Genomic DNA, 56,585 nt, shown 5'->3' on the forward strand with positions numbered 1-56,585 from the left:
GCCCACGACAGCACGAGCGTGACGATCTTGACGATGGGGTTGGCGAGAAAGCCCTTGAACGCGTCGAACGAGATTTCTGACGTGAGGCTTTGATCGAGCAGATAGAGGATGAACGGCAGACACACGAAGAGCAGCAGGCCGCTTATACGATGCAGGATCGACACCTTCCCTGCCAGCGGCAAGCGATACTTCGCGAGCTGGCCGAGTCCGATGTTCCGGTATTCCGGCCTTGGTTTTTTCAATGTTTCAGCCACGTTAGACCCCTTCCCAATCTGATTGACGATTCGCGCGTCGTCGATGCACGACACGGGCGCGACTCGTCCAGCCTGATCCGCCTCGAAAAGCGCCCGGCGATGTAGTTGGGGAAAAGTGTTTTGCCCGCGCACTGCGCGATAGCGGTATTTTGTCGCGCGATTGATATACTGTCCAATATCTATCTCGTCTTTCTGAAATATCTTTGACAGATATCGCATGGAACTGCGCCACATCCGTTACTTTCTGGCCGTCGCCGAGGAACGCAACGTCACGCGCGCGGCGGAACGGCTCGGCATCGGCCAGCCGCCGCTCAGCCAGCAGATTCATGCGCTGGAAGACGAACTCGGCGTGCGGCTCTTCCGGCGCACTGGGCACGGCGTCGTATTGACCGAAGCGGGCGAGGCGTTCGCCGTCGATGCCAAGCGCCTCATGAACGACGCGCGCCTTGCCATCGAGAAAGCGCAGAGCGCGGGCCGCGGCGAGATCGGGCAACTCAATATCGGCTTCACTGGGTCGGCGGCGTTCAATCCGGTCGTGTCGAAGCTGATTCGCTCTTATCGGCAGGCTTATCCGAACGTCACGCTCACGCTCACCGAAGGCAACACTGCGCAACTGCTCGCTCATCTCGATGCGGGCCGCGTCGATGTCGCGTTCGTTCGTCTCGGCAGCCAGTCGCCCGCGGGCGTGCAGATCAATCACATCGCGATCGAGCCGATGAAAATCGTGCTGCCCGCCACGCACAAGCTTGCGAGAAAGCGCAGGGTGCCCCTCGCGGCGCTTGCGGAAGATCCGTTCGTATTGCTGCCGCGCGAGGCGAGCCCGACCTTGCACGACGTCATCATCGGCGCTTGCCGTGAGGCGGGATTCGAGCCGGTCCCGGGGCAGCAGGCGCCGCAGCTTTCGTCTGTCGTGAATCTGGTCGCGGCGGAATTCGGCGTGTCGCTGGTGCCCGCGTCGGTGTGTCAGATTCAGGTCGACGGCGTCGCCTACACCGATGCCCACGGCAGCGCGATCACGATCCGTCTCGCATTGGCGTCTCGCATCGACGCGACAGCCGCCAAGACCGCCAACTTTCTCGACATCGCGCGGCAGGTCGTTACGTCACCGGCGTGACGTTGTCATTAGAACAAGCGTGCATTGCATTCGACGCGTTTTCATCCAACACTTCAGTTCGCAATATGAGCGTCGAGAAGGCCCGATGGTTTGCTCGAGGAGCACGGTCATGCGCAAAGAAGCGAAGCATCCGTTGCAATGCACGCTCGCATGCCGCCGGGCTTTCCTCAAATCAGTTGCATCCGCAAGTATCGTCGGGCTTGGTTCATCGTTTCTCGTGACTTCGGCTCATGCCGATGCGTTGACGCATGCGCAACGCGACAGCATGACGCCCGAGCAGATCATCGAATTGATGAAGCACGGCAACGAGCGCTTTCAGAAAGGCGAACGCAAGGCGCGCAATTATCTGCGCGAACAGAAGGCCAGCGCGAAAGGACAGTATCCCGCGGCTGTGCTGCTCAGTTGCATCGACTCGCGCGCGCCCGCTGAAGTCATCATGGATCTGGGCATCGGGGATATCTTCAATTGCCGCATCGCAGGCAACATCGAAAACGACGATATCCTCGGCAGTATGGAGTTCGCGTGCAAGCTGATGGGCGCGAAAGTGGTGCTCGTGATGGGCCACACGTCGTGCGGCGCGATCAAAGGCGCCATTGCCAATGTCGAGCTCGGCCATCTCACTGGGCTGCTTGCGCGCATCAAGCCCGCCGTCGATGCAACGCAGTACGACGGCGAGCGTTCGGCAACCAACTACGCGTTCGTCGATAAAGTGGCGCGCAAGAACGTCGAGCTGACCATTGCGCAGATTCGCCGCGACAGCACCGTGCTCAGCGAAATGGAAGGCCAGCACGGGATCAAGATCGCAGGGGCTATGTACAACCTGAGCACGGGGGCGGTGGAGTTTTTCAACTGACGCCTTTCGTGCCCGCGTTCCTTCTAACGTTCAGGCAGCGCGTGCTTACGCCGGGCGCATGAACCACCTTCGCGCGCGTGCGTGCGCGCGAAGCAAGACTTCGGGAATCCTGTTCGCCCTGGCGAAACCGAACTTGAACACGTGGTCTCCGTTGCGCATTCGCGCCAGTTCATGCACCGCGCGTTCGGGCGTGGTGAAGCGCCCGCTGCTTGCGCTGACGTACGTCGGATAGGCGATCAGGGTCGCCGCGACGAGCGCATCCAGCGATATGCCGGGCCGCCGTTGCCGCGACAATCCTCGATCCACAGTGAGCCCCCATCCAGCATAAAACGGCGTGCCGTAGGTCACCACGCGTTTGCCCATGAGGAGCGCCTCGAAGCCCGTGAGCGAAGTCGTGACATGAACTTCATCGACCTTTGGCAAGAGATCCGATATGGATTCGCTCGTCAGCACTTCGTTGCAATAGCGCCGCACCACATCGGGCGGCACGGCTCCTTCGCGCAAGCCGGCGACGACATCGGGATGCGGCTTGTACGCGATGTACGCATCCGGTTCCGCCTCGCGCACCGCTTCGATCAATTGCCGATTGGTCTTGATGCGATGGCCGCCGAATCGCAGCGAAGCATCGCCCTCCACCTGCCCCGCCACGAGGATGACGCGCGATACGCCGCTCGGCCGGCTCCAGGCAGATCCGTTCAGGTTGTATTTGGTGACGCGCTCGCGAACGATGATTTGTCGCAGGCGTGCAGCTCTTTCGAGCATTGTTTCATCGAAGTACCTATTCTCGATGAGTGTTTCGAGGCGCGACGATTCGCTCGGGTCGTAGTAAATCCCTTCATCATCCTGAACCCAGGACAACGGGGCGACCAGCCTCGCGCCAAGCCCGACCGAGCGCACGAAGCCATCCTCTACGCGTATGACGCGCCTTCCGGGCTTCGCCCCTTTGAGCGACGTGCTGCCCCACACCGCGACTGCCGCGGCGCCGCCGGGCAGCGCGCGTTCGCTGCGCAGGAACCGGAGTTCACTTCCCGAGAAAAAAGCACGAGCAATGGGACGCTTCCAGCGCGAAAAGCCGATCGCATGAATCGTTTCGGGAAAGCGCGCGCGCATGCTCCGCTGCAGCGAGATATGCCTGACTGCTTCTTCGACCTCGCACTCGAGTCCGGTCTCGGGGTCGAGATACTTCGGATAGGCAATGAGCGCTGCATGAACGAGCGCTTCGAGTGAGCGGTTGCAACGTCGCTCGGGGCGAGGCAGTTCATCATGCGTGAGTCCCCAGCCCGCGTAGAAAGGCATGCCGAACGCGCGCACGGGGCGGTTCCACACCAATGCCTCGAAGCCGACCTGCGAGCTTACGACATAGACGATCCTCGCACCCTCAATCAGGTCAGGTGCGTGATAGTGCCGGCCGACCACGACGACGCGCTCAGCCATCGAACGTGTGAGCGCGTCGAAATGTCCTTTCTTTCTTCCGGCGAATACGTCGGGATGAACCTTCAGGAGCACCTTCGCGCCGGGATGTTCATCGAGCGCGGCTTCCAGCATTCGTGCAAAGTCGGTCGACGAGCACAGCGCGCCGGAGATCGATTCATCGTGAGCCGTCTGGTCGACGACGAGCACATAGCCCGTTTCCAGCGGCGGCTTCGCATCGCGCGCGTGATTGTATTTGGACAGGCGATGCACTCGCCAGGCTTCCGTGAGCGCATGCACGCGAGCGTGACGCTCGCGGGATACGTCCGCAGCGATCAACTGCTCCAGCCTTGAAGGTTGTCGCGCGTCGTAGTAAATGCCCAGATCGTCGATGGACATCGACAGACAGTGCGGGTCAGTGCCGTCTCCGGCCGAACGCAGAAAACCGTCTTCGAGAGAGAGCGCAGGAACGCCCCAGCGCGCGGCCAGCTCGCGCGCCGCGCGGCCACTGCGTTTCAGGCCCCAACCCGCCACGGCGGCATAGGCGGATGACTTGGTGCTTCGGCCGGACACATAGTCCACGCGCGCGCGCAGAAACTGCTCGATGTCGTCGCGCCGTGCGATCGATCGAGAAGTGACTGCTATGCAGTTGCTATAGGGGTCGTTCATCTCTTCACCATCCGGCCGCCTACTCCTCTGGGAGAGCGGCATGCCCGTGAGCTACGCGCGCGTCGTCCCAGTCGATATCGCGCATGAGCACCTGCGCCGGATTTCCAGACAAGAAGACATTGCATTCGTCGAACTCACCTTGCACGACCGTGCTCGCGGCGATCACGCAATTATGGCTCACGCGACTTCCAGGCCGGAAAACCGCGCCGTGATCCACCCGCACGCGATTGCCGATGCGCACGTCGCCGGGCGGATTCAGTCGGGACGTGCGCATCTTGTCATGGAGAACATAATCATCGGCACTCGAGATGTGCACTCCGGCAAACGAGCAATCGTCACCCACGACGACATGCCGTGCGTCGCCCGACCGGATGGACACCGGTTCGTCGAACACGACGCCGTTGCCAATCGACACCTCCGAATCATCCTGCACGACGATGCGGCCGCGAATCGTGCAATCGTCACCGATCGACAGCTTCGCAGCGCGACCGACGATGATCTCGGTGCCCTCGAACGTGCATCGGTCGCCGCAGAGGAACTGTGCCGACGAGCCGTCGAGTCGAAACGTGGAATGGCCGACGAAGAAGCGGCGTCCCGGCCGAAAGCCGTCGTGCGAGAGAACATGCGACAGAGAATCGGCCTCATGGCGCATTAGACTCACGATTTCAAGGCGCTTTATGCGCGTGACCAATTCCTCCCGACGCTGTTGCTCTAGCGAAGCAGGGTCGATCGCCTTCAAATCCAGCACTGCGCCCGACGCATCGCCGAGCGCTTCCCGGGCGTCGGCCAACAGCAGGCGGATGTTCGTGGTGTAGCCGTCCTGCGGCAGCGCCTGCAAGAGTTTCACGCACTCGAAATGACGCTGCTCGCTATACATCAGTTGCGCGAGTTTCAGCCTCGCCCGGCCCAACGCGGGCTGTGCATCAAGCGCGAGAAAGAGGAATCGCTCTGCGGCTTCGGGATCGCCGAGACTCTCGGCGCACAGCGCGCAAAAATACTGAATCATCGACCAGGCCGGCACACGTTGCGCACACGCACGCAGGACATCGAAGGCATCGACCAGAACGACTTTCCGCTTGACGAGGCTTTCGTTGAACATCTTGATTGTGAGTGCCGTATTCAGATCGATGGGTGCAATGAGGTCGCAGTGTTCCAGAAACGAACGGTCGCCGTATTCCAGAAAGCGACACAAGATGTCTTTCAGTCCGAACTGCGCATCGAGCGCCTTGGCCACCACATGCGTCGTATTGCGCATCAGCCAGATTTGCACCGCCGGATTGTTCGCGTGTAGCTTGCATGCGCAAAAGACATCGACCAGATCGTTCGCCCCCGACAGGACGAGTACGTCCTGCGGACACGCAAAAGCGATCCTGGAGATATCTCCGGCCCCTTCGGCAACACCTTTGAGACTGCTCACGCTCCGGCCGAGGGGCACGCAAAGTTCAGTTTCCGGTCCCATCGCGAGCACGCGCTGCGCCTCGAGCATCGAGCCGTATTTCAGCGCGGCATACGCGCCCATGCTCGTGCCGACCGTAAACACACGTCCCGTAGGAGACTTCAGAGTTGCAACGCGCTCCGACAGCCATTCCTGAAAGTGTCTCTCGCCGTCGAAGTCGGGAGTGCCATCGAGATACCAGCCGTTCGAATAGTCGTTGACGAAAATGACGCGACCGCCGAACTCCGAAAGCATCTTGAAGAATGTGAATTTTCCTTCAGGCGTGTCTCGCGCCGAGAATGCGATGCAGACGTCCCCACTTTCGCCCATGCCGGCGATCAAGACGCTCTTCTTGAAACGTGCGCTACTGTCCATGTCGATGTCCGTTCGAGGCTTTGCGCTACTTACGTCCGTCGGCGGCATCGTCCAGACGCCAGAGACGCAGATTGCGCCTCTTATGGGCAGCGCTCACGATCCCGGCATAAAGCGCGGCGCCGTACCCCGGCTCTTCGTGCAAGGCCAGTCCTTCGGGTTCGTAATAGCGCCCTTCGTCCTTCGCGACGCTTTTTCCGACAGAGAACGACGTGTTTTCCGAGAGCATCCGTCCATCATTCGTGAACACATAGAAGCCCTTGCGTTCGTCGAGCCCGTTCTTTCCGACCAGCATATAGACGTGCTGGCTGTCGCACGCGAGCCCTTGAAGCGGGGCATGGTCGTCGAACACCTGTGGAGGGATCTTCCATTCGGCGCGATAGCGCATCGAATAGTCCCCCGGTCCGCCTGCCGTCAACTCGCGAAGATCGAATACGCGCAGGAATTGTCCGCCCGACCGCCGGCCGCGAGCGATCAATGTTTGCGAATCCAGACACACCTTCGGCATCGATACGCTGTTCCCGGCGTAACGTTGATCGAACAATTGATAGATCTGCGGCTCCGGTGTTCCTGCGCCTTTATACTCGAAACGCACTGCGCTGCGTCCCGCGCCCGCGCCCGCCGATCCCCATAGCCATGTCTCGCCTTTGCGCGACGGCTCCTCGCTGATCCCCTGATGACCGAGCCAGTCGAGTTCACCCGTCGAATCGAGAGCTTTCACGCGCCCACCCGAAACAGCGAAACGCGTGACGGACGATCGCTCGTTCGGCGCCGTGCCGGACACGGTCTGCACATACAGTACGCTGCCGTCGTCATTGAAACTGAAATCCTGCGGCGCGTCGCTGCGGGCCATGATGCGCAGGGCTTCGCCCGCAGTGCCGACATCCTGGGCAATGGTCTGCGAGAACGGTACAGCAATAAGCAACGGCAGCAAGCAGATTCGCTTTACCACGTGTGAAATGAATTCCATCGATACAAACGCCTCGAAATAATTGTTCATCGGGAGCAGATCGGTTCTTTGTGTAGTTCGTTCGGTCTTGTCGTCGGACTGTCTGAGCGCCAATAGTTCAGGAGGTCGGCGCAGCGCGCGAGCGTCGCATCGTCATGCCGCCGGCTCTCGATCCGCTGGCACACCATGCTCTCCAACTGCATATAAAGAGCGCGCGCGATGCCAGCTGAATCTTGCAGTCGCCGCAACGACACGAGAAGTTGTCGAAGCGCGTCCTTCGGCGCAGCCTCCGGGTACTTCTCCAGCAGCGCGGACCAGCAATGCGCCGCGGTCTCCCATTCGCGGCTCTCCATGGCAAGGCGCGCACACAGGTAGGCTCGCGGCCCTTCCGCGTCGCGCGTGGCGAGTTGCGCGTCGATCATGAGAGCCAGAATGACCCGCGCATCGGCAATTCGTCCGGTGGCCGCACATGCTGTACCCAGCTTATGAAGGAATGCAATGGCATGCTCGGCGCCCGGATCGACGGCCCTGAAATCGAAGGACGCAACGATCTCGTCCCATGCCTTTTCCTGATAGAGCAAGCCGCAAAAGTGGCAGTCCGCCTCCCATGACTGGTAGCCGGTCACGCGTAGCGCCTGGAAACTCGCGCGCGCCTCGACGCGTTTCTTGAGCATGCGTTGGGCGACCGCAAGCTGGAACACGTGCTCCGCTGCGAGGTGGTAGCCGCTTTCCTGCGTGATTGCGGTCCATGCCGCTTCAACGGCTTTCCAGCGCCGCTGCGCAAAATCCAGTTCGGCGCGCCGCACGCGCACGGCGAGCAGCGGACTTGCATCGCGCTCGGCCGGCGCCAGAACCGCTCTCGCCGCTTTGACATCGCCGATCTTTTCGAGCGCGACCGATGCAAAAACCCGGTCTTCGACACGCAAGCAGATGCGCGGGTTCACGATCAGCTCGCTCCAGATTCGGGCACTTGCTTCCCAATTCTCGACGCTCGCGGCCAAGGCCGCTTCCTGTATGCGATAAGCCTCCGAGTCCGAAGCCCATGTTGAAATCTTGGCCAATTCGAGTTGTGCGGACAACAGATCGCCAACGGAGCGATAGGCTTGCACCAGCCGCAGACGAGCGGGACTCTCGTCCCGCAGCGCTGCCATGTCGCGCCACGCATCGATCGCGGTGTCCCAGTCGCCTTCCAGTTCGGCCAACTCGGCACGCTCGGAAAACAGCAGTTCGATGTGATCGTCTGAATCCGCGATTTCCGTGTCGAGGAGCGCGCGTGCTCCGCGAACATCACCCAGCTCGCGTCGTGCCTGAGCCATGTGAATCACGGCCTCGCGGCGGGACGGCGCATCGTCGCAAGACTTCTCGACTGTCTCCCAACGCTTCAGCGCGAGCTCCCAGCGCCCGAAGCGGCTCGCATTGCGGGCTTGTTCGATCGCGAGTTTCGTGTTGTCCGATACGTCGCCTGAACTCTGTTTGAGCGCCTCGATGCGCTGACAAATGCGCTCGCTCGCGCGCCCGTCGCGATAGGCAAAAAAGCGGTCGACACGCCGCTGATACTCCGCCTGCATGCTGAATCCGCTCGAAACCATATCGGCGATATGCCCGGCGAGCGCGGCCTCCGACATGAAGACGGGACCGAAACCATCGCGCTCATAGTCGTAGTAGCCACGGCTATACGAGTGGCCTGCAAAGAACTCCCGGACATCGAATTGCAGATACGCGACGGGTTTGCCGAGATAGGCCACGTCGAAGGCTACCGACGAGTAATCGGTCACCAACATGCCGGCGTCGCGAAACAGCGCTTGCAGACTTCCGTCCGATGCCGATGGCACCTCGATATACGAAGGAACCTTCAGCTCGCCCAGGTATTCCCGAAGATTCGGATGCGGAAAGAACACTAGCCGCGTCGCGTTGCGTTCATGAAGCCTGCGAAGTTCATCGCTGTTGAGGAGCGCGCTCCAGCGCGTCGCAAACTCGGACTCCGCGAACCTCGGGTTATGTGCGCGCCGGCTGGATCGATGCAACAGTTCTCCCGACAAGTGCTTGCGCCACGTCGGCATGATGAGAACCAGATCATGCTGCGAGGGCGACGCGAGCAGCGCATCGTGACGCGGAAAACCGGTGAGAATGGTCTCCCGGTCTGAGTACTTGTAGCGGCCGTTCGCCGAAATGTCGTCGAACTCGTCCCGCGCGGCGGTGACCAGCAAACGAATATCGCGGCTATTGAGCCATTGCGACTGGTCGTCCTTGGTTATGCCGTGCTGGAGGAACACCAGACGGGAGTTCATCAGATCCGCGTAGTGCTTCTTCGGCAGATAGCTGACCACAGACGGATTCGCCTGCGACGAAATGATGAACTCGGCATTGATCAGCGCAAGCCTGTGTCTGAGGCCGCCGAACGGAAGCAACCTGAATCCCTCGTGTTGCAGGCGTTTCCAGTCGGCCGACTTCTTCGAGAGAAGAAAGCGCGCGTTGATGTCGCTGCGCTCGCGAAGCAGGTATCGGTAGAAATGCTCGGCATTGTCGTCCGCGCCGTCATCGCGGTCGGTGATCACCCACACATCCTTGTACGCGGACCGAGTCCATGCACGCGTCGCCAGATAGCGAAGGATACGCGTCTTGACCGGAAGGTGAGACTCCAGGAGCTTTGCCGGGTTGAAGAACGTGTGTATGTCGGAGACGGCGATTCGCGCATGCGACTTCCCGCCCATCGAGAGCTTGCAGTCGGTGCCCGTCTCGGCTTCGAAACGCAGTTCGCCGCCCTTTCCCGCCAACGATACCCAGAGCAGGCGTTCCGTGCACACCGGTTGGCCCAGGATGTGATGGCGAATGCTGCGCGCATGACGCGGCAGTGTTTCCCGTTCGCCCAGCCAGACCGATTCGAATCCGGCGTCCTCACTGAAGTAGCGCAGACGGACCATGTCCTCATGCGCATCGTAGCCGTCGACCAGGACGATCCTGACATGCGCCGGCTCCGTCCCTGCCAGCGCCAGCAGCACGGTCTTCTGAAACGCGCCATAACCGGGCATGCCAGTCGTCCAGATGCGGGAACGGCCTAGCCCCCGTGCGATGTCCCCGAGCTTGCCGAGGATGTGCCGCCTGCTTTCCTCCGACATGACGTCGTCGGCTTTCTTGCTCTTGAGCAGCGCGTCGCACAACGTGTACATCAACATGACAGCGGCACGGGAAACGAGGTTGTTTTCCGGACCGGCCGCCGTCACCAGTCGCTCGATGATCGACATGAAGTCCTCGCCGTATCCCTGTTCGACGATGCGCTCCACATGAAGCTGCTCGACAGGTACGACGGACGATGTCAGCGCGGTGTCGGCAAAGGCGAGAACCGTGCCGCCGCCGAGCACGTCCGCGGCGAGATAGCGCGATGCGAAGTCCGTCAGCACGCTGTCATCGTGGCACGATCTGAACGTGAGTGAGCGCCTGGAAACGAGATCGCGGCGAAACAGCAGATCTTCCGCGAAAGGCCTGAGGGTCGCGGTCATCCGTGCGTACGGCAAGACCCGGGTGACTCCGAAGGGATCGTGCTTGCCCTGATAGAAGCTTCGGCCGTTCTTTTCGAGTGTCTTGTGCGCAACGAGCGTGGGCTCGTTCTCCAGCGCCTTGAGAGTCGATCCTAGACGGCCGATGAAGGCAGGCGTCACGCTCTGACCGGGCTGAACGAATTTGATCCATCGCGCCTTCGATACCGATAGCGCATAGTTGCAGGCCTCGGCTCGATTTTCGAAGGTGCGCGCGCCGGTGCGTCGATTCGTCGACACACCATACGATGCCGCAACGATTTCCACGACTCCCTTCGTATTTCTCGCGAGTCGATCGAACACGCTAAGTGCGTCCGCGTCCATCGAAGCGCTTTCGCAGACCACAAGCAGCGAGAAGAGCGGGCTTCCTGTCTCGGTCGCGAACGGCCTGGAAGTGCGCTTGCGAACCATGTCGGAAACAAACAAGCCGGGATTTCTGATCAGTTTTCGGAGTTTTTTTTTCATGTTCATCTGCACTGCTTGATTCATCCTCGGGGCCACCGCTTGCCGGTCGGGCCGGATGCCTAGTTCAACCCATGACGACGAGCCCACAGTGCCCGATTTTGCGACTGGAGCTAGTACGCGCCGAGGAGGAAGCGGAGCTTTCTGAGCGGCGTATCGAGCCGGTCGGCGTGGCCGGGCCGGTTGTCGAAGAGAATCGTGTAAGCGTGAGGGTCTGCCCGGTGCGCATGACAGATATCGAGCCAGGCGCGCATGAGCGACAAGTCCCACGCGGACCGGTCCTCGTCCTTGGCTCTTTCGCGTTCCGGTATCAGCATCGCCAGCTTCTCGCGGAACAGCTTCGCGTTACGTTCGCGGGCCCGGTAGTAGTCGTCGCGCCCGGTGCTGTGCCATAGATGGAAAGCGACCTCTTTCCGTAACAACGACGGCAGTGCGAGCAGAGCCAGCTGTCCACGAAATCCTCGCGATAGCAGTGGCGCCCGCGTCGGCGCGTCGACCAGTAGATCCGCCGTTCGCTTGACCTGACCGTGGATCGACGCGAGCCGCACCAGAAAGTCGAAGTCTTCGTAGCCGTGCCCGCTAAATGCTTCGTCGAAACCACCGGCCCTTGCGAAATCCTCGGTGCGGAACACCGTTACGGAACTCGGTAGCGCAAGATGCAGAAACGGCGCGCGCTTGTACTTCAGGTAATCGCCGAAGAGCGCCTCCGGTTCTGTCCTGTTCTTGCGGAGCCGGCTCGTGCCGGCGCGCGACAAATAGAGACAAGGCAGCACGCCGAATGGCCGTTCGCCGTTTGCAACCGAAGCCGCGACACCGTGGAGCATGCCTGTCGGTACATGAAGATCGGCATCCAGCAACACGGTGAACGGTGAATCGACGGCCGTCATCGCCTTGTTTCGCAGGAGCGCGTTGTTCACCTCGCCCTCGTAATACGCGTTGCTGACGATGCGAGCGCCGTGATAGGCGCACAGCCGTTTCAGCAGGCCGTCGTAAAGGTTGCCACGATCGTTGTGCCCCACGACGACGGAGACGCCCTGTTCGCGCGAGCGTCCGAGCAGTCCGTGAAATCGCGACAGCAGATTCGCGGGCCGGCGCTCGAGGTCAGCAGGAATAATCGCCGTGATGCCGTTTCGGCTTCCATGCCGCACGTCTCGCGCGGCGATGGTCGGGCCGAACTTTTCGCGCGGGGCGCTGGGGTAGCGATGCATCAGATCCATTTTTATCACAGGCCCAATGCGACCTTCGCGCTGATCGCAACCTGATAAAGAATCTGGAACACGTCCTTGGCGAACTGGCGCGTCTTGAAATCCACCTTCGGCAACACGAGGATCTCATCTCCGGCTACGACCTGCTTGTCTTTTTTGCCGTCGGAGAACGTGCCGTTCAGATGAGCGACGACGATACGCGAGCCGTCGGCAGCCTGAGAGAATCCGCCTGCCTTCGCGATATAGTCGTCCACCGTGTAACGATCGTCCGCCGCAATCGTGTTCGGGAAGAGAACCTCCCCGCCAACCAGGACGAGACCATCCCTCGCGGGCACGCGCAGCACATCGCCGTTTTCGAGCAACAGGTCATCCCTGATTTCTCCGGTGCCGATCACCGCCTGTCCTTGCGGTTCGATCTTGCGGGCGCGGTCCACCCACTGGAGCGCCAGTGCGGCCTCGTCCGTGCGCAGGCGCGCCTCTTCTTCCGTTCCCGATCGTGCCGTCAGCACCGCCATCTCGAGGTTCTGCAACGAAGTCTGCAGCAACTGCTTCTGCCGATCCTTGACGCTCGCGCGAAATAGTTGAATGTCGTCCGGCGAAGATCGCTCGGTCATCTGAACCCGCGACAGGAGCCCGCCCAGGCGGGAACCGTAAGGCAGCACGTATTCCTGCGGCCCGATGTGTTCGCCTTCGACGCGTACCGTGATGGTCCCCGGCTGCTTGTCCGCGGTGAACTCCACCAGGTCGCCGTCCTGCAATGTAACCGACTTGCTCGCGGCGATGGAAAAGTACTCCACGTTTCGCGTCGTTCCGGTGTTGCGCGTCACGCGCACGTGCGTTGCGGACGGATCCGGCTTTGCTGCGTCGGCGATGCTGCTGAGCGTCGTAGCGTTGCCTGGAAACTCGAACGACTTCGCATTGGCCGCCATGCCGCTCGCCAGGATCGAGCCGTGACGAGGACCGACGAATACGACGTCTCCATCCGCAAGCGGCGGCGAATTTAGGTCGCCACGCAGCAGGAAATCGTAGAGGTTTATCTTCGCGCGCACCGTGGCGCCACGCTTGACCTGCACATCGATGAAGGAGCCGCGGTCGGGATCGACGCCCCCTGCCTGATCCAGATAGCGCAAGACGCTATCGTTGGACGTGCCGTTGTACATCCCGGGATGACGCGCGAAACCCGCGACATATACACGAACCGGCTGCGACGCCTGAAGATCGACATAGATGGAAACGCGATTGCTGAATACGCGTCGCAACGCACTCGTCACCGTGGCCTGCAGATCCCGATTGGCGACACCGGCGATCCGCAGCGGACCTGCGTGAGGCAAGAAGATGCTGCCTTGCGAATCCACGGTGAGCGTCGAATCGAAGTCGAATCCGCCCCACATGCGCAGACGCAAACGGTCGCCGATCGAGACGACGTAATCGCCATTGAATGCGACCGATGGTCCGCGGGAAAAAGCCCCCGTGAAAAGTTGCGCCCCAAAGACGGGACTGGCGGCGTTCGCTGCATAGTCCGCCCGTTGCGCAGCGGTGTCCGGCACCACGCTGCCGGCGGGCGCGCCTGGCGTCATCGGATCAGCCTGGCCAGTCGGCAAGACCGGCCATTGCGAAGACGACGGCTGAGCCGATGAATTCATCGCAGAGGACAGTTCGCTCTGGTTGGCGCCTTGCTTGTCGGGTCGCGCCGCCGCACCGGACTGCCGTCCGTAGCCATAGCGCATGATGGTTCGATAATCCGATGAGCCGTCGATATCCTGCGCGTCAGCCGCAACCGAGGCCACCGAGAGGATGAAAAGGATCAGTACACGAAACATAGTTCAGTCCCGATGGTCGCGAATGATCGCGCCTAGCAGATAAATCACGCCGGTTACGAGCAGCGCCACGATCGTGAACGCCGCGATGTTGTATAGCCTTCTCGGTTCGATGGAATCCTGTGGAAGATTCGCCGACTGGAGAATGCTCACGCTCTTGATCTTGCGCGTTGCATCGAGCCGCGCCTTTTCGAGCGCAGCCAATGCCGTCTTGTAGACGTCTTCGGTGAATGCGGCATCGGCCTGCAGACGTTCCTGCTGCTCCGCCAGCTTGTTGAGCGGCGCGCCCTTCTTCGCCGCGAGCCGGCCACGCTCGACGCCGATCTGCTGTTGCAAGGCCGCGATCTGCGAGTCGATCTGCACCATGTCGGGCGCCGCCGGCGTTAGATAGCCCTCCATCGCACGCTTCTGAGCCGTGAGATTCGCACGCTCGCCTTCGAGTCGCGCGACGACTTCGGACACGCTCTCGACAGTGGCCGAAGGCGACACCAGACCGTTGCCGTTCTGAAACGCCAGCAGCTGTTGGCGCGCGTCGGCCATCCGCTTCCTGATGCTCACGAGCTGCTTCTCGATGAAGTCCACCTGCTCTTGCGCAAGCGTGTTGTCCTGCTTGTTCATCTCGTTCTCGCCTTCGTCGACGAGCAGCCGCGCGATTGCTTGCGCCATCGCTGGTGTGTAGGCCTGCGCCTTGACCGTCAACACTTGCGAATAGTCGTCGTAAGTCACGGTGACGCGAGACAGGTAGTAATCGTGGAAGGTCTCGTCGGAAGCGTCCTTGCTCCACAGGCGGGAGATCAGATCACGCTTGTGATCGCTATAGTGGTTGCGCAGGCCGAGTTTCTGGTCGAGTTCGCGCATCATGTCGACGGAAAGCAACCGGTCCTTGAAGAGCAGCACGTCATGCGACGCCGTCGAGCCCGTCAGCATCGTGATGAGATCGCCGGAACCGTTTTGGGAAATGGTGTCGGTCCGGTCGATCACGAGATGCGCTTCGGAGACGTAGCGGTCCGACGCGAGAACACCCCAATATAGGGACGCGCACAGTATCGCTACCATCAGGAGCGTGCGAAGCCAATGTTTACGCAAGACCTTCGGCTTGAGCAGAGACAGCGTCGCCGTGTGCGCCGATCGCAACATGTTCGACGCGGGTAGGGCCTTCATCAAAGTGCGCATTTCTTGTAACGGGCGAGCCCTTCTTCCAGATCATCGAACCAGTGTGCTTTGCCTTCGTGCAGCCAGACAGCCGACTTGCAAAAGCTCTTGAGGGTGGCCTCGTCGTGCGAAACCATCACGAGTCCCGCGCGTGAAGCGAGAGTGCGAAACGCCTCGCGAGATTTCTTTCGAAACGCCGCGTCGCCCACCGCGGTCAGTTCGTCGACGAGATAGATATCGAAATCGAAGGCAAGCGAGATCGCAAAAGCGAGTCGCGAGCGCATGCCGGACGAGAACGACTTCACCGGCTTGTCGATACGTTTGCCGAGTTCGGAGAACTCTTCGACGAATGCCAGCCGCTCCGCCAGTTTGGACTCCGGCACGCCGTGTATGCGGGCGACGAATTTGGCATTCTGCGAGCCGGAGAGCGAACCTTGAAAGCCGCCTGCGAGACCCATCGGCCAGGAGACGCGGCACGTGCGCGTGATCGAGCCGGAGCTCGGCCGGTCCATGCCGCCGATGAGATTTAGCAGCGTGGTCTTGCCAACACCGTTGCGGCCGATAACGCCCACTTTCGCGTCGGGTTCGATCTTCAGATTGACGTCGTCGAGAACGTGCTCGGTCCCATGATGGCTTCGATATCGCTTTGACACTCCGTTGACAATGATCATCTTTCTCCCAACTTGCGCTCGAAACGGACATGCAGGAACAGACCGAGCGCAACCAGGCACAGCGCCCAACACCCGAGATAGGCGGGATCGACTTGATCTGGCTCCGCGTAGGCCTCGAAATAGCCGCTTCGCATCATCTCGACGCCATGCACGATCGGATTGAGAAAAAACAGATTACGCGCTGAAGCCGGAATCCACGAAGACGGATAAAGCGCCGCCGACGTGTAATACAACGGCCCGAAAAGCATCTTTGCAATCTGGCCTATTTCAGGAATGAGCCGCTTCGCCGACGAAAGCGTGAGCGCCAGCCCCATTCCGAACGACCACATCAACGCAGCCCCCGTGATGACACGCAACGGATGACAGACGGAGATGTCGGCACCGAACATCGCGCAACTCGTGACAAGCAGAACGCCGATTACCAGAAATATGATTCCCTCGAGAAATCCTCGCGCGAGAACCGTGTCTACCGGCTTGATTTGCCGGTACGTGAAGAGAGCCATATTCGCCGAGATTGCTTCCATGCCGCGTAGCGACACGCTACGCATCATGAAGAATGCGAGCACGCCAATTCCGATGAAAAGCGGAACATTCACGCCAGGAATGAAGTGATGCTGGACGAGTCCGTGCCAAAGCATGAGCAAGACGATATGTTCGCCGGGTTCGAGCAGCATCCAAAGCCACGCCCCGCGTTCGATGGAAAGCCGCGTCACAGCTTCGCGCAAAACCAGCGCGTAAAGCACCGCGCTCATTACCCTCAGCGAAGAGCGAGGCGTGGGTGCGAATTCACTGCGCGTCATGGCGCCTCGAACGAGGGCAACGCTTCGCCCGGCATAGCGACAGACACGCCGCGCCTCAATGCAACTGACTTTGACATTTACCGATACGCCCTGCGACTGCGTTAAAAGCTGGTGGAACTTGTTACCTCAAGTTGCTTCTGGCGCATGCACAAAACTGTGACAAGGCGATGACAACGCTCGAGAAGGGCGGGAGCATACATCAAATTGATAAGTATCGGTAGGAATTAAGGATACACTTTAATAATTAGCAATTTCACAACAAAACAACAACTTGAGGCATCCGAAAGCTATGATTTCGCGCAAGGGAACGCCTCGGGGCCCGTAAATCGTTTGCGCGCGGCGTATATTCGACGCATCGAAAATGAGCGGTAACAGTTACCTGAGGCGGCGGCAAGCAGTGGGCCACGTTCGGCACGTATGCAGCGCGCCGATGCGACTCAGGGCCACATAACAAATCGACAATGACATCGACAGCTCAGCGATACGCAAAACTCGACGAGTTGGGCAAGCACGGCAGTGTGCTTTTGCTGCAAGGACCAAACGGTCCTTTCTTCAAGCATCTTGCCAAGCGCTTACGCGCCAATGGCACGACCGTGATGAAAGTCAATTTCAATGGCGGCGACTCACTGTTCTTTTGTGAAAAATCCGCAATACGTTATCGTGGCGCTTTTGAAGAATGGTCAACATTTTTCACGGTTCTGGTGAAGTCAAATTCCGTCAAGGCAATTGCCCTGTTCGGTCAATGGCGGCCCGTGCACCAAGTCGCGATCGCCATTGCACGCGAATTGCGGCTCAAGATCTTCGTATTCGAAGAAGGCTATGCAAGACCATGGTGGATCACGCTGGAAGAAAATGGAGTGAATGACGCCTCTTCGCTCATAAGCTGCATTCCCGACAAGCTTCCGGTTTTTCCGCAAATCGCCCGACCAGTGCGATTTCGCTTCGCCTTCACTCGCATGGCGATGTACTCGTACGCGTACTTTGCGTTTGGCGTGCTTTGTCGCAGGTCATATCCTCACTATGTCCACCACAAACCATTCCGCCCGTGGGAAACGCTTTACTGGATACGCTCGGCCTGCAAAAAGCTCACTTGCTCGCTGAACGAGAAGGGTATGCTCTCTTCATTGCTCGATCCGTACGGGCCAGATTTCTTCCTGGTGCCGCTCCAAATTAGCACTGACAGCCAGATCGTTCACTCTAGTCCTTGGGAAAACAACGAAGCATTCGTCGAAGCCACGATCCGATCCTTCGCGCGACATGCGGTATCGACGGATGTGCTCGTATTCAAACACCATCCGCTCGAACGCGGTCACGCCGACTACGGCCGGTTCATCCACGCCCTCGCGGCGGAAGAAGGCATCGCCGAACGCGTGAAGTACATTCACGTCGGACACGTTCCTTCATTGTTGAAGCGCTGCAAAGGCGCCGTTACCGTGAATTCGACGGCAGGCTTGCAGGCGCTCTATCACGGGGTGCCTTTGTGCGTAACGGGAAAGGCATTTTTTGCGCGCCCCGGACTCGTCTCAGGCAAGAATATCGATGCCTTTTGGCAAGATCCCGTCGATCCGAACCGGAAGCTATTCACTCGCTTCTACAGATACATGATGCATACGACACAGATCAATGCATCGTTCTACGTGAGCAAAGACCTGGTCAAGGCTATGCCGGGATGTAGCCTGCTCCGGCTAGGAAGGCGCCTGACAGGCTGCGGCGCGGCGCTCGTGGTGTTCGGTTCCAGCGGATCGGGAAGCGTGATCGAACTCTTCGTGCGATCGATCCTGGACGCGTTCCGGGCTTAGGCAGAGCCCTTCCTGTAGTTTTTCTGTCTCAAGATGAACATCTCCATTGAGATGCGTTGAGGGTGCGCTTTTCTAAACGATTCGTTGTACGGATGATTTTCGAGAAAATCGAAGATCTTCTATTTTCGTCCGTGGCAGCATAGACGACTCTAAGAAGATATTTTCTTTTCCATCCTCGCGTAGACGTCGTGCAAAACAATCGCATCATCGACACTTACTTCCGGTTCCTGAACCTTTCTCATGCCATGCATGCCTTGCCATCCGCGCCCAAACTCGACGCCGGCGAAATACGGCTGCTCGAGGCGCTCGCAACATCATGGCATGCTGGGCACGCTCTGACGGTCAAGGAAACCATGTCGCTGCCCATCGGCGGGGCCCCTGCGACGTTGCATCGCAAACTGACACGGTTGAAAAATCTCGGCCTCGTCTCGATGGACGAGAAGGCTGATGACATGCGCGCGAAGACAGTTTCGCCTACGCGCAGCGCACTCGACTACTTCGAAAAAATTGCTGCGTGTTTCGACGAAGCCAGAGCCGTCGAATAGGCAGGCACATTTGCGAGGCTCGATGGGCGTCACCGGTCGTCGAGCACCTCATGCACTTCAACTTTCGACACGCTCTCGAAGCGCGTTTTGCATGGACCCAGCTTCAGGCGCTTTCGCCGTCCAATACTCCGTCCGCACGCCGATCTCGTCGGAAACGAACGGCCCGCCGCGCGTCGAACGATAGTTCGCGAGCGCCTTATAGACGAGCCGTTGCCCGATCAGCAGAATCGGCACGTTGAGCAGCACCATCACGATGTTCATCAGATCGGACAGCGCCCACAGGTTCGGCAGCTCGAGACCGGCAAGCACTGTAAGCGCACCGAACGGCACGAACACGAGCGAGCCGACGACGCGAATACCGGTGATGAAGCCGCGACTGCGCGAGATGAAGTTCGCCGATATCTCCGCGAACGAAATCATGCCGAGCAACGTGGTGAACGCGAAGAGCCCGTAGCACACGCACATCACGATCTTCACAACGTGAGCGACCGCAACCGGCACGAGCGTTTCGACCGATGCAAGATAGACCGTGATCTTCGATGCCCTCACCGATTCCCACGCTTGTCCATCGACGGTGCCGGTCCAGACATGCGCCATCACGACGATGAAGCCAGTCATCGTGCAGATGACCATCGTGTCGAAGAACACGCCGAGACTTTGCACGAAGCCCTGTTCGCAAGGGTGATCGTTATCGGCGATGGCGGCGGCCATCGTGATGGTGCCCTGCCCCGCTTCGTTCGACATCAGCCCGCGCTTGACGCCCTGCGCGAGCGCGGTGCCGATCGCGCCGCCGAAGAGCGCATGCGGCGCGAATGCACCGACGATCACCTCGTGAAAGAAGTATGGGATCAGCGGCAGATTGATCAGGATGATCACGAACGACATCATGCAGAAGAGCGTCGCCTTGATCGGCACGAGCACATCGGTATAGGCGGTTACGCGCCGAATGCCGCCCATGATGATGAACGAGCACGCCGCGATCAGCATGGCCGCGATGACGTAATACACCGTCGACTGACGTGCGAGATGCGTGCCGGTCACGGTATCGGCGATGGTGCCGATCGCGGTGAATACGTTGAACGTTTGCGGCGGCACGTTGAAAAGCGCATAGACGATGAACACGAGCGATAGAAACGTGCCGACGATGCGCCTGTCGCCGAGAATGCGCCGCCCATAGAACGGCAGGCCGCCGACAAACTCGTCGTGCTTCTTCTCTTTGAAGAGCTGCGCGAGCGTCGATTCCATGAACGCGGTGGCCATGCCGAAGAACGCGGCCACCCACATCCAGAACAATGCGCCCGGCCCGCCGACGGAAATCGCGCCCGTGATGCCGACGATGTTGCCCGGCCCCGCGCGCATCGCGAGCCCGAGCATGAACGACGCGAGCGCACTGACGCCGGTCTTCGACGACTGTCTGCGCAACATGATGCGCACGATCTTGCCGACGTTCATCGTCTGGATGAAGCGCGTGCGGATCGTGAAATGAATGCCCACGCCGACGAGCAACAGAATCGCGAACGAGAATTGCCCGAGCACGGGAATGCGCGAATATGCCTTGAAATTGGTTGGGAAATCCCACAAGAAATCCGACACGGGTGCAATGAAGGCAAACAATGCATTCACGGATTGGAAGAGACTTTCCACGCGAGGCGTTCCTTTCGTGCTTCGACCTGTTTTCGAACAGGCGTTCGGAATGTTGATAATCCAGCGATGTTCGAAGCTGGCGGACGTGCCTGCGTGGGCACGTGATCTTTTGAGGCAGCGATTATACGGTTCCCGGGACCGACCTTCCTCTTGATCGCTTATGGCGAAGCTGAAAAAGTGCTCCGATGAAGAAGGACAGTTAGTTGCGGCGCGTCGTCATGCTCATCTAATTCTTTCCTCTCACAATCTCGTGCATGACGTAACCGGAGAACGGGACAAGCGAACGACTCGCGAAACTCTTCGCCGTGGCCTCGATGGCCCTGCTCGCTTCGCTCGTGAGCTTCGGCAATCTGACGGACTACGGCAGCACCTGCAATTCGTCGAGCACGTCTTGCGGATGGACACGACATTCCCCGGCAACGCCGACATGTATCGCGCGATAACATCCGCCGACGTTTCAGCATCTCGGTGAATGGTTCGGCATGTGGCAGCCGCAGCAATGGAACAACTCGGAGAGCGCGTTTCGCTTCTTCATGACCTTTCTTGTGTTATTGATCTTCGTGACACGCGCCGAATCGCATCATCCTTCTTTGAGAGCGTACACATGAACACGAGCAACGCAGCCAACGCGATTCAGGTGCGCGATATCGGCAGCTTTCACGTCGGCGGAAAGATGGTCACGCTGACGGGCATGAGTCCGCGCTCGCGCGTGAGCACGGCGCACGGCGCCGTTCATCCGATCGATCCCAACGGCGAAGTGATCGCCGGTCAGATGTATGTGCAATACGTGCGGCTTGCATCGGCGCGCAGTCCTCATCCGCTTTTGCTTTGGCATGGCGGCGGCATGAGCGGCGTGAACTGGGAGACGACGCCCGATGGACGTCCCGGCTGGCAGATGTATTTCCTTCGCGCGGGCTTCGACGTGTATGTGTCCGACGCCGTCGAACGAGGCCGCGCATCGTGGGCGCCGTATCCCGACGTGTATCCGGAAGCGCCTTACTTTCGCACCGCGCGTGAGGCGTGGGAAGAAACGTTTCGCTTCGGCCCGGCCGGATCATGGCATGCCGATCCGCAATCGCGTCGGCCTCATGCGGGCATGCGCTTCGATGTATCGAAGATGGAAGTCTTCATGAACCAGTTCGTGCCGCGCTGGTCGACCAACGACACGCTCACGCAACATGCGTACGACGCGTTGATCGAACGCGTTCCGGGCAGCATCGTGCTCACGCATAGTCAAGGCGGCAACTTCGGTCTGCGCGCCGCACTGAATGCGCCCGAACGCGTGAAGGCTGTCATCTCGCTCGAGCCTTCAGGCGCGCCCGATCCCGCGCAATGGGATGCGAACACATTGCGCGGCGTGCCACATCTGTTCGTGTGGGGCGATTATCTCGACCGGCATCCATTCTGGATCGAGTCCATGCCGAAAGTGCGGCGCTGGCGCGATGCGCTTGTCGCGGCCGGCGTCGATACGCAATGGATCGACCTGCCCGCATGCGGCATTAACGGAAACAGTCACGCGCTGATGGCCGATGACAACAGCGATGACATCGCGAGCATCGTACTCGGCTGGATGCGCGAGCGGCGGCTCATCGATTGATCACATTCAGTTCAACGCCACCGCGGCCGCCGCGCCGACCGGCGAGCCCTCGATCGCCACCGACCTCTGCCCGTCCGGCCCAACCGGCACATCCCCGACGAGCGTCGTGCGATACAACTGCCGATCGAAGTCGAGATCGAATATATCCGTGGGCGCGAGATGCGCGGTCGTGCGGTTGTCCCAGAACGCGATGCTGCCCGGCTCCCACTTGAAGCGCACCGTGAATTCGGGCCGCGTCACATGCTCCCATAACAATTCGAGCAGCACCTGACTTTCACGCGGCGCCAGTCCCGCGATGTGCTTGAGAAAGCCCGGACTCACATACAACGCGCGCTCGCCGGTCTCCGGATGCACGCGCACGAGCGGATGTTCGCTCACGAGCGTGTGATCGGTCACGGCCTTCGTGAAAGCATCGGTGCCGTTCGCGCCTTGCGGCGGCGCAAAGCGATGCACGCCGCGAAGTCCATCGACAAAGGCACGCAGCGGCGCGGAGAGCTTCTCATAAGCGATCACGAGATTTGTCCATTGCGTATCCCCACCATAAGGCGGGATCGTCACGCCACGAAGGATCGATGCAAACGGCGGATTCACCGCGGCCGTGACATCCGTATGCCACCCGGTCCAGGGGCGCTGGAGCGACGGCCCTTCGAAGCGCGTCGCCTTGCGAAACTTCGATATCGAATAGATCTCGGGATGTCCCTCGACATGCCCGAACACCGGATGTCCCACCGTGAGCTCGCCGAAGTGGGCCGAAAACGCGACGTGCTGCTCGTGACTCAGAAACTGCTCGCGAAAGAAAATCACGCGCCATTTGAGCAGCGCGGCGCGAATCGCATCGACCTGTGCGGAAGACAGCGGGCGCGTGAGATCGACGCCGCCGATCTCCGCGCCGATATGCGCCGAAAGCGGACTGACGGTTAATTCTGCTTCTTTCTCGATAGCCGCGGCATTCATTTCGTATTCCTTTGTATGCTGGATAAATGGACGATTCGTTTAACTGCCTTGCGCATTCGCGTCGTCGGCGAAGAAGTAATCGCGCCACGACTTCGGTTCGTGACGAATCACGCCGACCTTGTGCAGGAACGCGCCGAGTTGAAGCGTGTTTTGCGGCGTCGTGGCGAAGCTCGCTTCCTTGTCGTTCAAAATGCGTTCGACGAACGCGGGCGAAAGCTTCGACCCGTCCTGACGAATGTAGATGGCCGCTGCCTGCGTCTTATCCGCGGTAACGAGCTTCGCCGCATCGTCGAGCGCTGCGCGCACGGCGGCATACGTCCTCGGATTGTCCTTGCGCCATGTGCCCGAAGTGACGACGACGCTGCCTGTCGATGGGCCGCCGAGGATATCGGTGGAACTAGTCACCTTGTGAATCTTCGGGTCTTCGAGTTCCTGATACTGATACGGCGCGTTGGAGAAATGCAGATTGACGACCGAGTTGCCCGATAACATCGCGGTCGTCGCATCGGCGTGCGGCATGTTGACTTCGAAGCGATCGAGACGCGCATAGTCGGCATCGCCGAAAGCCTTGGCCGATGCCATCTGCAGAAGACGTCCCTGTTGCGACACGGCGACGGACACCACCGCGATCCGATCTTTCTCGCCGATATCCCGAATGCTGCGAATGCGCGGATCGTTCGTCACGAGGTACACCGGCACCGCGCTTTGCGCCGCCATCGCGCGAAAGTCCTGGCGCCCGCGCGTGCGGTCCCAGATCGTCATCAAAGGCCCGATGCCGATGGTCGCGATATCCGCCGCCCCCGACAGCAACGCCTCGTTGACGGCCGCGCCGCCCGAAAGCGTGTTCCATTGCACGTCGATAGCGAGTCCCGCCCGCGCGCCCGCCTTCTCGATGAGCTTCTGGTCCTTCGCCACCTTCAAGAGCAGCGAGCCGATGCCATATTGATCGACGATCTTCACCTGCCCTTCCGCGTGCGCGCGATGAATCGGCAAGGCAAGCAACGCCATCGACGCGAATACGGCGAAGAGACGCTGCAATGAAAATGTCGTCATGCGGGGTATCGTGGAAGAGCGGCGAACGAATAATTTACTCGCCGCTTCATCACACGCGAACGAAGAAATCCCGATACGGATAGCTTCGTTAGCGATAAGCGCCGGGGCGGCGCTCACGACAGTTCGATGCACCGCGCCTGCTGAAAGACGCGGTGCGGTGAAGCGCGCTTACCAGTGATAGTTCATGCCGGCGAACACCTGACGCCCGTAGCCGAACGCACACCACGTGCCGTAATAGCACGATGCGACATATTCCTTGTTGAAGAGGTTCTGCGCATTCACGTAAAGCTCCGCGCCCTTCAATTGCGGCGCCGCGCGTCCCAGGTCGTAGCGCAGCGTGGCGTCGACGAGGAAGAAGCTCGACACCTTGAAGCTGTTGTCGCTGCTATACGTGGTGCCGGTATAGCGTCCGCCCGCGCCCATCGAGAGACCGGCGAGCGGTCCGCGATTGATCGTGTAATAGCCCCACAACGAAGCTTGATTCTGCGGAATGGCAGGAAGGAACTTGCCGTCGAGCCCGCTGTTGTCCTCCGTGTACTTCGTGTTGAGATACGTATAGCTCGCCGTGACGTTCAACGAATCCGTGAGGCTCGCCTTCGCTTCGAGTTCGACGCCGAGCGATCTCGCCTCGCCGACCGCCGACTGGAAGGCCGGATTGTCCGCGTTGACGGTCAGCAGGTTCTTGCGCGTCAGATCGAACAGCGCAGCCGAAAAGAACGCGTTATAGCCCTTCGGCTGGAACTTCACGCCGAGCTCGTACTGACGCCCGCGCTCGGGCGAAAACTGATTGCCGCTGATGTCGACGCCCGCTTGCGGCGTGAACGATTCGGTATAGCTGAAGTACGGCGCGATGCCGCTGTCGAATACATACGTCAGGCCGCCACGGAATGTGAACGCGCGATCGAACTGATGGGATGCGATGCCGTACGTCGTGTTGTTCGAATCGCTGCTCGCCCAATCTTCGCGTCCGCCGAGTGTGAGGATCACGTTGCCCCAGCGCGCCTGATCCTGCGCATAGACGCCATACTGCGTGCCGCTCAGCACCTGGTGATAGCGGTCCGGCGGCGTGATCGTCTGGTTGTAGTTCGGCGCGAACATATCGAGCGTCGGCGCGGTGCCGAAGCCCGCGTCGAAGTTGCTCGCATAGTGTTGATAGTCGAAGCCGAACAGCACCGTATGATCGATCGGCCCGGTCGAGAAATTGCCTTCGAGCTGATTGTCGAGCGAGACCGTGTTCAGGTTGTCCTTCGAAGCCGCCGTGCCGCGATCGAGCGTGCGCAGGTCGTCTTCCAGCATGCTTGCATAGACGCTCTTGTAGTCCTGTGCGAGATGCAGCAAGCGGCCGTTCGAACGGAACGTCCATGCGTTGTTGATCTTTCGATCGAACTTGTAGCCGATCGCTTCTTCCACGCGATTAAAGCTCTCGAAGTTGTGATCGCCGTCGTAGAAGTCGCTCGGCAGCTTGCCGTTCGGGTTATAGAGCACCGTGCCTTGCGGCGGCACGCTGCCGTACGACGTGCTGCGCGGATCGTGCTGATACAGACCGTACAGGGTGAGCGAAGTCTTGTTGTCCGGACGCCATGTGAACGACGGCGCGATCGCGATGCGCTTGTTGAACGTCGACTGCACCTGGCCGTCTTCCGTACGCGCGATGCCGGTGATGCGATACAGATAGCGGTCATCGCCCGCGATCGGTCCGGAGAAATCGAACTTGGCCGCCTTGTGCGCGTAGTTGCCGAACTCGATGCCCACTTCATGCAGCGGCACGACCGTCGGCATCTTGCTTTCCTGATCGAGCAGACCGCCCGCCGCCGCCTGGCCGTAGAGGACGGACACCGGCCCCTTGAGCACCTCGATGCGTTCCATCATGTACGGGTCGATCTGCGGCACCGCGTACCAGGCGTTATCGAGCAGCTTGAGTCCGTTCCAGTATTTATCGGCATCGAAGCCGCGCACTTTCAGCATGTCGTAACGCGTCGCGATGCCGCCGCGCGTTTCAGGCGTCACGCCCGAGACATAGCGCACGGCCGCATTCAGCGTCTGCGCGTTCTGCTGATCCATCTGCTGACGCGTAACGATGGAAACGGACTGAGGCGATTCGAGCAGCGACGGCGTGCCCTTCATCGCAGCCGACTCCGTCGCGACGTAGCCTTTCGTCGGACCATACGGCTCGTCGACGTTCTGCGCCGTGACCTTCACCGCCGGCAACGTGCTTTCGCCCGGCACGCCCGTCGCGGAAGGCGCCGATGCGCCCGACTGTGCGGAATCCGTCGATTGCGCATAAGCAAGCGGGGTCGCCGCGAAAAGCAGCAGCGCGGCCAGTTTTAAAGGTCGCAGCGCGACCGGACTCGTCGTACCTGATTTCATACTCATTTCTCTTGGATGCCGTTGCGTGTGAATGCGAATCGTTATTATTTGCGGCCGAATTGTCGCTGAACGTTTTGTATTTGTAAAGAAATCATTCGAACGATTTGTGCCGGAAACGACACCAGTCGCCGAAAGCAAACCGAAATAATTTTGGGGCGGAAACGGCTCACGGCGCGCAGCTACTACCATGAAAGCGCAGCCACATGCGAGGTCACGCCGATGGATCCTTCGCCATCTTCCTCCGGTACTTACGTGCTCGGCCATTCCGATCCTGAAGTGCAGCGCCTCGAAAATCAGGCGCGCTTCATCGGCGATCTGACTGAAGATGTCCTGCGTCGCGCCGGGCTTGCGTCCGGCATGCGCGTGCTCGATCTGGGCTGCGGCGCGGGCGATGTCTCGTTTCTGGCCGCATTGCTCGTGGGGCCGAACGGGTCGGTGCTCGGCATCGATCAGGCGCCCGGCGTCATCGAAAAGGCGCGCGAACGGGCGCGGCATGCGAGCCTCGTTAACGTGCGCTTCGATGTCGCGAGCGTCGCGGATTTCGATCTCGCTGAACCCGTCGAAGCCATCGTCGGCCGTCTTATCCTGCTGCATCTGCCCGATCCCGCCGCGACCTTGCGTCGCCTCGCCGAACGCGCGGGCGCGGGCACGCTTTTCGTCTTCCACGAGATGGACATGAGCACCGCGCGCTCGATGCCCGAGTCGCCGCTATGCGCGCAGGGTATGCACTGGATCAAGGAGACGTTTCGACGGGCGGGCGTCGAGACCGACATGGGATCGAAGCTGTATTCGGCGTTTCGCCGCGCCGGCCTGCCCGGCCCGCAAATGCTGCTGTCGGCACGCTTCGAAGGCGGCCCCGACTCGTTCGCGTATCAGTACCTGACCGAGGTCGTGCGTACGCTGTTGCCGCTTGCGGAGCGCTTCGGCGTTGCGAGCGCCGATGAGATCGGCATCGATACGCTGGCCACGCGTCTGCGCGATGAAATCGTCGCGCTCGATGGAGTGATTCAACCGCCCGCCTTCATCGGCGCCTGGACGCGCGTGATTTAATCAGCCGCCTTCTTCTTCGATTTAGATTGATTGAATTCGATAGCCGCGCGCACGAGATTCTTGAACGCACGCGCATCGATCTTGTCACCCTCGAAGAAATCGATCGCGCGCCGCGCATTGCCTTCGAGGCCCGCGTTGAAGAGCTTGTTGGGATCGGCAAGGCTCGCGCCGTTGGCGAACGTCAGCTTCACTTTTCCCTTATGCGCGTTAGCCACCGCGATCATGCCGTCGCGATACCAAACGGGACTGCCCATGTACTTCCATTCCTCGACGATGCCGCCATCCGCCGCGAGGATGATCTTGCGCATGTTGGCGAATGTCTCGCCGCGCCAGTCCGTGATGCCTGCAATCAACGCGTCGATTCGCTCCGATGGGTTCATGCGTGTCTCCATGCTTCTGAGTTTCGACGTCGATGATTCTAAAGCAACGCCATCAGCGCATGAGACCCGGACTGCCGATCGTGATCTGCAACCGCTGAGCCTGATCGAGCTGAAAGATGAACGACGGACGCGAGCGGATCAAGAGCGTGCGCACATCCGCGCTGCGCGCCGTGCGGATATAGCCATCGACGGTATTGACGAGCTTCTGGAGAAAGGCGACTTCGCGATCGAGATACGCTTCGTCGAAATCATAAGTACTGGTCTCGTTGAGATCGGCGATATCGTCGGTGCTTTGCTTCGTCAATGCATCGCTCGTCGGGCTGCGTTGCGGCTGCGTGCCGTATCTTTGCATCAGCGTGGCGATTTCCTGATTGACCTGCGCATGCTCCGACACGATCCGCCTCGCGAACACCTGCAGGCTATTGGAGCGCGTCTTGCGCAACGCCAGATTGCCCGCCGCGATCTCCGCCTGATTCGCGACGAGAATCACGCCGAGCATTTGCTCATCGGAGAGGGGCCGCTCTTGCGCCTTCACGCAGACGGTCCACGCCAACAGCAATAACATTGTCGCTGCGATACGTTTGCCGTTCATCCGCGCCTCCGGGTTGTATCGACAGCGATGACTCTACCTCGATCACACCGTCAGCGTGTTGCGGCCCGCGAGCTTCGCGCGATACAGCGCAACGTCCGCGCGTTGCAGCGCTTCGTGAAAGCCCGCATCGTTCGCGCCGATCTGCGATACACCGATGCTCGTCGTCCATTCCGGCATGCCCTCGGTGTATTTGCGGCACGCAGCGTGGATCTGGTTCGCGCAGGCCTGTGCATCCGATGCGCGCGACGCCGGAACGATCGCGACGAACTCATCGCCGCCGAGCCGCCCGAACTCGCCGCCCAGCGACCCAACTTCCGCCCCCGCAAGCCGCGCAAGTTCGATCAACACGTTGTCGCCCGCGAGGTGACCGTGCCGGTCGTTGATCTGCTTGAAGTGATCGAGGTCGATGGCAAGCACGGTCGCGCCCGGCGCGGCGAGGCGCTTCGCGTGGAAGTCGAATCCGGCGCGGTTCCAGACGCCCGTCAGCGGGTCGCGCAGCGCGGCATCGCGCAAACGTTGCTGCGCGCGCTCGGCGGGAATCGCAAGCAGGCCGAGATTGAGCACGCCCAGCAGCAACTGGTCGGAGAGCATTGGAATCAGCGCGAGATAATTGATGCCCGGACCGGACCACGCGTAGGCTGCGAGCGTCACGGCATAACCCGGCAGATAGCCCAGCATCGCAAGGCCGGCTATGCGACGCGCGCGGCTTTTCTCACGCCGTCCGCTCGACCATAGGGTCACGCCGGTGATCGCTGCCGAGATCGCGACGCTGACCGTGTCGCCCGCATGCGTCAACATCGACACTAGTGGACCATGACCACCGATCCATCCCGGCAAGACATGCGCCGCGACGCAGCCCAGGATCATCGCTGGCATCCACCAGCGCAACGGCGGCTTGCGGTCGAAAGCGCGCAAGCCCGAGATGATCAGCATGTTGGTGGCCGCGAGCGCGCCGAGCAGCAGGCCGATCAGAAGCGGATGGCCACGCGCGGGGCCGAAGCCCGTCAGCACGGCCGCGTAGAGAAAAGAACTCGCCGACCAGTGCACGAACTGTGGTTCGATCTTTCGGCCGAAGCGCACGAGCGCGAAGACGAGCCCGAACGCCGTGCTCGCGAGCACGCTGCAAAGGCGTAGTGTGTCTGTGTCAGGTGTGTGGAACATGGAAAAGCCCGCCACGTGCGATGGCCGGGACATCGAGCGTCGTCGACAGCGGATCGCATCGCGACAAAACGGCCGTATGGCACTTCCGATTAAACGGCACGTACCCAGCAAAACTTTAATGCCGCTTATCTTGCGGCATAAGGCTTGCTGACGGACGTAATTCCCGCGTAGTCGTCACGGAAAAGGAGACGCCCATCATGAAACTGTATTACGCACCCGGCGCATGCAGTCTCGCCGATCACATTGCGATGCATGAAGCAGGCCTGGACTTCGATCGCGTGAAAGTCGATCTAAAGAACAAGGTCACCGAGGACGGCACGCCGTTCAACGAAATCAATCCGAAGAGTTATGTGCCCGTAGTCGAACTCGACGATGGCAAGCGCCTCACCGAGAACGTCGCGATTCTCTGGTGGATTGCGCAGAAAGCGCCATCGCTTGCGCCTTCCGGCGACGATGGAAGTGTGCGCCTGCTGGAAACGCTCGCGTTCATTTCAACGGAGATTCACAAGCAGTTCGCTCGCGTGTTCCGTCCGTCGTCCGATGCGGAGGCCACGGCCGCACGCGAGAAAATCGGCCAACGCTTTGCGCTCATCGCGAAGACGATGCGCGGCGATTATCTGTTTGGGGACAAGGTGAGCGTCGCGGATGCGTATCTTTTTACCATGCTTACATGGGCGCAGAAAATGAACGTCGATATGCCCGCGGAACTTCAGGCGTTCTACAAGCGCATGCGTGAACGGCCAGCCGTGAAGCTGGCGTTCGAGCACGAAGGTCTCGAATGACGAATCGCGCATGACGCACGCGCCGCAAGCGGGTCCGCGATTTGCTGGCCCGTTGCGTAGGCGTGCGTCGCGCGCCTCATCACTATTTCCGGAGGCCATCATGGAGCCAGGCAAGCCCGTGCCGCACGCCACCGCCGACGACATGGACGAACCCACAGGACGCGACGAATCCGCGCCAGCGTCCTCTCAGGACACGAAGCAGCGGCAACTCGACGAGCGCGAAAAGCGCACGCACGAAGCATCGGAAAACGAGCTGCCGTCGTCGCAAGAGAAGAACCCGGTGCCGCCCGATTCCAGCAAGCCGTGATTCCGTGGCAAGCCGTCGTTGCGGCAGCGCTGATGGGCGCGATCGTCTGCTACACGCACTACGAGATTCCGAGCTTCACGAGCGGCCAGGGGAAACGGCGCACCGCGCATGCCGTGTTGATCGTGGTGTCGCTCGCATTCGGCGCAATGGGCGCTTGCACGCTGGATTTGCCGATGCCAACTTGGCTCGTGTTCGCGCTTGGCTTCGGCACGGTGCATGTGCCCGCAGCCGCGATCCTCGCCCTCAAGCGAGCGCGCGGCGCGGGCATGTCCTGACCGCATTGCACTCAACGAGGGATCACATCATGGCAACCGAGACTTACGTTCGCAACGGGCATCACGTCCAGATCACCATCGATCACGATCCGACGGGACAGTTCACCTGGTCCTACACGATCGATGCGGACGGCTACACCGAGATGCGCGATCGCCCGCTGGAGACTCCCGAGGCGGCGATGGAAGCGGCTAAGAATCACGCGAATGCGAAGGCCGACATGCTGCCAGCAGGCGACGCGTGATGACTACGTTTTAGAGTACGACCTGAACCCCAAGCTCAACGACATCTTCGCTTCGAAGTCCGTAGTATTCCGCTGTCGATACGGAATGAAACGACATCTCACCGAAAAGACGCTCGCGCCAGCGCGGCATCTGACCGTGTGAGCAACCGGGCGTCGCCTCGTCGCGCGGCACGAGCGCCTACGAGGGTGCGGCGAAGAAGAGCGGCTGTTTCGCTGCGCCCGGCTGACGCAAGATCGTCGTGGCCTGCCCGAAATAACCGATGGCGTGATGAATGGCTCGAACTTTGGGCTACCTGACTCAAGCCCTCGACCGCGGACCATGGATGCCGCGGGCGTGATCATCGAATCATGCATCGCAATCCGCATTCCGATTGTAAGGCTGCACTGCTTTCAAATTACCTACGTAATTCAACGTAAGCGTTGCTTACACATGCTCACGCCATTTCTTCCGTTCATTGCGTAAAGTCCGGGGCATCGAGATTATCCCTTCGCAACCTACAAGAGGAAGAACATGAAGAAGAATCGAATCGTCGCCGCGTTGCTTTGCACGACCATCGGACTGACGACGGGTGCGGCATTCGCCCAGCCCGCGCCGGGCGGTCCGGACGGTTATCGCGACATGAATCGCGGTCCCGGCGGCCCTGGCGCACCCGGCCACGGCCCCGAGATGAACGGCCACAACGGATACGATCACAACGCCCCGCGCCCGCCCGAGCATGCAAACAACGAATCGCGTCATCCCGACTGGCACAAGGGCGAACGGCTGTCGTCCGACTACCGCAACCATCAGTACGTCGTCGATGACTGGCATGGCCACGGCCTGCGCCAGCCGCCGCGCGGATACCAATGGGTCGGCGTGGGCGCGGACTATCTGCTGGTCGCGGTCGCGTCGGGCGTCATCGCGCAGGTCGTGATGTCGCAATAACTTACGCACTCACTTCCTTCTTAACGCCTGAAAAGAAAAGCCCGCCTGTTCAGGCGGGCAATATGCGCTCAACGAGAGGGGATCGAAGCGCACATTCAAACCACTACGTCACCGGATAAAGGCTATGAAGCTTTACCGCGGACATTTCCAGGCGCGTCGCGCTGTTCCATCGCTCCGCCCGGCCGGTCCGGCGCCGTGACCGTCTGATCGAAGATGAAGCCCATCGCGATATGCTCGGTGTTCGGGGAGCCGCATGCGGGGCACCTGTCGTCTTCGAGAGCATCGTCCGAGTAAATGAGCTTGTTGCATGCCACACAGCGGATCAACATCTTTACTCCCGAGGTCGAGTGCGAGGTTTTTAATTTATATGTCAAAACCGCCGGGCCGCCAATTGCTCTTTACGCGTATCTGCCAGGCTTCTTGGCTGCTCCATTCATCGATAGACGTAGCAAGCGTCGATCCCGCACAGCGTTCGAACGCGGCATGAGTTTTGCGCGCATCGCACGCGAATGATGCTATCGGAGATGTTCAGCATGGCTAAGACCGTGGGCGATTTTCTTATCGAACGTTTGCATGCCTGGGGCGTGCGCCGCATTTATGGCTATCCCGGTGACGGCATCAATGGCGTATTCGGCGCACTCAATCGCGCTGAAGGCAAGATCGAATTCATTCAGGCACGGCACGAAGAGATGGCCGCTTTCATGGCCTCCGCGCACGCCAAGTTCACCGGTGAGCTCGGCGTGTGCATTGCAACCTCGGGGCCGGGGGCATCGCATCTCATCACGGGTCTTTACGATGCGCGTCTCGACCACATGCCGGTCCTCGCCATCGCAGGCCAGCAAGCGCGTGCGGCTTTGGGCGGCCACTATCAGCAGGAACTCGATCTGCCCGCAATGTTCAAGGACGTGGCCGGCGCCTTCGTGCAGCAGGCGAGCGTACCCTCTCAAATGCCGCATCTCGTCGATCGCGCGGTGCGTATCGCGCTATCGGAACGTAAGGTGACGGCGCTCATTCTGCCCAACGATCTGCAGGACCTCGAATACGAACCGCCGGGCCGCAAGCATGGCACGCTGCATTCGGGTGTCGGCTATCGTGCGCCGAAAATCGTGCCTTATAACGACGATCTGCAACGCGCCGCCGATGTCCTCAACGCGGGAAAGAAGGTCGCGATTCTCGTCGGCGCGGGCGCATTGCAGGCGACCGACGAAGTTATCGCCGTCGCAGACAAGCTCGGCGCGGGCGTCGCGAAGGCACTGCTCGGCAAGGCCGCGTTGCCCGACGATCTGCCCTACGTCACAGGCTCGATCGGCCTGCTCGGCACCGAACCGAGCTACAAGATGATGAACGGTTGCGACACGCTGCTCATGATCGGCTCGGGCTTCCCGTACGCCGAGTTTCTGCCGAAAGAAGGCGCCGCGCGCGGCGTGCAGATCGACATCAAGGCGGACATGCTTTCCATACGCTATCCGATGGAAGTGAATCTCGTTGGCGATAGCGCCGAGACCTTGCGCGCGCTCTTGCCCTTGCTGCAACAGAAGACGGATCTCGCATGGCGCAAGGATATCGAAGGCTGGGTCGAAGACTGGTGGAAGACGCTGGAGAAGCGCGCGATAACCCCCGCTAAAAGCGGCGTGAATCCTCAGCGCACGGTGTGGGAGTTGTCGCCGCGCGTGCCCGCGAATGCAATCGTCACGAGCGATTCTGGGTCGGTCGCCAACTGGTACGCGCGCGATTTGAAGGTGAAGCGCGGCATGATGTGCTCGCTGTCGGGCGGGCTCGCTTCGATGGGCGCAGCCGTGCCCTATGCGATCGCCGCGAAGTTCGCGTATCCGGATCGGCCCGTGATCGCGCTCGTCGGCGATGGCGCGATGCAGATGAACAACATGGCCGAACTCATCACGGTCGCGAAGTACTGGAAGCAATGGTCGAATCCCTGCTGGATCTGCATGGTGCTCAATAACGAGGACCTGAATCAGGTGACGTGGGAGCAACGCGTGATGGAAGGCGATCCGAAGTTCGAGGCGTCGCAGAGCATTCCGTCGGTGCCCTATCACAAGTTCGCGGAAATGATCGGCCTGAAAGGCTTCTATGTCGACGACGACGAGCGCATGGCCGCCGTATGGGATGAAGCGCTCGCAGCGGATCGTCCCGTGGTGATCGAGGTGAAGGCGGACCCGAACGTGCCGCCGATGCCGCCGCATATCACGCTGCAGCAGGCGAAGGCCTTCGCGACCACGCTCATGAAGGGCGATCCGAGCCAGGGCAACGTGATCGTCGATACGGCGAAGCAGGTGCTCGGCGCGGTGCTGCCGGGACATAAGGACAACTAAGGCGCAAACGATTCGGCCCGCAGCGATGTGCTTGCGGGCCGTTCGGTTCTATCGGCGGACAGCTCTATCGCGGATGCGTCGCAATGAAGTTCTTCACCGCCGCATAAGTCGGCTTCGTCGTCACGCCGTCGTTCAGCATAATGCCGTACGGACCTTGTCCCGTCGGCGGATCGTCGTAAAGCTCATAGACCTGAAGCGACTGAACGTTGTACTGCGGCGCAATCGCGAGCAGCGTGCCCATCATGTTGTTGGCCATGAATGTCGCCGCCTGATCGGCCGTGCCGGGAAAGTCCGGGCGCATGCCCACTTCGTTGATCCAGATCGGCTTGCCGAACGATTGCAACGTGCCGATCACGTTGTAGCAAAGCGTTCCGCATGCGTGCGTGATGTCGCCCTGTTCCGAGTACCAGTGCCACGCGGTGATATCCCACGTAACGACCGGATGCCCGCTCGTGCCGTCGGGCTGCGTGCCGTTCGCGAGCATCACGTCGAGGCCCAGATGCATCCACGTATTGCCGCCGATAATGATCTTCCCGACAGGATCGACCGACTTGATGCCCGCGATCAAACCGCGTATGACGCCACGCGCGATCTGAAAGCAATCGTTCCTGTAGTCGGTGCTGCTCGCGCCGTCGACCCAACCGACGAGACACTCCGGCGCGAGTTCATTCGTGACTTCGTAATAGGCGTAGTGCTGCACATTGACGATCTGTTGAGCAAGCGTATAGCTCGCCTGATACGCCGCGTTCTCGTCGGGGAAATTGAGCTGCTGCAAGATCACGGGATAAACCGTCACGCCGGATTGAGCCATCGATTGCGCAACGCTCGCGAGCTTCTGCGCGCCGGCCACATTTGACACATCGTTGCGATATAGCGTGACGTTGAGATCCTTCAATTGCGCGAGTTGCTGCGCGGGCGTCGATGTCGTGTATGGACCGGCCGCATTGATATGGCCATTCATGCCATAGAAGACGCTGCCCGAAGGCGCGATCACAGGAAGCACGGTGCTCGTTGCGCCGCTCGCCGGCGCGGGGCTCGACGCGGCCAACGGAGCCGATGCGCCGCTCTCGGACGGACTCGATGCAGCCGCAGGGCTCGAAGCAGCCGATGGAGCCGCTTGCGAACCGCCTGTCGTAGTCGCGCCGCCGCTATCGCCACCACCGCCTCCGCATGCAGCCAACATGAAGGCGACCGCGAAGCTCAACAACATGGAAAGTCGTCCCGGCGAATGAATTCGGCGCGACCTGAAGATGCGGGCAATGGAGGGCATGTAAATGTTCTTTGTCATGGCAGCTTCGGGTTTTTAAAACGATATCGAGCGTCCGGTTCATTGCCGGCAGTGAAACACCCGCATCGCGTGATCACGTCATCGCGAGCAGATGCATGCTGCGTTCGATGCACGAACGCCGCGTCGCTTCGATACGAGAGATAAGGAGCACCCCGATGGCCGATGCGCAGAGCGCGATGACCCGGGCATGGCGCTCACCGGTTGCCACAGGGGATTTTCGCGCTTGCAATCGAATATGCCCGCGCGAAGGGAAGATCGGAATATCGTTGACGGCGTGAACATGCAACGGCATGCATGTCATGAATACGTTAGCACATCATATCGACAGAGCCGGGTTATCGATAAAAATACCAATCGGTTCCGTTTCACCGATTCGACTGATGAAAGCACCGCGCGACTAACGTAAGGCTATCGTTGGGACCGCTGCTTGCTTCCGGCGAAATGCGCGGCGCGCGTATCACGCGCCGCAGTCGTCGAGTCCAATTCTTCACGGAGATTCATGCGGATGCCTGCTACGCACAACGCGATCCATTGTGCCAGGCGAAGCACCCGCGTCGGGATCGCCGCGCTCATCGTGCTCGTTTATCACACGAACGTGCGCGCCGATGCGCCGCTGAACTATTTCCTTCACGCCGATGGTCCCGCCGCTAGACCCACGATGCGCCTCGGCTGGGCGCTTGCAGCGTTGGCCGTCGTCGTGGCGCTGATCGTGAGCGCGTTGCTCATCGGTGCCATCATGCGCAGGCGAGCGCCGCCCACCGAACGCGATGCGGCCCACCTTCAGGCCGAAGGCGGCGGAATGCACTGGGTATGGATAGGCACGAGCGTTTCCTCGGTCGCGCTCTTCATCACACTCGCCTATGTCCTCGTCACGCTCGAATCGGTCGCATCGCCGCGCAAGGCGCCGGAGCTGACGATCTCGGTGACGGCCTACGACTGGTGGTGGAAGATCGACTACGCGCGCGCGAGTCGTGACGAAGCGGGTGTGACGACCGCCAACGAAATTCATATTCCCGTCGGCGAGCCAGTGAGGATCGAGTTGCGCAGCGCCGATGTCATCCACGCATTCTGGGTGCCGCGTCTCGCGGGCAAGACGCAGACGATACCGGGCGTCGTCAACGAGCAATGGATCGAGGCGGATCGCGCGGGCGTGTATCGCGGGCAATGCTCGCAGTTCTGCGGCGCGCAGCATGCGCATATGGCCTTCGAAGTGATCGCCGAGCCGCGTGCGCAATTCGATGCATGGTACGCGGCGCAAGCGCTGCCACATGCCGCGAATGCAAGCGTGAGCGCCGGCGCCAAGCTCTTTCTCGATCGATGCGCAGGCTGTCACGCCGTGCGCGGCAGCAATGCAAACGGCACGCAGGCGCCCGATCTCACTCATCTGAACTCGCGCCGCCTCATCGCGGCTGGCGCGTTGCCGAACACCGCATCGAATCAACTCGACTGGATTCAACACGCGCAGCGCATCAAGCCGGATTCGTTGATGCCGTCGATCGTGCTCTCCGCATCGGATGCCGCCGCGCTCTCCGCCTATCTTCGGACACTGCAATGAGCGAACACGCCGCCACGCCACCGCCACTGCAACGCACGCTCACGATCGGCCGCATCGAGCCCGGCAGCGAACAGGAGCGCAAGCTGCGCGAGATGTGGGAGACGCCGTCCGGTTGGCGCGGCTGGCTCTCGACGGTCGATCACAAAAGCATCGGCCTGCGCTATCTCGTCACCGCATTCGCGTTTCTCATCGCGGGAGGCATCGAAGCGCTCATCATGCGCGTGCAGCTCGCGCGCCCCGACGCGACGCTGCTCACGCCCGAGCAATACAACCAGCTCTTCACGATGCACGGCGTGACGATGATCTTTCTTTATGCGCTGCCCGTGCTGTCGGGTTTCTCGAACTATCTGTGGCCGCTGATACTCGGCGCGCGCGACATGGCGTTTCCGCGCCTGAACGCGCTGTCGTACTGGATCTTTCTTTTCGCGGGACTCTTCCTGTACGCGAGTTTTCCGTTCGGCGAGGCGCCCAACGCGGGCTGGTTCAACTACGCGCCGCTCGCGGGACTGACCTACAACACAGGACCGAACATCGATGTCTACGCGCTCGGCATGGTGCTGCTCGGCATCTCGACGACAGTCGGCTCGATGAACTTCGTCGTCACGTTCCTGCGCATGCGCGCGCCGGGCATGTCGCTCGATCGCGTTCCGGTGCTCGCATGGGGCACGCTCACCGCGTCGGGCGGCAACCTGCTCGCGGTGCCGTCGGTGAGTCTCGCGTTCTTTCTGTTATGGCTCGACCGGCGCATCGGCACGCATTTCTTCGATGTGCTCAACGGCGGGCGTGCGCTGCTCTGGCAGCATCTCTTCTGGATCTTCGCGCATCCGTGGGTGTATGCCGTCGTGCTGCCCGCGATGGGCATCGTGTCCGATGCGCTGCCCGTGTTCTGCCGCCGACCGCTCGTCGGATATCTGCCGGTCGCGCTGTCGACGGTCGCGACGATGGTTATCGGCTTCGTCGTATGGATCCATCACATGTTCGCGACGGGCATTCCCGCGCTCGCGCTGTCGTTCTTCGGCGCGGCGAGCATGGTGATCGCGATACCGAGCGCAGTCGCGACCTTCGCATGGATCGCGACGATCTGGACCGGCAAGCCTGTGTTCCGCGTGCCGTTCCTGTACTTCGCGGGCTTCGTGTTTCTCTTCGTCATCGGCGGATTGTCGGGCGTGCTCACCGCGGCCGTGCCGTTCGACTGGCAACTCACGGACACTTACTTCGTCGTCGCGCACCTGCATTACGTGCTGCTCGGCATCAACGTGTTCCCGGTCATCGGCGGCATCTACTTCTGGTTCCCAAAGTTCAACGGTCGCATGATGAGCGAGAAGATCGGGCGCATCGGTTTCTGGATTTTGTTCGCGGGCTTCAACATCGCTTTCTTTCCGATGCATATAGCGGGCTTGCTCGGCATGCCGCGGCGCATCTATACGTATGCGCCCGACATGGGCTGGAACACGGTAAACATGATCACGTCGATTGGCGCCTTCCTGTTCGCGTTCGGCGTGCTCGTGTTTCTGTGGGACCTCGCCTATAGCCTGCGACGCGGCCCCGCCGCGGGCGATAATCCCTGGGACGCGCCGACGCTCGAATGGTCGACATCATCGCCGCCGCCGCCGTATAACTTCGCGATCGTGCCGCGTATCGCGAGCCGTCATCCGCTGTGGGAAGAGCGCATATCGGGCACGATGCGCTCGCGGCTCACCGAGGGCTATGTGCTCGACAAGGGACGCGAGGCGCTCGGCACGACCGCGCTCGACGGCGATCCCGATGTCATCCTCAAGATGCCGGAAGACTCGTATGCGCCCTTCTGGCTGGGCGTCGCGTCGCTGGCGTTCTTCAGCGGGCTCGCGCTCACGGCATGGTGGCTCGCCGCATTCGGGCTTGTTGCATGCGGTGCGGCTATCGTCGTGTGGCTGTGGCCGCGACGCGAACTCGGCCAGCGCGATGACACGGCGCATCCGCGCGAATCGGGAGCCACGTCATGAGCGAACTCGCGCAAACGCTGCCGGAACGCGCGCGCTTGCCTATCGGCAGTCCGGGCGAACGTTCGGGCGGCTGGTGGGGATGTCTCACGCTCGTCGCTACCGAAGCTGCCCTCTTCGGCTATCTGATCTTTACGTATCTGTATCTCGCATCGCAGACGACGGAACGATGGCCGCCCGAAGGCATGCCGAAGCTCGGCCTCGGCATTGCGAACACATGCATTCTTTTGTCGAGCAGCGTGTTCGTGTGGGCGAGCGAGCGCTTCGTGCGACGCGGCAAGCGCGGCATGGGCGTGTCGATGCTCGCGATTGCGATTGCGCTCGGCACGGTCTTCGTCGCGATACAACTCAAGGAATGGGCGGACCATCCCTACGGTCTGACGACGCATCTCTACGGCTCGCTCTACTTCACGATCACCGGCTTTCACATGATGCATGTAATCGTGGGCCTCGTCGTGCTCGCGTTCCTTCTGCTATGGACCGTGCTCGGCTATTTCGACCGGGCGCGTTCGGCGGCGCTGACCATCGGCGGGTTGTACTGGCATTTCGTCGATGTCGTGTGGCTCTTCATCTTCGCGACGCTGTATCTGTCGCCCTACGTGCTGGCGAGATGAGATGAACGACGCTTCGTCCGTCGATACGAACAGGCATCCGGCGCGCCCCGGCGGCATTGCGCTCGTGATCGGCCTGCTGCTCGCGCCCGCCGCATGGATGGCGCAGACGACGCTCGCGCAGATGCTCGCCGCGTGGGGATGCTTTCCGCACGAACGTCCGGTAGACGCGCCCGCGATGACGTGGCTCGAACACGGCATCGTACTGCTCGGGTTGGGCGCGTTGCTGCTCGGCGTCGTGGGCGGCGTCATTGCATGGCGCAACTGGCGGCGCACCGGCGAAATCGCATCGATGCTGAAAGAGCAAGGTTCGATCGACAGACACGCCGCCCGCGATGTGTTCATCGCACGCGCTGGGGCGCTGGCGAGCGCGCTGTTCGTTTTCGCGCTGGTCGCGACGGATCTCGCGTGGCTGCTCGTATCGCCATGCGGCGGACGGTGATCGCCATGACATCTCGACGCCGCGCCCTTCTTTGCATCTTCACGGTCTTTCTATCGACGCAACACGCTCACGCGCAAACGCCCGATCTCGTCACGCGCGGCGCCTATCTCGCCAAAGCCGCCGATTGCGCTGGCTGCCACACCGCCGCGCCGGTGCCCGGCAAGCCGCAACCGCATCCGTTTGCGGGCGGCCTGCCGATGGGCTCGCCCTTCGGCACGATCTGGTCGAGCAACATCACCCCGGACGCGCAACATGGCATCGGCCGCTATAGCTACGAAGACTTCGCGCGCGCGTTGCGTGAAGGCGTCGCGCCCGGCGGCAAGCATCTCTATCCGGCGATGCCCTATCCGTCGTTCTCGAAGATCAACGACGACGACATGCGCGCGCTCTATGCGTATTTCATGCATGGCGTGGAGCCCATCGCGCAAGCCGCGCCCGAGACGCGCCTGCCGTTTCCGTTCAGTCAGCGCTGGGCGCTCGCGTTGTGGAACCTCGCGTTCGCGCCGGACAAGCGCTTCGCACCCGACCCCAAACGCGATGCGCAATGGAACCGCGGCGCCTATCTCGTGCAATCGCTCGCGCATTGCGGCGCCTGCCATACGCCACGCGGACCCGCTTACGATGAACTCGGCTATACCGAATCGTCGCGCGCTTTTCTCACGGGGGGCACCAACGATCACTGGCACGCTCCGAACCTGACGGGCGCATCGGGCGCGGGGCTAGGCCGCGTTTCCGCCAGCGATCTCGCCGCGTTTCTGAAGACCGGACATGGCGCGGGCCTCGCCGCGTTCGGCAGCATGGTGCAAGTCGTTGAGGACAGCACGCAGTACCTCGACGATGAGGATTTGCTCGCGATCGCGTCGTATCTGAAGACCCTGCCCGCGAACGGAAGCGGCGGCGCCTACGATGCGCGTTCGCGCATGGCGCATCAAAGCGTGGCGGCGCTACGCACCGGCGACGACGAACGCCCCGGCGCGGGGCTTTATCAAAGCGCATGCGCGCGCTGCCACAAAAGCAACGGCGCGGGCGAAGCGTTCAAGTATCCGCGGCTTGCGGGCAATCCGGCCGTGCTCTCCGAGAAGCCGGACTCGCTCGTGCGGATGGTGCTTCAGGGCGGACGCGCGCCATCGACGGAACATGGTCCCGAACCCGAGAAGATGCCCGCGTTCGCCGGCAAGCTCACCGACACGGAAATCGCGCGCGTGTTGACGTTCGTTCGTGCGGCATGGGGCAACGACGCCGCGCCCGTCACGACGCGCGACGTGCGAAGCATGCGCGATGCGGTGTCACCCTGACGCGTTCGCTCCCGGGAACGGCCCATGCTTGCTCCGTCACATGGCCGCAATAACCGGGAGAACACCATGACCGATACCGCTCAATCCGCATATCCGCGCCCGCCTCTGCCGCCGCAACAGCAGGACAGGCGTCCGGGACTCACCGCGCCGATGGATCCGCAACCGGATCACGGCGAATCGACCTACAAGGGCAACAACAGGCTCGCAGGCAAAGTCGCGCTCATCACGGGCGCGGACAGCGGCATCGGCCGCGCGGTGGCGATCGCCTATGCGCGCGAAGGCGCGGATGTCGCCATCGCCTATCTCGACGAACACGACGACGCCAAGGAAACCGCGCGCTGGGTCGAGCAGGCGGGACGTCGCGCACTGCTTCTGCCCGGCGACATCACCGATCGCGCGCATTGCAAACAGCTCGTCGATAAGACCGCGGAAACGTTCGGGCGTATCGACGTGCTCGTGAACAACGCCGCGTATCAGGCGACTTACGACAAGCTCGAAGACATCACCGACGACGAATGGGACAAGACCTATTCGACCAACATCGGCGCGATGTTCCGCATCACGAAGGCGGCGCTCGCGCACATGAAGTCCGGCAGCGCGATCGTCAACACCACCTCCGTCAACGCCGACGCGCCGAATCCCGGCCTGATCGCGTATGCGAGCACGAAGGGCGCGATCCAGAACTTCACGGGCGGGCTCGCGCAACTGCTGGCCGAGCGCGGCATACGCGCGAACTGCGTCGCACCAGGGCCGATCTGGACGCCGCTCATTCCATCGACGATGCCGCCGTCGAGCGTCGAGAACTTCGGCAATCAGACGCCGATGAAGCGCCCCGGCCAACCCGTGGAACTCGCCGCCGCGTATGTGATGCTCGCATCGGACGAGGCGAGCTACATGTCGGGCGCGACCATCGCGGTGACGGGCGGCAAGCCGATCATTTAAATCAGGCGGCGACCGGCGGATGAAGCCGCCGGTCGATGTCGTCCTTTGCGGCATTCAGCGCAAACGCGCGGGCATCTTCGGCCGATGCGAAATGTCCCAGGACGCCGCTCGCGCGCTGAATGCCGTCGCGATCGCACACTATCGACATCGCTGCGTAGAGACCGCCGTCGTACGCGGCCATCGGCGTGATGACGAAGCCGCGATACGCGACCCGAGGTTGAAGCATGGCGCCCTCTCTCATCTGATAACTGTCTTTGCCCTTCCCGGCGGCATTGGCCGCCATGAGGCTGTGTGTGAGATTGTCCGTTTGCGCAATCAGCCGACGATTGGGGAAAACCAGAAACCGACGGCATGGCCATTGCTGAAAACGAATACATTTCAGCCTGGAGCGATCATGTCGCCGCAATCCATTCGCCCTCTTCCCTTCGCCCCCGCGTTCGAAGCTGTGCCCTCCGACGAAGCCGAGACCACCGCCGAGCTCGTGCAGACGATGCGCGCCATCGCCGAGACGACGTATCGCGATTACGGCCATGCCGTGCGCAGCGTGCACGCCAAGAGCCACGGTCTCGTGATCGGCGAGTTGCGGATTCTTGCGGGTCTGCCCGCGCCCTACGCGCAAGGCGTGTTCGCGCGCGAAGCGGTGATACCCGTCGTCATGCGTTTTTCGACCAATCCCGGCGATGTGCTCGACGACAAGGTATCGACGCCGCGCGGCCTCGCGTTCAAGCTGATCGGCGTGCAAGGCGAGCGCCTGCCCGGCAGCGAAGACGATCGCACGCAGGACTTCGTGATGATCAACGCGCCCGCCTTCACGGCGAGCACGCCCAAGGCGTTTCTCGCCAATCTGAAACTGCTCGCGAAGACGACGGATAAAGCACCCGGTTCGAAAAAGGCCTTGTCGGCAGTGCTGCGCAGCACGGAGGCGCTCGTCGAAAAGATGGGTGGCGAGAGCGGCATGCTCAAGAGCCTCGGCGGTCATCCGAAAACGCATGTTCTCGGCGAGACGTACTACACGGCGGTGCCGCTGCTATACGGCCCGTACTTCGCGAAGATGAGCGTCGCGCCCGTATCCACGGATCTGACGGCGCTGACCGATGCCCCCGTCGATCTCAACGACAAGCCCAACGGACTGCGCGATGCCGTCAGCGATTTCTTCGCGGCGCACGGAGGCGAATGGGAGCTTCGCGTGCAACTCGCGACGTCCATCGACACGATGCCGATAGAAGACGCCTCCGTGCGCTGGCCCGAAGACGAGAGCCCGTATGTGGCGGTGGCGCGCATTCGCGTGGCGCCGCAGGCGAGCTGGAGCGCGGCACGTGTCGCAGCGATCGACGAGGGCATGGCCTTCAGCCCGTGGCACGGCATACAGGCGCATCGGCCGCTGGGCGGTGTCATGCGCAGCCGCAAGCCGGCTTATGACATGTCCGCGCACTTCAGGAGCGAGCACAACGGCTGTCCGATGAGCGAACCGTCGGCCGCGCCAGAATCGGGAGATTAAGCAGGACCTTGGGGTGTCTTCAACAACGATCGATAAGAGAAGATGCGTGCAACTATTATTGCCCACGAAAAGCCGCCCGATCCGTCATCAGAGGAAGTGCATCGCTTCAGATTTCAGATCGACGACATACAGTTAGGGACCGTCACCGAGTTCGTATCGCTGCGCACGGCGCGCGTGCTCGTCGAACATTTCGAGGACGGCAATGCGCTTATCCGGATGCTGAAGGCGATCGTCGCCGCGCATTGCGATGAGTATGACGAGCTTGTCGGGCGTGAGTATTCGGATCTCCGGAATCAGGCGGTGTAGGGTCGCGCCAGCGCCGCTACTTTCATTGAGAGTCTCTCCCGCGCGTTCGATTCGCTCGGCGAGCGGTTCGCCGCGTCAAATTGTATGCCGTCGATCCCATCACACGTGCTTTCATCGACACTTATAAAAGTCGTTTCGACGCTATTTGGTAACGGCCAGGAATTGCTTGATGACAAACATCGATTTGAAAATCGAAGGCATCACGGGGGAGTCAGCCGCGTTCGGTCACGAGGGAGAAATTGACGTGCTGAGCTGGGATTGGCTGCTGTTTCGTCCATCGCGCGACCGCTCTCCTGCAAACAGGACATCGGTCGGGCACATCAATTTTGTTCATGAAGTTGGCCTTGCATCATCGGGATTGCTAAATTATATGACTCAGAACAAGATAGCCGCTAAAGCCCTGCTTCGCGCCTACAAACCGACTGCGCAGCCTCAAGCTATGGGCTTGGTCGGCAACGTGGTTCCGCCCCAACCGTTCTTGAGTCTTAGCCTGGAAAACGTCATGGTCATGAGTATCAAGCCATACGGTTGCGTAGGCGGACATTATGAACAGGTCGAGCTTTCATTCACTAAATCCAAACACGAATATGCGAAGGAAGTGGCCGGAATTCTGGGCCCGAAAGCAACCGTCGAACATGACTTATCCCGATGATTGAGCCTCGCAAACGTCGCATCAACTGGTATGTCGTGATTCAGGGCGTTGTGCTTTTCTGCATCCAGCTTCCTTTTTTGCCTCCTACGATCGAGTTTGTCAGAACTTCGGAAGTTGTTTCGGCGAAAGTCATCGCGTTGAATGCGGGCGGCAAGCATCCTCAAGTCGTATTCACGACGCCGGATGGGCAGCGCATTTCGGTTCCGGCGAGCAGCTTTTTTCATTCTGTCGAGGTAGGCGACACTGTGGAGATGCGCTACGACCCAAGGGAGCCGCAAATCGCGGAAATGAACACCCTGTTCGGTGTGTGGGGCATTCAGTTGGTGTTCGGATGGCTATCGGCTTGTCTGATATTGGGCGGGTTGCTGGGCCTCTCAGCCAAGGGGTCGGAGTTCGAGGCAAGCAATGATAAAAAGTAAATGGACCTATGAAACGTCGGCAGGTGGTAATGCTGGATTGGGACCTATCTCGTTCTCAGGCGGTATGTTTGTCCTGAGCGATCCGGCCGCACACAAGTTCAAGTTCAGCTACCACACCAGCGGAATGGGCTTGGGGCTGGGTCAACGATTGCCTGCCCGATTCCGTCTACCCGAGACTAAATTGCCGCCATTTATCTCACGAGACGGGACCGTGGCAGGAACTGGTGCGACCAATGATTTTACTGGCCGCGGGGCCATCTTTCGTCCCAGCGACAAAGAACTGGAACCCGGCGACTTCGTCGGGCTGACGCTCAGTTTGGAGGCCAGTATTGGCGTGCTCGTCGCGGGCGGCGCCACGGTGTTCCTCACGGGACTGCAGCAAAGCATGGTGGTGGCGTGGCTATTCAACCCGGGGCTTTTCACCAACCTGTTGTTCTCCAGCGCAACCGCCCTCGTGATTGTGCTCGGCATGAGCGAAGGTCTGATCGATGGGCTCGGCGTGTCGCCGATGCTCGGCTCCATTTCCTACGATGGACCGTAACAGGACACGACGGACTGAGCGCGCTTTAACTATTAATGCCGCGCTTCCGTCGCCATCCTCACCGCAAGCCCGGCGAGCACGGTGCCCATCAGCCAGCGTTGAATCAGCAGCCACGCGGGCCTGCGCGCCAAAAACACCGCGATCGATCCGGCCGTCATCGCGACGATCGAATTGACCGTGATGCTCAACACGATCTGCACGACGCCGAGCGCTATCGACTGACCGAGCACGCCGCCGTGCGCCGGATCGATGAACTGCGGCAGCAACGAGAGGTACAGCACCGCGATCTTCGGATTCAGCAGGTTCGTGACGAAGCCCATCGTGAAGAGCTTGCGCGGGCTATCGACAGGCAAGTCGCGCACCTGAAACGGCGAGCGCCCGCCCGGCTTGACCGCCTGCCACGCGAGATACAGCAGATAGAGCGCGCCGCCAAACCGCAGAGCATCGTAAGCGAACGGGATTGCGATCAGAAGCGCGGTGATGCCGAAAGCCGCGCACAACATGTAAAACACGAAACCCAGCGCCACGCCGCCGAGCGAAATCAGCCCCGCAGTGCGACCCTGGCAGATCGAGCGCGATATCAGATAGACCATGTTCGGCCCCGGCGTGAGCGCCATTCCCAACGCGACGAGGGCGAATGCGAGCAGTTGCGGCGTGTGAGACATCGGACCGGCTCCGGCTAAAGAGGACCGGTGCATTCTCTCGCGCGACGTGCCGTATCGACAGATACAAATTCGAAGGCGCCCGTCGATACACTTGATAAGCTCAACGCGCCGCGATCCACATCAACGCATGCCGCCGCTCGCGATGAGACTTTCGCCGGTCATCCAGCGCGCATCGTCGGATGCGAGAAACACCGCGATCGATGCGATATCGTCCGGCTGGCCGAGTCGTCCGAGCGGCGTTTGCGTAAGCGCAGCCGCATCGAATTCAGAGCCGATGATGCCCGCGCTACGCGTGCCTTCCGTCACCACGACGCCGGGTTTGATCGAATTCACGCGGATCTTTCTCGGACCGAGTTCGCGTGCAAGGACGCCCGTGATCGCATCGACGGCGCCTTTCGTCCCGCTATAAACCGCGCTCGTCGGCGGCGTGATGCGCGTCACGACAGAACTGACATTGATGATGCTCGCGCCTTCGCCGAGATGCTTCGCGGCGGCCTGCGTCGTTAGAAGCGTGCCGAGCACGTTGATATTGAACTGCTTATGGAAGTGCTCTTCGGTGATCTCTTCGAGCGCCGCGAACTCGTACACGCCCGAGTTATTCACGAGGATATCGAGGCGCCCATATGTTTCGACCGCTGCATTCACGATGCCCTGCGCATCCGCCGCCTTCGAGACGTCGCCGCCGACTGCAATCGCCTTTCCGTTCGATGCAGTGATCTCCGCGACGACCGCATCCGCGCCCGCCTTGCTGCTCGCATAGTTGACGACGACCGACGCGCCTTGCGCCGCGAGCGCCTTTGCAATGCCCGCTCCGATACCCTTCGATGCGCCCGTGACGACCGCCACCTTGCCTGCGAGTTTGCTCATGATCGAATCCTTGAAGAGGTTATTTAATGCCGCGACTGCGTCGCGAGAGGCTTCAATGTAGACATCTCTTCGAACGCGATAAAGCCGCGTAGAGTGAAAAGACTTGCGGGCTCATGCGAATAATCGAATGCGGAGGCGGCATGGACACGAATTTCTCAGGCCACATTCCCGAGCTTTACGACCGCTATCCCGTGCCGATGCTATTCGCGCCCTTCGCGGCCGATATCGCGCGGCGCGCGGCGGCGCTCGCACCATCGCACGTATTGGAGACCGCGGCGGGCACCGGCGCCGTCACGCGGGCGCTGGCGCGAGCGTTGCCCGCGCATGTCGATATCGTCGCGACGGACCTGAATCAGGCAATGCTCGATCGCGCCGCGATGACGCCTATCGGCAGGATAGTGACGTGGCAACAGGCCGATGCGTTGCAATTGCCTTTCGACGATGCGAGCTTCGATATCGTCGTCTGCCAGTTCGGCGCGATGTTCTTTCCCGACAAGACCGCAGCGTTCGCGCAAGCGCATCGCGTGCTGCGGCCCGGCGGCGCGTTCTTGTTCAACGTGTGGGACCGCATCGAAGAGAACGAGTTTGCCGGCACGATAACCGGCGCGCTCGCGCGCCTCTTTCCGGCCGATCCGCCGCTTTTCATGAAGCGCACGCCGCACGGCTATTTCGATCGCGGCGTGATTTCGTGCGATCTCGCAGCCGCGGGCTTCGATGCGAAGCCGCGCTTCGATACGGTTACGCAACGCAGCCGCGCGTCATCGGCGAATGTGGCCGCCATCGCCTATTGCCAGGGCACGCCACTGCGCAACGAGATCGAAGCGCGCAGCGGCGCGAGTCTCGATGAAGCGACATCGGCGTGTGCCGAAGCCATCGCGGCGCGCTTCGGATCAGGTTCCGTCGATGCAAAGATGCAGGCGCATGTGATCGTCGTGCAGCGCTAGCGTGTGACGTCGCGGCCCAGCATGCGATCGAGCCATGCAATGAGCGCGTCCGATGAACATGACGCGCTTCGGAAGCCGATATGCCCATCCGGCCGCACGGCCCACGCCATGCCATGCTCCGCACCGAATGCATCGGCGAACTCGCCCGCGTGATCGCTCAGCGTTCGATACGCCTCTCGCGCAGGCTCGAACGATGCCGCGTTCGCCACCTTCGGCGACACGATCAACACTGCATTCGCAGCAGCGCCGAGCGCAGCGCGCCACGCATCGACGGCCGCATCGAACGCGGCGATGCGCGCATCGTCGGCCTCATCGTCGATATAGCCGACGAGCGTATGACGTCCACGCCCGAGATGATCGTGCAAGCGCTGCGCGTGGCCGATGAAAGCCTCCACGAGACCGCCTGCTTGAGGCGCGCGATCGCCGGGCGCGGGCAACGCCGCGGCCATGTCGGGACATTCGTCCGCGACGATCGGACTGCTGCCGCGATAACCCACGAGCAATTGCGTCTCGCGCATCGCGGGCTTGATCTCGCCGTGCGCGAGCACCGTGTTCAACGCTCGGCTCGTCGATTCGACGACATCGAGCCCGACCGGCCGCCGCTCCGCTTCGTAGCTGTCGAGCAACGCTTCATTCGCGATGCCGCGCGCGGCCAGCGTGAGTTTCCACGCGAGATTGTGCGCATCCTGCAAGCCGGTGTTCATGCCTTGCCCGCCCACGGGCGGATGGATATGCGCGGCATCGCCCGCGAGAAACACGCGCCCGCGCGCATAGTGCTGCGCGATCCGATGACTCACGCGATACACCGACGACCAGCGCATCGACGAGAGCCGCGTGCCCTTCGGCAGTATCGGCAGCATGATGCGTTCGATCTCGGCGAAGTCGGGCGTCGAGTTCAGGCCGTGGCGGGCGGCATCGTCGGGAAGCAGCACCATCGAGAGACGATAACGGCGCGCGGAGCCGCGCACCGGCAGCGCGGCGAGCGTGGTCGATCCCGCGCCGCCCTCGCCCGTCACGTTGAAGCGATACATGCGGCCGCGCGGCAAATCCCAGTCGACGTCGACATCGGCGAGCATGAAGGTCTGCGGATACTGATCGCCTTCGTACGCGACGTTCAATTGACGGCGCACCGTGCTGCGCGCGCCGTCGCAACCGACGAGCCAGCGGCACCGAACGGTGCGGCTCTCGCCGCACGCGTCCTGTATGCGTGCGTCGATGGCGCCGGCGGACTCGGTGAAATCGACGAGCGTCGCGCCGTATTCGACGTGCCCGCCATTGCGCGCGAGCGCCGCTTCCAGAATGCGCTCGGTCTCGAACTGCGCGAGCGAGAGCGCGCCGTACGGCAGTCCTGCGCGCGGCACCTCCGCACTGAACGCGGGCGCGCCGTCCTGAAACGTGTCGGCGCCCGTGAGCCACACGCCCGCATCCATCGCGTCGCGCGCAATGCTCAAGTCCTCGAAAATCTCCATCGTGCGCGCCGTCACGCCGAGCGCCTTCACGAAGAAGACACGCTCGTCGTGCGCATCGATCACACGCGCCTTCACGCCATCGCGGCGCAGTTCGGCGGCAAGCATCAGGCCGACGGGGCCCGCGCCGGCAATCAGCACATCGGTCGTATCGAACATGGTGCGATTTCTCCTGAGGAAACCGGCGAATGCCTTGGCGCGCGACGTTTTTGTCGGCTGCCGTCAGGGAGAATAACCGTTAAGCGGATGCTTGTGGCATGTGCGTCAGCCTGCGAGCGGTCCCACGCGAATGCCGATCACACAGCCCGCTGCGATCACGGCGAGCACCGTCGCGGCGATCGTCACGTAGAGGTAGTTCCGTTGCCACGCGAACATCGCAAGCATCAGGGCGACGCGCAGTACCGGCAGCAGAATGAAGAGCGCGACGCCAGCCGTCAGCGTGTTCGCATCGAAGATCAATCCCGCGCCGATCAACACGCATGCGGCCCATGTGCCGCCTTGAAGGAACCGGGCGAGTAAGCAATTCATCGACCGGCATGCTCCATAAGATCGATGCCGAAACCTTGCATGACCATCTGACACGCGACGAGCAGCAGCATCGACAGGAACAGCAGACGCAAGCGTTCGCCGCGCACTTTCATCAGCACGCGCGCGCCCATGATCGCGCCGATCACCGAGCCGAGCGCGACCGGTCCCGCGATGGCGCTCACGATTTCGCCGCGCAGAAAATAAGCGCTCGCGCTCGCGGCGGCCGTCACGCCGATCATGAAGTTCGATGTCGCCGTCGATACCTTGATCGGCAGGCGCAATGCGTTGTCCATCGCCGGTATCTTCAGGATGCCGCTACCGATGCCGAGCAGCGCGGAAACGAGTCCTGCCGCAACCATTAGCGTCAGACCGGCGGGCACGCGCCGCACTTCGTACGCGATATCGCGGCGCAGCGTTGTGTCGGGATAGCTGGAATGAAGTTCGAGCGCGGCTGCGAGTCCTCGCGATGGAATCGGCCTCGACATGTCGGCGGGTTCTTCGCGTCGAATGAACATCTGCCACGCCGACACGACGAGCACGCCCGCGAAAAGAAAATCGAGCGCGGCCACAGGGACGATGCCCGCGAGCAGCACGCCTGTCAGCGCGCCGAGCGTCGTGCCGGTTTCGAGCACGAGCGCGAGCCGCACGTTCGTCAGGCCGCCGCGCAGAAAGGCTGCCGCGCCGCCGCACGAACACGCGATCACGGACACGATGCTCGTGCCGATGGCGGCGTGCATGTCGATATGGAAGAACATGGTGAGGACGGGCACGATGAAGAGGCCGCTCGCCATGCCCAGCATGCCGCCCGCCGCGCTCGCACCCACGCCCGCGCAGAAGAGCCAGAGCGTTGTTTCGAAGCTCATCGGATCGTCCTCGGCGATGTATGGTCATTCAGTAAATATAACATGTCATAACGAGTAGAAAAAGCCACGGACGCATGAGTGCGGATCGTCTCGCGCTATGATTTGCCCATTGCACGACCACAACGACAGCCGAACATGGCCCGACGAAGCAAACAGGAAGATATTCAGGCGGAGACCCCTGAAACCATGGACGATGACGCGTCATCGAGCGGCGGCTCCAGCTATCTCGTGCCGGGGCTCGAACGCGGCTTGCGGATCCTTGCCGAGTTCTCCGCGCGCGAGCCGGTGCTGGGCGCGCCCGAGTTGTCGCGGCGCATCGGCATTCCGCGCACGACGACGTTTCGTCTGCTGCAAACGCTCGAAGCGCTCGGCTTTCTCGAACGTGTGAACGGCGACCGCAATTTCAGGCTCGGCGTCGCCGTGCTGCGACTCGGCTTCGAGTATGTGAATTCGCTGGAACTGACCGATCTCGGCACGCCGGTTCTCGAGCGTCTGCGCGATGCAACGGGTCTTTCCACGCATTTGCTGATCCGCGATCAGCGCGATGTTGTGTTCGTCGCGAAGGCGCAAAGTCACGAGCCGCTGTTCAGCTCGGTGAAGGTGCATGTCGGCACGCGGCTGCCCGCTCACGCGACCGTGCATGGACATGTGCTGATGGGTGATCTTTCGCTTGCCGCGCTCAAGGCGCTTTATCCCGAAGCGCAATTGGAGAAGTACACGGAGCGCACGCCTGCGACTGTCGATGAGCTTTTTGAACGTGTGCAGGAATGCGTGGCGCTCGGCTACGGATTGAGTGAGGCATCGTTCGAGCGTGGGATTTCGGTCGTCACTGCGCCTGTGCGCGATCATTCCGGTTCGATCGTCGCGGCGGTGGCGGCGACCGTGCCGCGATCGGACATCGGCGCTCATGACGAGAAATCGCGACTCGTCGAGATGATATGCGCTGCCGCGATGGAGCTTTCTTTGCGGCTTAACTATCGGCCGTTGGCGGGGAATCCTACTGCCGGGCTTGCTTGAAGTTTTTCGCTTCGGCGGATCCCGTTTTCTTGTTGGTTTATTAGCACTGCCGCCCCGCACAGGGGCAGTGCTAATAGACCAACGCGAAAACGGGATTCGCGACAAGCAACGAAAAGCTATTCAAAACGAGTGATGAATCCCCGCGAGCACGATGACTTGATTCGCCGTACTCGACACACCCGCCGTAAAGAACGCCGCCTTCGCCCCACCCGTGGCGTGCTCATAAAGCGCATTTACATATAGCTGCGTCGACTTCGACAGCATATAGATATCGCCGATCTCAAACTGCGTCCAGCGCCCGCCTGCAAAAGTCGTCGTAGCTGCGCCGCCAGCAATCCAGTTCCAGGCAACCGGCTTGAAAGTCAGCCCCGCATCGTATGACTGGAACGTATCGGACTGACCGTTCGATTGCAGCTTCACGCGCGTATAAAGACCATGCACGACGAACTTGCCGATCTCATACGACGCGCCCGCGCCCATCACTTCCTGTTTGTCCGCCATGTACGTCGCGGCGGGCTGGCCCTGGAAAGTCGCAAGACCGGTCGTCGCGATCGCAGGGGTGCGGTTGTGCTCGTTCGAATACGTAGCCGCAGCCTTGAACGGACCGTTCGCATACGTGACGCCGAACCCGTAGTTGCGGCCCGTCGAGAAGTTCGGCGTGTTGCCGAGACCCATCATCGCGCCGGCGGAAAAGCCGTAGAAGTTCGCCGAGCGGAATTTCGCCGAGTTGTCGTAAGGCACGACGCCCGTGTCCGCAAGCTGGTCGATGTTGCCCGGATGGAACGCATACCAGCTCGCCGCGAGATACGCGGTGGAAAGCGGCCCGAGCATGTCGAAGCTGAACGGCGTCTGATGACCGAGCGTCAACGTGCCGACGTTTTCCTGTTCCAGCCCGAGATACGCCTGGCGATTCCACAGCGTGCCGGCCTTCGCGAAGTTGCCGCTGTTCGTATAGAAGCCGTTCTCCAGTTGCGCGACCGTCTTCAGGCCGCCGCCCAGATCCTCGACGATGCGAAAGCCCCAGCGATCGGGCTGCATGTTGCCCTGCTCCTCCATCCATTTCGAATGGCCGCCGACGTTGTTGATATATGCGACGCCGGCATCGAGGCTGCCGTATAGCGTGACTGTGCTTTGCGCCGCCGCGCCGGTCGCGACCCCGGCTCCGATGAGCCCCGCTGCGATGATGTGCTTCACCCTTCGCTCTCCTAACCGTGTGATTCAAGGGCGGGCCCTGCCCGCTGTCCCGTTCGGCTTGTAGCCGTTATTGCGCTTTACCCCGGTCCCGGATGGCACCGCTTCGCGCCGTCCGGAAGGCGTCTCATCGATCTCGACTTATGTTCCATATATGGATCAATGAACTGCCTATGGAAAGTATAGTGAGGTTTTCCGCGCCAAAACAATAAATTTGAAATGACGTCGGGTAGACCCTGAGGCACGCCGGATGCGCTTCGATCGGGACGAAAAGAGCTTACGAATCAATGTGAACGGGTGTTCTTACTTCTCGCCTGAAACACGGTCGAACTTTTTAAACGGAACAGATTCAGTGTTTTCACCTAGAGAATCACTTTTTTATTTTCCCGCGCTCGGACGACTCCTATAATGCCCATACACGAACTGCTGTTCCTTTAGTGGAACACAGTCGAACCAGAGGAAAGGGTGAAAGATGTCTGAACAATGGCGCTGCGCCGGACATGCCGACGATCTGTCGGAAGACGCACCGATCGAATTCAAGCTCGATGACGGCGCGGAAATCGGTATCTACAAAGTGGGCGACGAGCTATACGCGCTCGAGAACGTCTGCCCGCACGCATATGCACTGCTGACGCAGGGTTTCGTCGATGGCGACACCGTCGAATGCCCGCTGCACGAAGCGGTGTTTCACATCCCCACGGGCAAATGCCTGAAAGAGCCCGGCGGCCGCGACCTGAAGACGTATTCGGTGCGCCTCGCCGGCGAGGAAATCCAGATCAAGGTGGCGTGACATGGAAAAAGTCGTGAGCTTCAACCCGCATCTCAAGCCGTGGCTCGCGCCGCAGCCGAACAACGTCGCCGGCAAGGGCGTGATCGAGCAGCCGGGTCAGACCGAGAACTTCATCTGGCAAACGCGCAAAGCCGAGCCGACGCAATACGAAAACGACTTCGGCGATGCGCTCGAACGCGTCTTCGAAGCAGGCGCGCTGGAACTGGAGCAAGTGGTCGCGGGCTTGAACAAGGACGGCTTCCGCACGCCCGAAGGCACGACGTGGACCGCCGAGCGCCTCGCCACCGAGTTGCGCACGCTCGCCGATTAAAGAAGGAGCATTCCCCATGACGTCCCCTCAGCAAACAACCCTCGCCGCCGATCCCGTTCAGGCATATCTCGATCGCGGCTTGCGTAACTACTGGTATCCGGTCGCGCCTAGCTGGCAAGTGGCGAATGCGCCCATCGGACTCACGCGGCTCGGCGATCAGATCGTCCTCTGGCGCGACAACGAAGGCAAAGTGCACGCGCTAGAAGACCGCTGCCCGCATCGCGGCGCGCGCCTGTCGCTCGGATGGAATCTCGGCGGCAGCGTCGCGTGCTGGTATCACGGCATCGAGATCGATGGCAGCGGCACCGTGCAGAAGGTGCCCGCCGTATCGGCATGTCCGCTCGAAGGCCAGAAGTGCGTGAAGTCGTATCCGGTCGAAGAGCACGCGGGCGCGATCTTCCTCTGGTTCGGCGATGACGCCAACAAGGAACCCGCGCCGCTCGTGCTGCCGGAAGAACTCGTCGGCGATGAATACGCGAGCTTCCTGTGCATGTCGCACTGGAAGTGCAATTACCAGTACGCGATCGACAACGTGATGGACCCGATGCACGGCGCCTATCTGCACGCGACGTCTCACTCGATGGCCGAAGGCGACAAGCAGGCCGACATGCGCGTGCGCAAAACCGAAACCGGCCTCATGTTCGAGAAGGTGAATCAGCGCGACGTAAACTTCGACTGGGTCGAACTCGGCGAAACCGGCTGCCTGTGGATGCGTCTCGCGATTCCGTACAAGAAGAAGTTCGGCCCGGGCGGCAACTTCGGGATCATCGGCTTCGCTACGCCCGTCGACGAAGACAACTGCCAGGTCTATTTCTGGCGCACGCGCAAGGTCTCGGGATGGCAGCGCGATGCATGGCGTTTCCTGTATCGCAATCGTCTCGAAGGGCTGCATTGGGCCGTGCTGGAACAAGACCGCTACGTGCTCGAAAGCCTCGCGCCGAACGCGCGCGATCACGAATTTCTCTATCAGCACGATGTCGGCATGACGCGCGTGCGCCGCATGCTCAAGCAACGTGCGCAACAGCATCTCGCCGCGCTCGAAGCACTGCCGAAGAACACGGAGCACGCTCATGCGTGATGCGCTCGACGGCCGCCGGGTCATCGTGACGGGCGGCGCTCGCGGACTCGGCGCGGCGTTCGTCAAAGCGCTCGTCGAGAGCGGCGCGAGCGTCGCGTTCGGCGATGTGCTGCATGAGGAAGGCGAAGCGCTCGCGCGTGAACTGCCCGATGCGCACTTCTTCCCGCTCGATCTGAACGAGCCGCAGAGCGTCTCCGCATTCGTCGATGCAAGCGTGAAAGCGCTCGGCGGACTCGACGGCCTCGTCAACAACGCCGCGATCACCAACTCGGGCGGCAAGTCCGCCGATGAACTCACGCCGCAAACGTGGGACGCGGTGATGAACGTCAACGTGCGCGGCGCGTGGCTCATGAGCGTCGCGTGCCTGCCGCACCTCGAAGCGTCGGGACGCGGCGCGATCGTGAACATCGCATCGGACACGGCGTTATGGGGCGCGCCCAAGCTGCTCGCCTACGTCGCGAGCAAGGGTGCCGTGATCGCGATGACGCGTTCGCTCGCCCGCGAGTTCGGCGCGAGCAACGTGACCGTCAACGCCATCGCGCCCGGCCTCACCGAAGTGGAAGCCACCGCTTACGTGCCCGCCGAGCGCCACGAGTACTACCTCAAAGGCCGCGCACTGACGCGCGCGCAAACGCCCGA

At 61.2% G+C, this 56,585-nt stretch carries 57 protein-coding genes and 1 pseudogene (1 of these 58 running past the window's edge); 32 read left to right on the forward strand and 26 right to left on the reverse strand.

Annotated features, from left to right (window positions below; all coding sequences use genetic code 11):
- Positions 1-254: succinate dehydrogenase, cytochrome b556 subunit (gene sdhC, locus NCS28_RS29740; protein ID WP_250517377.1), on the reverse strand; the 254-nt coding region annotated here is incomplete at its 3' end.
- A 217-nt stretch (positions 255-471) separates the two neighbouring features.
- On the opposite strand from sdhC, the gene NCS28_RS29745 reads away from it, so the two are divergent.
- Together NCS28_RS29745 and NCS28_RS29750 are read left to right on the forward strand one after the other, a co-directional pair.
- Positions 472-1,368 carry a LysR family transcriptional regulator gene (locus NCS28_RS29745; protein ID WP_250517378.1) on the forward strand — a complete coding sequence of 299 codons (897 nt, stop codon included), beginning with the start codon at positions 472-474 and terminating at the stop codon, positions 1,366-1,368.
- A 109-nt stretch (positions 1,369-1,477) separates the two neighbouring features.
- Complete coding sequence (locus tag NCS28_RS29750) at positions 1,478-2,221, forward strand: carbonic anhydrase family protein (RefSeq protein WP_250517379.1); 744 nt, start codon at positions 1,478-1,480, stop codon at positions 2,219-2,221.
- Positions 2,222-2,266: 45 nt separating this feature from the next.
- On the opposite strand, the gene NCS28_RS29755 is transcribed toward NCS28_RS29750, so the two are convergent.
- The 9 genes from NCS28_RS29755 to NCS28_RS29795 form a co-directional block, all read right to left on the reverse strand.
- On the reverse strand, positions 2,267-4,300 hold the full coding sequence (locus NCS28_RS29755) for a capsule polysaccharide biogenesis protein (RefSeq protein WP_250517380.1): 2,034 nt from the start codon (positions 4,298-4,300) through the stop codon (positions 2,267-2,269).
- Positions 4,301-4,319: 19 nt separating this feature from the next.
- Complete coding sequence (locus NCS28_RS29760; RefSeq protein WP_250517381.1) at positions 4,320-6,077, reverse strand: hypothetical protein; 1,758 nt, start codon at positions 6,075-6,077, stop codon at positions 4,320-4,322.
- Positions 6,078-6,135: 58 nt separating this feature from the next.
- Positions 6,136-7,107, reverse strand: a complete 972-nt coding sequence (locus NCS28_RS29765) for a phage baseplate protein (protein ID WP_250517382.1) — start codon at positions 7,105-7,107, stop codon at positions 6,136-6,138.
- Entirely contained in the window at positions 7,104-10,856 is a 3,753-nt protein-coding gene (locus NCS28_RS29770) for a CDP-glycerol glycerophosphotransferase family protein (RefSeq protein WP_250517383.1), read from the reverse strand. The genes NCS28_RS29765 and NCS28_RS29770 overlap by 4 nt, the downstream gene beginning before the upstream one ends.
- Before the next feature lie 308 nt (positions 10,857-11,164).
- Positions 11,165-12,268, reverse strand: coding sequence for a galactosyltransferase-related protein (locus NCS28_RS29775; protein ID WP_250517384.1), 1,104 nt, complete (start codon positions 12,266-12,268; stop codon positions 11,165-11,167).
- 5 nt (positions 12,269-12,273) lie between these two features.
- Positions 12,274-14,076, reverse strand: coding sequence for a polysaccharide biosynthesis/export family protein (locus tag NCS28_RS29780; protein ID WP_250517385.1), 1,803 nt, complete (start codon positions 14,074-14,076; stop codon positions 12,274-12,276).
- Positions 14,077-14,079: 3 nt separating this feature from the next.
- Positions 14,080-15,234 carry a KpsE/RkpR family capsule polysaccharide export protein gene (locus NCS28_RS29785; protein ID WP_250517386.1) on the reverse strand — a complete coding sequence of 385 codons (1,155 nt, stop codon included), beginning with the start codon at positions 15,232-15,234 and terminating at the stop codon, positions 14,080-14,082.
- Positions 15,234-15,896, reverse strand: coding sequence for an ABC transporter ATP-binding protein (locus NCS28_RS29790; RefSeq protein WP_250517387.1), 663 nt, complete (start codon positions 15,894-15,896; stop codon positions 15,234-15,236). Before NCS28_RS29790 ends, NCS28_RS29785 begins: the two co-directional genes overlap by 1 nt.
- The gene (locus tag NCS28_RS29795; protein ID WP_250517388.1) at positions 15,893-16,648 is read right to left on the reverse strand and encodes an ABC transporter permease; all 756 of its coding nucleotides are present in this window, start codon (positions 16,646-16,648) and stop codon (positions 15,893-15,895) included. The genes NCS28_RS29790 and NCS28_RS29795 overlap by 4 nt, the downstream gene beginning before the upstream one ends.
- Positions 16,649-17,157: 509 nt before the next feature.
- Here NCS28_RS29795 and NCS28_RS29800 point away from each other — a divergent pair.
- Together NCS28_RS29800 and NCS28_RS29805 are read left to right on the forward strand one after the other, a co-directional pair.
- A complete protein-coding gene (locus NCS28_RS29800) occupies positions 17,158-18,495 on the forward strand; it encodes a capsule polysaccharide biogenesis protein (RefSeq protein WP_250517389.1) in 1,338 nt (445 codons plus the stop codon).
- Positions 18,496-18,683: 188 nt separating this feature from the next.
- The gene (locus NCS28_RS29805) at positions 18,684-19,040 is read left to right on the forward strand and encodes a hypothetical protein (protein WP_250517390.1); all 357 of its coding nucleotides are present in this window, start codon (positions 18,684-18,686) and stop codon (positions 19,038-19,040) included.
- Between the two features lie 57 nt (positions 19,041-19,097).
- Here the strand turns inward: NCS28_RS29805 and NCS28_RS29810 are convergent, their stop codons facing one another.
- The gene (locus NCS28_RS29810; RefSeq protein WP_250517391.1) at positions 19,098-20,684 is read right to left on the reverse strand and encodes an alanine/glycine:cation symporter family protein; all 1,587 of its coding nucleotides are present in this window, start codon (positions 20,682-20,684) and stop codon (positions 19,098-19,100) included.
- Positions 20,685-21,081: 397 nt separating this feature from the next.
- Between NCS28_RS29810 and NCS28_RS33430 the strand changes: the two genes are divergently transcribed.
- From NCS28_RS33430 to NCS28_RS29820, 3 genes and pseudogenes are all read left to right on the forward strand, one after another.
- Positions 21,082-21,156, forward strand: coding sequence for a hypothetical protein (locus tag NCS28_RS33430; protein ID WP_350029832.1), 75 nt, complete (start codon positions 21,082-21,084; stop codon positions 21,154-21,156).
- A gap of 7 nt (positions 21,157-21,163) precedes the next feature.
- Positions 21,164-21,292, forward strand: a pseudogene (locus tag NCS28_RS33435) (DUF2165 family protein); the annotation flags it as partial.
- Positions 21,289-22,281: an alpha/beta hydrolase gene (locus NCS28_RS29820; protein WP_250517392.1), complete on the forward strand. Its 993-nt coding sequence runs from the start codon at positions 21,289-21,291 to the stop codon at positions 22,279-22,281. The pseudogene NCS28_RS33435 and the gene NCS28_RS29820, both read left to right, overlap by 4 nt.
- A 6-nt stretch (positions 22,282-22,287) precedes the next feature.
- Here the strand turns inward: NCS28_RS29820 and NCS28_RS29825 are convergent, their stop codons facing one another.
- From NCS28_RS29825 to NCS28_RS29835, 3 genes are all read right to left on the reverse strand, one after another.
- Positions 22,288-23,235, reverse strand: a complete 948-nt coding sequence (locus tag NCS28_RS29825) for a TauD/TfdA dioxygenase family protein (protein WP_250517393.1) — start codon at positions 23,233-23,235, stop codon at positions 22,288-22,290.
- Positions 23,236-23,274: 39 nt separating this feature from the next.
- Positions 23,275-24,288, reverse strand: coding sequence for an ABC transporter substrate-binding protein (locus tag NCS28_RS29830; protein WP_250517394.1), 1,014 nt, complete (start codon positions 24,286-24,288; stop codon positions 23,275-23,277).
- Between the two features lie 168 nt (positions 24,289-24,456).
- The gene (locus NCS28_RS29835; RefSeq protein ID WP_250517395.1) at positions 24,457-26,655 is read right to left on the reverse strand and encodes a TonB-dependent siderophore receptor; all 2,199 of its coding nucleotides are present in this window, start codon (positions 26,653-26,655) and stop codon (positions 24,457-24,459) included.
- A 219-nt stretch (positions 26,656-26,874) separates the two neighbouring features.
- Here NCS28_RS29835 and NCS28_RS29840 point away from each other — a divergent pair, with 219 nt between their 5' ends.
- Entirely contained in the window at positions 26,875-27,705 is an 831-nt protein-coding gene (locus tag NCS28_RS29840) for a class I SAM-dependent methyltransferase (RefSeq protein WP_250517396.1), read from the forward strand.
- Here the strand turns inward: NCS28_RS29840 and NCS28_RS29845 are convergent.
- The 3 genes from NCS28_RS29845 to NCS28_RS29855 are packed head-to-tail and all read right to left on the reverse strand — an operon-like array spanning position 27,702 to position 29,838.
- Entirely contained in the window at positions 27,702-28,085 is a 384-nt protein-coding gene (locus tag NCS28_RS29845) for a DUF1801 domain-containing protein (RefSeq protein ID WP_250517397.1), read from the reverse strand. The two genes, NCS28_RS29840 and NCS28_RS29845, sit on opposite strands and share 4 nt — an antisense overlap.
- A gap of 52 nt (positions 28,086-28,137) precedes the next feature.
- A complete protein-coding gene (locus tag NCS28_RS29850; RefSeq protein ID WP_250517398.1) occupies positions 28,138-28,677 on the reverse strand; it encodes a DUF4142 domain-containing protein in 540 nt (179 codons plus the stop codon).
- 42 nt (positions 28,678-28,719) lie between these two features.
- Positions 28,720-29,838, reverse strand: coding sequence for a GGDEF domain-containing protein (locus NCS28_RS29855; protein ID WP_250517399.1), 1,119 nt, complete (start codon positions 29,836-29,838; stop codon positions 28,720-28,722).
- Between the two features lie 197 nt (positions 29,839-30,035).
- Between NCS28_RS29855 and NCS28_RS29860 the strand changes: the two genes are divergently transcribed.
- The 6 genes from NCS28_RS29860 to NCS28_RS29885 all read left to right on the forward strand — a co-directional run bounded on the left by NCS28_RS29860 (position 30,036) and on the right by NCS28_RS29885 (position 34,699).
- Positions 30,036-30,620 (forward strand): glutathione binding-like protein, encoded by a 585-nt coding sequence (locus NCS28_RS29860; protein WP_250517400.1) that lies wholly within the window; start codon positions 30,036-30,038, stop codon positions 30,618-30,620.
- 100 nt (positions 30,621-30,720) lie between these two features.
- A complete protein-coding gene (locus NCS28_RS29865) occupies positions 30,721-30,927 on the forward strand; it encodes a hypothetical protein (RefSeq protein ID WP_250517401.1) in 207 nt (68 codons plus the stop codon).
- Positions 30,924-31,202: a hypothetical protein gene (locus NCS28_RS29870; RefSeq protein ID WP_250517402.1), complete on the forward strand. Its 279-nt coding sequence runs from the start codon at positions 30,924-30,926 to the stop codon at positions 31,200-31,202. Before NCS28_RS29865 ends, NCS28_RS29870 begins: the two co-directional genes overlap by 4 nt.
- Before the next feature lie 29 nt (positions 31,203-31,231).
- On the forward strand, positions 31,232-31,444 hold the full coding sequence (locus NCS28_RS29875; RefSeq protein WP_250517403.1) for a hypothetical protein: 213 nt from the start codon (positions 31,232-31,234) through the stop codon (positions 31,442-31,444).
- Between the two features lie 511 nt (positions 31,445-31,955).
- Positions 31,956-32,369, forward strand: a complete 414-nt coding sequence (locus tag NCS28_RS29880) for an RcnB family protein (RefSeq protein ID WP_250517404.1) — start codon at positions 31,956-31,958, stop codon at positions 32,367-32,369.
- A 533-nt stretch (positions 32,370-32,902) separates the two neighbouring features.
- Complete coding sequence (locus NCS28_RS29885; RefSeq protein ID WP_250517405.1) at positions 32,903-34,699, forward strand: thiamine pyrophosphate-requiring protein; 1,797 nt, start codon at positions 32,903-32,905, stop codon at positions 34,697-34,699.
- 64 nt (positions 34,700-34,763) lie between these two features.
- On the opposite strand, the gene NCS28_RS29890 is transcribed toward NCS28_RS29885, so the two are convergent.
- A complete protein-coding gene (locus tag NCS28_RS29890) occupies positions 34,764-35,702 on the reverse strand; it encodes a glycoside hydrolase family protein (protein ID WP_250517406.1) in 939 nt (312 codons plus the stop codon).
- Between the two features lies 1 nt (position 35,703).
- Here NCS28_RS29890 and NCS28_RS29895 point away from each other — a divergent pair, with 1 nt between their 5' ends.
- The gene (locus tag NCS28_RS29895) at positions 35,704-35,931 is read left to right on the forward strand and encodes a hypothetical protein (RefSeq protein WP_250517407.1); all 228 of its coding nucleotides are present in this window, start codon (positions 35,704-35,706) and stop codon (positions 35,929-35,931) included.
- Positions 35,932-36,060: 129 nt separating this feature from the next.
- Here the strand turns inward: NCS28_RS29895 and NCS28_RS29900 are convergent, their stop codons facing one another.
- The gene (locus NCS28_RS29900) at positions 36,061-36,279 is read right to left on the reverse strand and encodes a hypothetical protein (protein WP_250517408.1); all 219 of its coding nucleotides are present in this window, start codon (positions 36,277-36,279) and stop codon (positions 36,061-36,063) included.
- Positions 36,280-36,486: 207 nt separating this feature from the next.
- On the opposite strand from NCS28_RS29900, the gene coxB reads away from it, so the two are divergent.
- The 6 genes from coxB (at position 36,487) to NCS28_RS29930 (ending at position 42,811) form a co-directional block, all read left to right on the forward strand.
- On the forward strand, positions 36,487-37,542 hold the full coding sequence (gene coxB / locus NCS28_RS29905) for a cytochrome c oxidase subunit II (protein ID WP_502801254.1): 1,056 nt from the start codon (positions 36,487-36,489) through the stop codon (positions 37,540-37,542).
- Positions 37,539-39,524 (forward strand): cytochrome c oxidase subunit I, encoded by a 1,986-nt coding sequence (gene ctaD / locus NCS28_RS29910; protein WP_250517409.1) that lies wholly within the window; start codon positions 37,539-37,541, stop codon positions 39,522-39,524. The genes coxB and ctaD overlap by 4 nt, the downstream gene beginning before the upstream one ends.
- The gene (locus NCS28_RS29915; RefSeq protein ID WP_250517410.1) at positions 39,521-40,135 is read left to right on the forward strand and encodes a cytochrome c oxidase subunit 3; all 615 of its coding nucleotides are present in this window, start codon (positions 39,521-39,523) and stop codon (positions 40,133-40,135) included. The genes ctaD and NCS28_RS29915 overlap by 4 nt, the downstream gene beginning before the upstream one ends.
- 1 nt (position 40,136) lies before the next feature.
- The gene (locus tag NCS28_RS29920) at positions 40,137-40,574 is read left to right on the forward strand and encodes a hypothetical protein (RefSeq protein WP_250517411.1); all 438 of its coding nucleotides are present in this window, start codon (positions 40,137-40,139) and stop codon (positions 40,572-40,574) included.
- A 5-nt stretch (positions 40,575-40,579) separates the two neighbouring features.
- Positions 40,580-41,869, forward strand: a complete 1,290-nt coding sequence (locus NCS28_RS29925; protein ID WP_250517412.1) for a c-type cytochrome — start codon at positions 40,580-40,582, stop codon at positions 41,867-41,869.
- Between the two features lie 66 nt (positions 41,870-41,935).
- Entirely contained in the window at positions 41,936-42,811 is an 876-nt protein-coding gene (locus tag NCS28_RS29930) for a glucose 1-dehydrogenase (protein ID WP_250517413.1), read from the forward strand.
- A gap of 1 nt (position 42,812) precedes the next feature.
- On the opposite strand, the gene NCS28_RS29935 is transcribed toward NCS28_RS29930, so the two are convergent.
- On the reverse strand, positions 42,813-43,037 hold the full coding sequence (locus NCS28_RS29935; RefSeq protein WP_250517414.1) for a hypothetical protein: 225 nt from the start codon (positions 43,035-43,037) through the stop codon (positions 42,813-42,815).
- Between the two features lie 168 nt (positions 43,038-43,205).
- Between NCS28_RS29935 and NCS28_RS29940 the strand changes: the two genes are divergently transcribed.
- The 5 genes from NCS28_RS29940 to NCS28_RS29960 all read left to right on the forward strand — a co-directional run bounded on the left by NCS28_RS29940 (position 43,206) and on the right by NCS28_RS29960 (position 46,227).
- Positions 43,206-44,309, forward strand: a complete 1,104-nt coding sequence (locus NCS28_RS29940) for a catalase family protein (RefSeq protein ID WP_250517415.1) — start codon at positions 43,206-43,208, stop codon at positions 44,307-44,309.
- 42 nt (positions 44,310-44,351) lie between these two features.
- Entirely contained in the window at positions 44,352-44,615 is a 264-nt protein-coding gene (locus NCS28_RS29945) for a hypothetical protein (protein WP_250517416.1), read from the forward strand.
- Positions 44,616-44,784: 169 nt separating this feature from the next.
- A complete protein-coding gene (locus NCS28_RS29950) occupies positions 44,785-45,267 on the forward strand; it encodes an Hcp family type VI secretion system effector (protein ID WP_250517417.1) in 483 nt (160 codons plus the stop codon).
- Positions 45,264-45,686 carry a DUF3592 domain-containing protein gene (locus tag NCS28_RS29955; protein WP_250517418.1) on the forward strand — a complete coding sequence of 141 codons (423 nt, stop codon included), beginning with the start codon at positions 45,264-45,266 and terminating at the stop codon, positions 45,684-45,686. The genes NCS28_RS29950 and NCS28_RS29955 overlap by 4 nt, the downstream gene beginning before the upstream one ends.
- The gene (locus NCS28_RS29960) at positions 45,673-46,227 is read left to right on the forward strand and encodes a hypothetical protein (RefSeq protein WP_250517419.1); all 555 of its coding nucleotides are present in this window, start codon (positions 45,673-45,675) and stop codon (positions 46,225-46,227) included. The genes NCS28_RS29955 and NCS28_RS29960 overlap by 14 nt, the downstream gene beginning before the upstream one ends.
- 32 nt (positions 46,228-46,259) lie before the next feature.
- Here NCS28_RS29960 and NCS28_RS29965 read toward each other — a convergent pair whose 3' ends face one another.
- The gene (locus NCS28_RS29965) at positions 46,260-46,892 is read right to left on the reverse strand and encodes a LysE family translocator (RefSeq protein WP_250517420.1); all 633 of its coding nucleotides are present in this window, start codon (positions 46,890-46,892) and stop codon (positions 46,260-46,262) included.
- Between the two features lie 120 nt (positions 46,893-47,012).
- On the reverse strand, positions 47,013-47,759 hold the full coding sequence (locus NCS28_RS29970; RefSeq protein ID WP_250517421.1) for a glucose 1-dehydrogenase: 747 nt from the start codon (positions 47,757-47,759) through the stop codon (positions 47,013-47,015).
- Between the two features lie 140 nt (positions 47,760-47,899).
- On the opposite strand from NCS28_RS29970, the gene NCS28_RS29975 reads away from it, so the two are divergent.
- Positions 47,900-48,703 carry a class I SAM-dependent methyltransferase gene (locus NCS28_RS29975; RefSeq protein WP_250517422.1) on the forward strand — a complete coding sequence of 268 codons (804 nt, stop codon included), beginning with the start codon at positions 47,900-47,902 and terminating at the stop codon, positions 48,701-48,703.
- Here the strand turns inward: NCS28_RS29975 and NCS28_RS29980 are convergent.
- From NCS28_RS29980 to NCS28_RS29990, 3 genes are all read right to left on the reverse strand, one after another.
- Positions 48,700-50,328: an FAD-dependent monooxygenase gene (locus NCS28_RS29980; protein ID WP_250517423.1), complete on the reverse strand. Its 1,629-nt coding sequence runs from the start codon at positions 50,326-50,328 to the stop codon at positions 48,700-48,702. The two genes, NCS28_RS29975 and NCS28_RS29980, sit on opposite strands and share 4 nt — an antisense overlap.
- Before the next feature lie 105 nt (positions 50,329-50,433).
- Entirely contained in the window at positions 50,434-50,697 is a 264-nt protein-coding gene (locus tag NCS28_RS29985; protein WP_250517424.1) for a DUF1634 domain-containing protein, read from the reverse strand.
- Positions 50,694-51,560, reverse strand: a complete 867-nt coding sequence (locus NCS28_RS29990) for a sulfite exporter TauE/SafE family protein (protein ID WP_250517425.1) — start codon at positions 51,558-51,560, stop codon at positions 50,694-50,696. The genes NCS28_RS29985 and NCS28_RS29990 overlap by 4 nt, the downstream gene beginning before the upstream one ends.
- A 186-nt stretch (positions 51,561-51,746) precedes the next feature.
- Between NCS28_RS29990 and NCS28_RS29995 the strand changes: the two genes are divergently transcribed.
- Positions 51,747-52,577 carry an IclR family transcriptional regulator gene (locus NCS28_RS29995; RefSeq protein ID WP_250517571.1) on the forward strand — a complete coding sequence of 277 codons (831 nt, stop codon included), beginning with the start codon at positions 51,747-51,749 and terminating at the stop codon, positions 52,575-52,577.
- A 120-nt stretch (positions 52,578-52,697) separates the two neighbouring features.
- Here NCS28_RS29995 and NCS28_RS30000 read toward each other — a convergent pair whose 3' ends face one another.
- The gene (locus tag NCS28_RS30000) at positions 52,698-53,771 is read right to left on the reverse strand and encodes a porin (RefSeq protein WP_250517426.1); all 1,074 of its coding nucleotides are present in this window, start codon (positions 53,769-53,771) and stop codon (positions 52,698-52,700) included.
- Between the two features lie 469 nt (positions 53,772-54,240).
- Between NCS28_RS30000 and NCS28_RS30005 the strand changes: the two genes are divergently transcribed.
- The 4 genes in view from NCS28_RS30005 to NCS28_RS30020 are tightly spaced (at most 16 nt apart) and all read left to right on the forward strand, a layout consistent with a single transcriptional unit that may run on beyond the window.
- Positions 54,241-54,558, forward strand: a complete 318-nt coding sequence (locus NCS28_RS30005; RefSeq protein WP_250517427.1) for a non-heme iron oxygenase ferredoxin subunit — start codon at positions 54,241-54,243, stop codon at positions 54,556-54,558.
- Position 54,559: 1 nt separating this feature from the next.
- Positions 54,560-54,868, forward strand: coding sequence for a recombinase-like helix-turn-helix domain-containing protein (locus tag NCS28_RS30010; protein ID WP_250517428.1), 309 nt, complete (start codon positions 54,560-54,562; stop codon positions 54,866-54,868).
- Between the two features lie 16 nt (positions 54,869-54,884).
- Entirely contained in the window at positions 54,885-55,946 is a 1,062-nt protein-coding gene (locus tag NCS28_RS30015; protein ID WP_250517429.1) for an aromatic ring-hydroxylating dioxygenase subunit alpha, read from the forward strand.
- A protein-coding gene (locus NCS28_RS30020) for an SDR family oxidoreductase (protein ID WP_250517430.1) crosses the window boundary here: on the forward strand, positions 55,939-56,585 show its 5' portion. 97 nt of this gene lie beyond the right edge of the window; the window shows 647 of its 744 coding nt (coding positions 1-647); it begins with the start codon at positions 55,939-55,941; its stop codon lies beyond the right edge, outside the window. The genes NCS28_RS30015 and NCS28_RS30020 overlap by 8 nt, the downstream gene beginning before the upstream one ends.

It is taken from the genome of Caballeronia sp. INDeC2 (assembly GCF_023631325.1).
Classification (GTDB): domain Bacteria; phylum Pseudomonadota; class Gammaproteobacteria; order Burkholderiales; family Burkholderiaceae; genus Caballeronia.

Coding starts and splice junctions, on each gene's coding strand:
- NCS28_RS30010 (WP_250517428.1), top strand. CDS start 54,560: ATGGAAAAAGTCGTGAGCTTCAACCCGCATCTCAAGCCGTGGCTCGCG.
- NCS28_RS29885 (WP_250517405.1), top strand. CDS start 32,903: ATGGCTAAGACCGTGGGCGATTTTCTTATCGAACGTTTGCATGCCTGG.
- NCS28_RS29800 (WP_250517389.1), top strand. CDS start 17,158: ATGACATCGACAGCTCAGCGATACGCAAAACTCGACGAGTTGGGCAAG.
- NCS28_RS29935 (WP_250517414.1), bottom strand. CDS start 43,037: ATGCTTCAACCTCGGGTCGCGTATCGCGGCTTCGTCATCACGCCGATG.
- NCS28_RS29785 (WP_250517386.1), bottom strand. CDS start 15,234: ATGAAGGCCCTACCCGCGTCGAACATGTTGCGATCGGCGCACACGGCG.
- NCS28_RS29855 (WP_250517399.1), bottom strand. CDS start 29,838: ATGTTCCACACACCTGACACAGACACACTACGCCTTTGCAGCGTGCTC.
- NCS28_RS29795 (WP_250517388.1), bottom strand. CDS start 16,648: ATGAGCGCGGTGCTTTACGCGCTGGTTTTGCGCGAAGCTGTGACGCGG.
- NCS28_RS29840 (WP_250517396.1), top strand. CDS start 26,875: ATGGATCCTTCGCCATCTTCCTCCGGTACTTACGTGCTCGGCCATTCC.
- NCS28_RS29850 (WP_250517398.1), bottom strand. CDS start 28,677: ATGAACGGCAAACGTATCGCAGCGACAATGTTATTGCTGTTGGCGTGG.
- NCS28_RS29755 (WP_250517380.1), bottom strand. CDS start 4,300: ATGAACGACCCCTATAGCAACTGCATAGCAGTCACTTCTCGATCGATC.
- coxB (WP_502801254.1), top strand. CDS start 36,487: ATGCGGATGCCTGCTACGCACAACGCGATCCATTGTGCCAGGCGAAGC.
- NCS28_RS29745 (WP_250517378.1), top strand. CDS start 472: ATGGAACTGCGCCACATCCGTTACTTTCTGGCCGTCGCCGAGGAACGC.
- NCS28_RS29925 (WP_250517412.1), top strand. CDS start 40,580: ATGACATCTCGACGCCGCGCCCTTCTTTGCATCTTCACGGTCTTTCTA.
- NCS28_RS29920 (WP_250517411.1), top strand. CDS start 40,137: ATGAACGACGCTTCGTCCGTCGATACGAACAGGCATCCGGCGCGCCCC.
- NCS28_RS29990 (WP_250517425.1), bottom strand. CDS start 51,560: ATGAGCTTCGAAACAACGCTCTGGCTCTTCTGCGCGGGCGTGGGTGCG.
- NCS28_RS29980 (WP_250517423.1), bottom strand. CDS start 50,328: ATGTTCGATACGACCGATGTGCTGATTGCCGGCGCGGGCCCCGTCGGC.
- NCS28_RS29970 (WP_250517421.1), bottom strand. CDS start 47,759: ATGAGCAAACTCGCAGGCAAGGTGGCGGTCGTCACGGGCGCATCGAAG.
- NCS28_RS29955 (WP_250517418.1), top strand. CDS start 45,264: ATGATTGAGCCTCGCAAACGTCGCATCAACTGGTATGTCGTGATTCAG.
- NCS28_RS30015 (WP_250517429.1), top strand. CDS start 54,885: ATGACGTCCCCTCAGCAAACAACCCTCGCCGCCGATCCCGTTCAGGCA.
- NCS28_RS29975 (WP_250517422.1), top strand. CDS start 47,900: ATGGACACGAATTTCTCAGGCCACATTCCCGAGCTTTACGACCGCTAT.
- NCS28_RS29985 (WP_250517424.1), bottom strand. CDS start 50,697: ATGAATTGCTTACTCGCCCGGTTCCTTCAAGGCGGCACATGGGCCGCA.
- NCS28_RS29875 (WP_250517403.1), top strand. CDS start 31,232: ATGGCAACCGAGACTTACGTTCGCAACGGGCATCACGTCCAGATCACC.
- NCS28_RS29995 (WP_250517571.1), top strand. CDS start 51,747: ATGGACGATGACGCGTCATCGAGCGGCGGCTCCAGCTATCTCGTGCCG.
- ctaD (WP_250517409.1), top strand. CDS start 37,539: ATGAGCGAACACGCCGCCACGCCACCGCCACTGCAACGCACGCTCACG.
- NCS28_RS29950 (WP_250517417.1), top strand. CDS start 44,785: ATGACAAACATCGATTTGAAAATCGAAGGCATCACGGGGGAGTCAGCC.
- NCS28_RS29865 (WP_250517401.1), top strand. CDS start 30,721: ATGGAGCCAGGCAAGCCCGTGCCGCACGCCACCGCCGACGACATGGAC.
- NCS28_RS29820 (WP_250517392.1), top strand. CDS start 21,289: ATGAACACGAGCAACGCAGCCAACGCGATTCAGGTGCGCGATATCGGC.
- NCS28_RS29780 (WP_250517385.1), bottom strand. CDS start 14,076: ATGTTTCGTGTACTGATCCTTTTCATCCTCTCGGTGGCCTCGGTTGCG.
- NCS28_RS30005 (WP_250517427.1), top strand. CDS start 54,241: ATGTCTGAACAATGGCGCTGCGCCGGACATGCCGACGATCTGTCGGAA.
- NCS28_RS29860 (WP_250517400.1), top strand. CDS start 30,036: ATGAAACTGTATTACGCACCCGGCGCATGCAGTCTCGCCGATCACATT.
- NCS28_RS29960 (WP_250517419.1), top strand. CDS start 45,673: ATGATAAAAAGTAAATGGACCTATGAAACGTCGGCAGGTGGTAATGCT.
- NCS28_RS29845 (WP_250517397.1), bottom strand. CDS start 28,085: ATGAACCCATCGGAGCGAATCGACGCGTTGATTGCAGGCATCACGGAC.
- NCS28_RS29930 (WP_250517413.1), top strand. CDS start 41,936: ATGACCGATACCGCTCAATCCGCATATCCGCGCCCGCCTCTGCCGCCG.
- NCS28_RS29900 (WP_250517408.1), bottom strand. CDS start 36,279: ATGCCGTTGCATGTTCACGCCGTCAACGATATTCCGATCTTCCCTTCG.
- NCS28_RS29940 (WP_250517415.1), top strand. CDS start 43,206: ATGTCGCCGCAATCCATTCGCCCTCTTCCCTTCGCCCCCGCGTTCGAA.
- NCS28_RS29825 (WP_250517393.1), bottom strand. CDS start 23,235: ATGAATGCCGCGGCTATCGAGAAAGAAGCAGAATTAACCGTCAGTCCG.
- NCS28_RS29915 (WP_250517410.1), top strand. CDS start 39,521: ATGAGCGAACTCGCGCAAACGCTGCCGGAACGCGCGCGCTTGCCTATC.
- NCS28_RS29945 (WP_250517416.1), top strand. CDS start 44,352: ATGCGTGCAACTATTATTGCCCACGAAAAGCCGCCCGATCCGTCATCA.
- NCS28_RS29830 (WP_250517394.1), bottom strand. CDS start 24,288: ATGACGACATTTTCATTGCAGCGTCTCTTCGCCGTATTCGCGTCGATG.
- NCS28_RS29835 (WP_250517395.1), bottom strand. CDS start 26,655: ATGAAATCAGGTACGACGAGTCCGGTCGCGCTGCGACCTTTAAAACTG.
- NCS28_RS29765 (WP_250517382.1), bottom strand. CDS start 7,107: ATGAACAATTATTTCGAGGCGTTTGTATCGATGGAATTCATTTCACAC.
- NCS28_RS29775 (WP_250517384.1), bottom strand. CDS start 12,268: ATGGATCTGATGCATCGCTACCCCAGCGCCCCGCGCGAAAAGTTCGGC.
- NCS28_RS29790 (WP_250517387.1), bottom strand. CDS start 15,896: ATGATCATTGTCAACGGAGTGTCAAAGCGATATCGAAGCCATCATGGG.
- NCS28_RS29750 (WP_250517379.1), top strand. CDS start 1,478: ATGCGCAAAGAAGCGAAGCATCCGTTGCAATGCACGCTCGCATGCCGC.
- NCS28_RS29880 (WP_250517404.1), top strand. CDS start 31,956: ATGAAGAAGAATCGAATCGTCGCCGCGTTGCTTTGCACGACCATCGGA.
- NCS28_RS29965 (WP_250517420.1), bottom strand. CDS start 46,892: ATGTCTCACACGCCGCAACTGCTCGCATTCGCCCTCGTCGCGTTGGGA.